Raw genomic sequence first — 57,671 nt, 5'->3', positions numbered from 1 at the left:
ATGCTTGAAGGCTTCCTGCAGGACAAACGCTCCATCTGCTTTCCCTGACAGTTCCTTTGTAAAATCCTCTTCTGACGTATGCGCCAATGTATACTTATCCGCATGCTGAAAATGCTCTGACACATTACCAGCTCCAGCTAAATGCAGCACACCCCGGATGGTTTGACCAAAATGTTTTTCTGCTTTGTAAATCGCCCGCTCTACATCAGCTAAATCGGTCACATCCGCTTGCACATAGATGACATCACCAAGGTCTTTTAGCTGTGAGAACGCTTCTTTCTTTTCAAAGCTGTCTTCCAGAGAAGTCCTTCCAATCAATACAAGCTTTAGGCCAAATTGGAGCATCTGCTTAGACAGTTCAAATCCAATACCGCCGAGTCCTCCGGTCAGCAAATAAAGACCTTCATATTCTAAAAACCCTTCTGTTTGAGGTGCTTTCATCATATCGACTTTTTCCAGCTTTGGTACGAGCCTGTGCCCTTTTCGGTATGCCACCTCTGCTTTTATATGAATCGCCGACAGCTCATTAGCAATGTGCTTTGCATCCTGTTCCACTAGCTCCGCTTCAATATCAATATGGGACACCTCTGCTCCTTCCCATTCTTGCGGGATGGTTTTTAATAAGCCAACGAGCGACGTTTTCTCCACATGAAGATCGTCTTCAGGGCTTACATATTGACCACCCTTTGTCACAACAACAAGCCGGACAGGCTCTTTGTCTTCTTGCCTCCACGCTTGATACAAGTACAAAATCGATTGATTGGACCTCGCATGCATTTCTGTGAACTGCGCAGGCTCAACAATGGCTTCTTTGTCTGTCACATTCCACAAATGGAGTATGCACCCTGTCTTTAATTCATCTGCTTCAAGAGCTGCGACGAGCCTGACATAATCCCCCTTGATTCTCGGGTTCATCTGGTACATCCCTTTGGACAGACGCAAAAATTCATGTCCTTTTTTCACAGAAACATAGGGCTGATTTCTTTGTTCGAATTGGGCGTAAAGTGATTGGTAAAGCCCTTTTTCATCCTCGAAAACGAGTACATGATCAGCAGCAGGCTGAGACGGACCAATATGTTCCTTTGCCCAAGTGCGTTTGAAAAACCAATCTGGTAGTGTTTGTTCATTTTCAGAAGCAAGATCCAGTGCCCTTTCAATGTCACGGAATACCCCTTCTTTTAGCGCCGCGCCTAACTGAGCACGTTGGATCTTTCCACTTTCTGTTTTCGGAAATTGGTCTTTTTTCACCGGAATGATGTGATCGGGCTCTATGCCAATTTTACGAATGATGGCCTCTCTAATCTGCTGAATCATCGTGATTTGTTCCTCTAGCGATTCCTTTTGTGTGACAAAGAAGACGGCAAGCGTGTCGTTGCTTGATTCGGGATTGTAGATGCCGTACGCAGCGGCAAAGGTGACTTCCACCCCGTCTACCTCTTCCACAACTGCTTCAATTTCGTAATTCAAATAGTTGGCTCCGTTGATGACGATGATGTCCTTTTCCCGGCCTGTCAGAACAAGACGCCCTTCGTGGATAAATCCTAAATCCCCCGTGTGAAACCAGCCATTTTCCGCAAATACCTCTTGATTGGCTTCCTCATTTTGATGATAGCCCATCATAATCGTCGGACTCTTCACCTGTAAGCGGCCGACTTGATCTTCTGGTAGCACATGATGATGCTCGTCTACAATCCGAATCCATACAGACGGAATCGGTACACCGACTTCTGTAAACGTCATTTTGTGCGGATGATCTTGCTCCACGTATTGGATCTCACCTGTTAACGAGGTCTGATCAATCGTCAGCTGTCCATCCTGATCATCATGCCGCATGAATTTCTTTGATTGAACAATGGCTGAGGATGTTTCAGACATGCCGTACGCCGGCACCATCGCATGATGGCTTAATCCGTGCTGGCCCATCATATGCATGAAGCGCTGCGTCACTTTTGGCACAACCGCTTCGGCTGCATTCATGATATAAGTCAGTGTGGAGAGATCCCAACTCCCCTTGCGAATGTCGTCCTCATATTCATTCATCATCGCAAAAGCAAAATTCGGTGCCCATGTCCTTGTGACGCCGTATGTTTCTACCCAATCCAGCCACACCATCGGCCGCTCGATAAATTGATCGATGGATGGACTAATCTGCTGGCAGCCAAGGTAGACGTCATGCACATGAAACATGACAATGCCTCCTACATGATCAAGCGGCATCCAGTTAAGCGACACATCCTCATGCGTAAAACCATTTGTCTGCTCAAAGGAGATGATTCGAGATAAAATACTTTGATGGTTGTGACGAATACACTTAGGCACACCCGTACTTCCTGAAGAGAGCAGCTGAAGAACAGGCTCATCCGGCTCTGGCTCATAATGCTGTTCATCCGGTTCACTCGCAAGCAATGTTTCTACTGTTAAAATAGGTATTTCTTTTGCCTCAAATGTCTCACGCAGCCCAGCAATGTCCTCAGCACTTGCTTCGTTTGTAATAATGAACGGTTCATTTTGCAGCTGAAACACGCCCTTGAGCTTGTTCACTCCTTGATTCATCTCATCATAAACAGGCGGCACAGAGACTGGAGTCGGAATGATGCCACCGAGAATACAGCCCCAAAACGCAGTGATGAAATCGTGATGATCTTTCAATTGAAGTAACACTTGATCGCCGTTTGTCAGCCCTGCTTTCCTTAAACCAGACAGAACCCGTTCTGCGTTTGTGAGTAACTCAGGATAGGTTTGGGTCAACGTGCGCCCGCCTTCTTTGATATAGGTCACCCCGCGGTCAGGTGACATAAAGGCTGATCGAATCAACACCTCTGTCAGTGTGACAGGTGTGCCTGGTTTTTTGATGACATCCCCGCCATACACAAGTGCAGGCGGCTTTTCATGAGCGGATGCTTGCTTTGTTTCACCCTCTTCATCCCTCGAGATCGATACGTTCCCTTGCACACGCTGCCGATTAGGAAACAGATCATCTAGGTGAAAAGGCGTTTGTTTTTCTGTCTGACTTTCAATGAGAGCAGCCGCTTCCTCTACTCCATCTATAGCTTTCGTACGATCTTCTATCTTTCTCAAACTCTCTTCATCAATGATGTCAATCGAAAGCAGTGCTTCTGTATCGACAGCTCCACTTTCTACCCTTGGCAAGGAAGGCAATAAGACGAGAGCGGCTGGCACTTCATCAGGGTGAAGCGCGCCTGTCATCAGATCCTCTCTTGTTAGCGAAGGGACCTTCGCCTGTGCAAATAGCACAAGCGAGAGGCTTCCTTCTTCATTTTTCTTCGGGATGAGTACACATTCCTTTAGCGGAAAATGAAGCATCATGACCTGTTCTAATGCTTTGAGATCGATTCGTTTTCCGTTGATTCTGACGATATGATTTGCTGCATGTCCTTTTCTTCTACTCATTAACATCGTTCTTCTCCTCCTACACCCAATCCAAAATTCGAATCTTGTTTTTTTCAGTCCAAACGCCGACATCACCTGTCGGATAGAGGTATTCGCCTGTTTGATGTTTGAATGGATGCGGAATTTTATGCGTCTCCATCCAATCGGCAAGCTCTCCGCAAAGTGCCTTGATATCATCTGCACCGATAAAAATATCTCCAGGAAACCCTACCGGCATGAGCTGATGCTCTTCGCTCAGGACATAGATTTCTGTCTCACACGAAGGATCATGCACACCTGAGTAGACCTCTTCTTGATCTGGGTACAGCACGCTGACTTGTGCGTTTTTCGCCCAATCGGTGATCATCCACTCTTTTTCTTTATTTGTCACGATCGTGAAGGAAGAAAGTGATGTCTCCACTTGTTCTGTCATGGCTTCAAGTGTGTGGACCAGCTGCTGCATCAGCGATTGTATTTGTTTTTCTTTATATTGATTGATGCGGTATGTGACCCGAAGCTCCAGCGTATCTCCCGGGACAGCCACAAGGGTCAGCTCATAGTTTGTTTCTTCATGACTGGCTATGTCTAAGATCCGTACACCATACGGCTCTACAGATTCAATCGGGTAGTTTTCAAACACGACAATGCTGTTAAACAATGATTCTCCATTCGGGATTTGGGTCATCTGCTGAATATCTGGCAGTACGGTATACTCGAATTCTCGCATGTGAAAAACCGTTTCCTGCGTCTGCGTAAGCAGCTCGGCAATGGTCCTGTCTGGTGTGATCGGCAAACGGAGCGGCAAGGTGTTAATAAAGAGACCTGTCATGCTTTCAACCTCTGGTAAGTCCGCCGGCCGGCCAGATACTGTGACACCGAACACAACATCCTCTGAGCCTGAATGAAGGTGCAAGAGCAGACCCCATCCCGCCTGAATCAGTGTGCTCATCGTGACCTTCTGTGTCCCTGTCATTTTCTCCAGCTTTTCCTGCATTTCAGGCGTCAGTTTGATACTAATCTGATCAATACCTGCTCCTTCATCCGAAGCTTGCTCTCCGTCTCCTGGTAGTGGCGTGGCTTCCTCTACTCCTGACATATAATGTTTCCAGAACTCTTGCGCCTTCTCTTGATCCTGCTTTTGCAGCCACTCGATAAAATCTTTATATGGACGCACAGCAGGAAGGTTCATCTCTCGTTCATCCACAAGCGAGCGATATATTGAAAAGGATTCCTCAATCAAGCCGAACAGGCTCCAGCCATCAATTAAAATATGATGAAAGCTAAAAACAAACGTGCAAGTTTTCTCATCACGATGGAAGAAAGCTATACGAATGAGCGGTTCAGCCGCATCTTCTAATTCAAAATCCTTTGAACGATCGGTTTGTAAATACTGCTCAATGGTTTTCTTCTGATCCATTTCACTCAGGTGGCGCACATCGTGCTGAGTGAGGTGAATGATACCTTTTGATTGAATCAATTGGACCGGCTCCTTTAGCCCCTCCCAAGCAAATCTTGTCCGTAAAATCGAATGACGTTCCACAAGCAGATTCCATGCTTTTTCATAGGCTTCGCCGTCCGTTAAGCCTACGAGTGTCATATGCACCTGACCAAAATACGCCTGTGATGCTTGATCTAATAGTGCATGAAACAGCATCCCTTGCTGCATCGGAGATAACGGATACACATCTACCACATTGTCTGGAAGCTCATCTATTTGCTTTTGCGTAAGCTGAACCATTGGAAAATCAGATGGCGTAAAGCCACCTTTTGCCTCTACACAATGCGTCAAAATGTCCTCCATTTTTTCTTTAAATCGTTCAGGTAACTGACGCACTTCTTCCTCCTGAAGCAGTTCACGATTGATCATAAAATTCATCTGAAGCTGACCACTGACAACGTATCCGTACACATCGATCAAATGCTGTCTTTCTGCTTTTGGGTCATGTACATGTCCATTTCGCTCATCTGCAATATACAGATTTGCCTCACCATCTATTTGATCTAACTGTCCAAGGTAATTAAAGCTCACCTGCGGCGCTGCCGTTTTAAGTAAACGAGATGCTGTCATGTATTGAAGTAAGCCATAGCCGATCCCCTTTTGCGGCACAGCTCTTAAGGTTTCTTTGACATCTTTAATTTGTCTCTCAACATCGGTTTGAATAAAAGGAATAAAAATAGGATAAGAGCTTGTAAACCAGCCGACTGTCCGTGACAAATCCATCTGTTCAAATAAATCCTCGCGTCCGTGCCCTTCTAACGTGATCAGTATTGGCTTTCCAACAGCTTGCGCAAGTGCTGACAGGAGTAAATCGTTGACCTCTGTTCGGTACGCTTGTGATGCGTGCCTTAGTAAAATGTCTGTTTGATCCTTCGTCAATTGAACAGTCAAGATCTCTGCATGTTCTTCTATATTGAAAAGCGCAGGTGGTTGAAAAGGAGAACCTTCTTCCTCTTGATTCATGATCTTTTCCCAAAAAGGAACCTGCTCTTGTAATTGATCGGTTTGTGCATATTCATAGAGTGCCTCTGCCCACTGCTGATAGGAAGCGGTTTTCTTTGCAAGCGTGATCTCCTGCCCTGCCGCAGCCTGCTTTAACCCATTTAATACATCTTCCTGTATGATGCGCCACGATATTCCATCCATCACAAGATGGTGGGCTGCGATAAAGAGTTCAGACGTACGATCACTTGTCTGAAAAAGAATGGCTTTGATCACTTCTCCCCGCTCTAATGACAATGTTCCTTGACAAGCGCTTGTCTCCAAGCGAATTTGCTCTAGCGCTTCCTCGTGAGAAATATCCGTCAAATCAACGAAAGTGACACAAGGAATGATGCCAGGCGCGCGAACGGTTTGAATCCATGTACCGTCTGCTGCTTTTGTATAAATGGCTCTCAGCATATCGTGATGATCGACAAGCTTTGAAAGAACTTGTGTTAACTGCTCAGGTTGTATCGATTGCTTGAATTCAATATGCGCTGATAGATTCCAATAATCTTGGTTTGTCATCGATTGTTCAAGAAACCAAGATTGGATTGGAAGCAGACGAACATTTCCTGTAACAGGTGATTGATCATAGGACACAGATACATCTGCTTTTTTCATAGCGCGTGCCAGCTGTGAAATGGTCTGTTTTTCAAATACATCTCTCGGCTGTATGATGTAGCCTTCCTGTGCTAGGCGTGCCACCATTTGTATGACAATAATAGAATCACCGCCAAGCTCAAAGTAGTTATCATGAACACCGATTGAAGGAGTGCCAAGAAGCTGAGTCCACACCTTTTCCAGCACTCGTTCTTCCTCACTGAGTGCTTGATCTGTTGGTTTGTCTGCTTCTTCCTGTCTCCACACTGGCGGCGGGAGACGCTTTTGATCTACCTTGCCGTTTGGCGTGAGCGGCAGTTCCTCGAGCTCTATGAATAGGCTCGGTACCATATAATCTGGCAGTCTATCATTTAATTTGCGGCGAAGGTCTTGCTGGGTCCATGCACCTTTTTGGACAAAGTAACCGATGAGGCGCTTATGACCACTCTCGTGCTGATGCGGAATGACCGCACATTCTATGATGTCTTCAACACTCAGCATAGCGACTTCAATTTCTCCACATTCGACGCGATGTCCGCGTATTTTCACTTGATGATCGATTCTTCCAAGGCAGTCGATGATGCCATTTGGGAGCCAGCGGCCCATATCACCTGTTTTATATAAACGCTCTCCTTTATGGAAAGGATGCGGGATAAATGATTGCGATGTTTTTTCTTCATCTCCAAGGTAACCTAGTGCCAGCCCTGTTCCCCCAACATAAATCTCTCCAATGACACCTTGCGGAACCGGCTGCAGCTGGTCGTCTAATACATAGGCTTGTGAATAAGCAATTGGCTGACCGATAGGGACGGTCGTCTGCCCTTCGTCTAATGAGTGAATGTGATGCACACAAGAGAACGTCGTGTTTTCAGTTGGTCCATAGCCGTTTAAAAGCCCTTCAGGTAAATACGGTAGTGCCTTACGAATATGAGCAGCTGAGAGCGCATCACCACCGACCAATAATGCATCGAATCCAGATAAAGCTTCTGGATGTTCCTCTGTCAATCGGTTGAACAGCGGCACTGTCAGAAATCCTGTTGTGATCTTGTATGATGTCAGCGTGTTAGCCAGTGTATCCATTGATAAAACCGTATTTCGATCGGTGAGAATCAGTCTTCCCCCGTTTAGAAGAGCTCCCCATATTTCATACGTAAAGGCATCAAAGGAGAAGCTGGCGATTTGTAAAATACGCGTATGTTCATCAAGGGTGACATAATCTGTTTCACAGACAAGCCGGATGACTGCTTGATGCGGGATCAATACCCCTTTTGGCTGTCCAGTTGATCCTGAGGTGTAATTGATATAAGCGAGTCCATCAGGTTTTAAGGCAGCAGGTATGAGTTCTGCTTCTGATAAAAATTCTTCATATCCCTCATCAAGACAAATGAGTTCGGTTTGACTGATGGACACCTTTTTCAGCCATTCATTCTTTGTCAGTAACAGCTGAATACCTGTATCCCTCAGCATATAATCAATGCGGGCATCTGGATATTCAGGATCAATCGGCACATAGGCGCCTCCTGCTTTCACAATCGCCAGCACCCCAAGAATCATTTCAGGCGACCTATCGATGAGCAGCCCTACTGGTTCATGCGGTGTCACACCTCGCTGCTGAAGAGAAGCCGCAAGCCGGTCGACTTTCTCTTGTAACACACGATACGTCCACTGCTCTTCCCCGAATTCGAGAGCGATGGCATCGGGTGACTTTCTCACCTGGGCTTCAAACCGTTCCGTGATGAGAAGCGGGCCTGCATGCTGATCTGTTTTGCCGCTCCATTCATAGAGCAGCTGATGCTTCTCTTTTTCTGGCAGGTAATTCATTTGTCTAATCGGCTGTGCTGGATTTTCACAAATACGCTCAAGCAGATGCTCGTAGTACCGAAGGAACCGGTCCATCGTGTCGTCAGAAAATAAGTCCACATCATACTCCAGTTTTAGTTGAAGACCCTCCGCTCCTTCAAAAACAAACAGAGATAGATCGAATTTGGCGGTATCGTTATCTTCAATGGCTAAAACAGATGTCGCCTCTCCCATCGGAGAAGCCTCAAGCGGCAGATTTTGCAAAACGAACATGACCTGAAACAGCGGCTGTTTGCCAGCTTCACGTACAATATTCAGCTCATCTACGACCATTTCAAACGGCACATCCTGATGCGCATAAGCGCCCATTGTTGTTTCTTTCACCCGTTCTAATAGGTCAGTGAAAGCAGGATTCCCGCTATGATCGATCCGAAGTGCCAGCGTATTGACGAAAAATCCGATGAGCTGCTCCATCTCCGTCCGATTTCTCCCAGCAATGACTGACCCAATCACAAACTCATCCTGTGAAGACAAACGGTGAAGCAATGTAGAAAAGGCAGTCAGTAGCGTCATATAAAGGGTACTGTCAGTTTTTTTAGAAAGCTCAGCCAGCTGCTCTGAAAGCGACTTCGACAGGTGGTATTTTTTCGTTTTTCCCTTGTAGGATTGAACGGCTGGCCGCGGGTAGTCATACGGCAAAACCAAATCTTCTACAGGGACTGCAAATTGCTCCTTCCAATAGGAAACCTGCTTTTGCAGCGTCTCTCCAGTCAAATACTCCTTCTGCCATAGGGTGTAATCCGCATATTGAATCGGCAGCGGTGAAAGATCAGGTTCTCGGCGGTCAATCATCGCTGTATACCATTCAGACAGCTCTCTTGCGGCAATCCCAACCGACCAGCCATCTGACACAATGTGGTGAATGGACATTAGCAGCAAATGATCAGTTTCCGACAAGCGAATTAGTTTTACCCGAAAGAGCGGATCACGCTCTAAGTGGAAAGGTGTGCTCGCCTCACTTTTTGCCCATTCAGCCGCTTTTTGTTCTTTTTCTTCCTGTGACGTCAGATCTGATAGATCCACCACTTCAAGCTCTGGAAGGGTCATATGCTCATGGATGATCTGCACCGGTTCATCGCCGCTCATGGTAAAGGACGTTCTAAGCGACTCATGCCTTTGCACCATTTGCTGAAGACTGCGCTGAAGCACCTTCACATCTAAAGGGCCATTCATCCGAAAGGAAATTGTATTATTGTAAAATGGCAGATCAGGCTGTAATTGATAGAGAAACCACTGTCTTTGCTGGGCATAAGACATCGGAATCTCCTGACCCTTTTCCATTTTCCGCACCTGTACCGCTTCATCCACTTTTGCATGCGAATCGATCCATGCCGCTAATTCCCCAAGTCTCGTATGCTCAAAAAGAACAGCGAGCGGCACGTCAAATCCCATTCTTTGTCTCACCGCAGACAGCATTTGCGTTGCCTTGAGCGAATGACCCCCGAGTAGAAAGAAATGATCACCACAGCTGACATTTGAGACATCAAGCAGCTCGGACCAAATGCTTGCCAAAAGTTTCTCCGTCTCCGTTTGAGGCGCTCTGTCCTCGGCTTCCTGTCCACTATCCTCAATGAGTGCTTTGAAATGCGCTTCATCCGGCATGCCATCCTCTGATTCTTTCCAGTATTCCTCAGGAAATAGATGGACGGAATATTCACCAGATAGATGAGTCTGCAAACACGTATAAATGGACTGATACAGCCGTTCTTCAATGGCTTTTGTTTTGTCGGTTTTGTAAAAGACATACACGGCTTTCTCTGTTCGGCTCTTCGCATGAAGCATCTCTTGAATGTCCTGCTTCGACCGATCTAATCCCATATAAATGAGAGGTGCATCTGTCATCAAACATGCCAGCATCGTCTGCAAGCCCGCCCGCTTCGTAATCGGAAGATAGCCTCTTTCTTTTAAGATGCCTTTGATCATCGAACCCTCGCTCATGCCGATCTCATCCCACATGCTAAAGCTAAAGCAGTACGGCTTCACGGTAGATGTCAGCTTCTGATAATGAGCAAATTGTTCAACGAACTCATTGGCAGCGCAATAAGCGCCTACGGTCATCCCACCCTTTAACGTTCGTGCTGATGAGCTAGAAAGAAATAAGACGTTCTGCCGTTTAGAAGCCGCTTCATGAAGCGCAATCGTGCCATATACCTTTGCTTCGTACATCGCATGTAAGGACACAGACGTCATGTCAGCAAGCAGCTCTTCTTGAATGATGCCAGCGAAATGAATCACGCCATGCAGCCTTTTGCCCCGAGCCACCTCTTGTCTTGAGATGAGCGCTTCAATACCTTTTGCGTCCGTCAAGTCCACTTCTTCATAATGAACAGTGCCGCCGCGTTTTTCCGCTTGTTTCTCAAGTGAGGTCAATACGTCTTGCTGCTCCGCAGATAAAGCTTCCCGTGCCTTTCTTCCAAGCAGCACAAGATGCGCTTGATAGGATGTTAGAAGATGCTCACTTAGCATCCGTCCTATTCCGCCAAGCCCGCCTGTCATCACGTAAAGCCCCGATGATTCAAATGGCGGTTTTTTCCTCTTTTGTTCCCTTTCCAGATGAAGCGGCGCTATAAGAGGAATATAACGAACACCTTCGCGATAAGCAGCGACATGATGACTTGTGCCATGTATGAGCTCTGTCATGATCGCCGATACATGAGAATGACCAACCGATTCTGTTAGAGAAAAATCAAGACATCGCACCTTGATAAACGGCCATTCATGCTGAACAGCTGTCATCAATCCCGCTGTTGTTGCTTTTTCCACATGATGTACTTTGTCTTCTGGCAAATTCATCGCATGAGCGGAGACAAAGGTCATCTCTACAGGTTCCTCATAGGCGGCGATCGCTTTTGTTACATACAATGCACTCATGCTGCCAGCTTTCTGTGCTTCCTTCGCTATTTCCGCCTGTATTGTGTCTTTCTTGTTTGTGTAGTTCCAAAGGTGAATGATTTGTTTCACCGAAACCCCATACGAACGGAGCGTCTCAAAGAGTTGTTCGTAGTCTGACGGCCGATTCGGGTGGATGATGAAGTGAGTGGGTGTGAGTTGTGTGAATGCTTGACCCGGCTCAACCGTGATATAGGTTTGTTCATGGTTTGAGAGGAATTTCAATTGATCTGCAAGCCCTAACTCATCTGCAAAGATCACCATGTCCCCTGCTGTTTGCTTTTCGGTTTCATGAAGCGGAGCGGGTGTCCACTTCTTTTGATAACTCCAATCAGGCAAGGTGTGTTCATTTTCAAGTCTGATGTCCATTTCCTTGATGATTTCGTCGAATTCACCTTCCTGCCACCTTGTCTTGAGCTGTGCCCTTTCTATTTTTCCAGAGCTTGTTTTCGGAAAGGCATGCTTCTGGACAGGAATAATCCTTGATGCATAAAGACCCATTTTTGTTGCAATATGGGTTTTGATATGCTGGCTAGCCCTCATGATATAAGCAGGCTCATACAGCTTCGGTGTAAAAAAGAGAATCAGTTCATCGGATGCAGATGCCTCCATCCGAACGGAGCAAGCTGCCACAAAACTTGTTTCTACGCCGGGTACTTCCTCTGCCATGGCTTCAATTTCATAGTTGTGATAATTTTTCCCGTTGATGATGATCATGTCTTTTTCTCTACCGGTTAATGTCAGCCTTCCTTCATGCAGAAATCCTAAATCACCCGTGTGGAACCAGCCCTCTGTTTGAAAAACCTCTCGATTCGCTTCGTCATTCTTGTAATAGCCCTTCATTGTCGTCGGCCCTTTGATTTGCACGCTGCCAATATGATCTTCGGGAAGAAGCTCATGCTCATGGTTGACGATACGAATCGTGATACCCGGAATCGGTTTCCCGAGCTCTGCAAAGCTGACGGTTCCTGTCTCGCGTGCCTTCGCTGGTCTTAGCTGCTCTGTCAGCGATGTTTCTTCAAAGGTCAGCACCCCGCTGTTTTCATCTCCCCGCTCAATCGCAAAAGAGAAGACAACAGCTGATGAGATTTCTGACATGCCGAATGCCGGTCTGATGACGTCTCCTTTTAAGCCGTGCGGAGCGAGCAGGTGTAAAAACCGGTGGATCGTCTTCGGTACGACCGCTTCTGCCCCATTGATCATACAAGTCATAGCAGAAAGATCCCAAGACCCTGAAGAGATTTCTTTCTCATAATCATTGATCATCGCAAATGCGAAGTTAGGTGCCCATGTCTTCGTTGCACGATAGCGGTCCATCCAGTCAAGCCAGCGCAGCGGCTGAGCGATGAAGTCATCTGTTCTTGCCCGAATTTGCTCACAGCCTGTGTACACATTGACAAGATGGAACATGACAATGCCGCCAATATGATCTAATGGCATCCAGTCTAATGAGACATCTTCTTGTGCAAACCCATTGGCTGCCACTGTTCCTTTGACATTTGCCAGCACACTTCTATGAGAATGCTCTACGCATTTGGGCATCCCTGTACTTCCAGACGTTAAGATAAAAAAGACGGAATCATCGGGCGTGACTGGGTGTGCTTCTAGATCTCTTTCTAAAGTAAGCATTGGTTCAACGGCTGCAACACGTAATTGATCTGTATGCCACAGTAAAGCTAATCCTTGCACCTCATCAATCAGCGAGTCATCTGTGAGAATGAGCGGATGCTCCAGCAGGTTCCAAGCGTGATGAAGCTTCTTCACTGAGGCGTTCATTTCCCGATAGGTCGGGGCTGCTGATACAAGTGTTGGGACAAATCCGCCTAATACACATGCCCAAAAGGCCGTGACCATCGCATGATTCGATGAAAATTGAAAGAACACAGGATCTCCAGGCTCAAGGCCTAGTGCCTTTAAACCCGTCAGAACTCGCTCGGCATCCTCCTTTAACTGCGCGTAGGATTGCGTGAGTTCATTTTCACTATTGATGATATAAGTCAGCCCATTTGTTGTTTTGGCTGCCTCAGTTAGAGCGTCCTGCAAGGTTTGAGCTCCTGCACGAACATCTATATCCCCTCCATAGGAAATGGCTGGGGGCATGTCCGCTAAAGCAGGTGAAGCCATTTGCGTTTGTATCCATTCAGCTGCGGCCTCCTGCTCCATGTGATGGTCTAGAAATAAATGAGAGAGGTGATATGGCCGAGGTCGAATGGTTTTTTCACGAGAAAAAACAGCGAAGCGTTCGATTTCGTTGGTTTGTAAAATGGTATTCTGTACATCTTGTAAAATCGTATCCATTGATTCATGTACATTCGATTGATTAATGATTGATGGTTTCATATGAGTTCCTTCCCTTTTTTGACAGGCAGGGCTGCCAGTGTGCACCCCTGCCTCATCTAAAGTTTACAAGACTATTTCTCTATTTTTATGATGGACTATTTCTTTAATTAGCTGTGCATTTCGGGCGGCACATTCTTTGTTTTTGAACATGTCCGCGTGCTGACCATAGCCTTGATATTGGCGATAAGCGCCGGTCGTCGCAGCTTCCCAACTTTCCATCCAGTCTGGTATCGCGATGTGCTCTTCGGATTGGATAAAATCAATGTCTGCTTGTATCTCTCCCTGGTTCACCCCCTTAACAAAAGTTTCATAGTAAGCCCTCGTTTTTTGAGCAAGCTCGTCTTGAATGAGCTCCGCTTGGGCCAGTTCACCTTGCCTCGACTGATGGACGATCGCGGCAATATCTTCATCAATGGATCGTCCTTCTAAATCACTTTCTCCTATTTTCTTATAGGAATCGATCATGATGACCTTTTCGACGGTCCGCCCTGCTTGTTCGAGCGATTGAACAAGCTCAAAGGCTAGGTAGCACCCGCCAGAGTAACCCATCAAAATCAGCGGCCCTTCAGGCTGAAGGTGCTGGATATGCTGAACGTATTGCGTGATTCGGTGATCAGCTTCAATAAAGTCAAAGGCGATCAAACGAACACCATCGAGCGTTTTTGCGGCTTCCTGATAGATAAAGCCATAGCCTGGTAATGGCGGTAGAGCAAAGACTGTTGGCGTTTGAGATTCATTGAATACAAGATAGCCGGCGGCTTCCTGATCCTGCTGTTGAATATAACGGCTGATTGCTTCAATGGTAGGCGTCTCAAACAGCAAGTGAATAGGCATCTGAACATCGAATTCCTTCGACACCTTGGATAAAAGCGACATCGCTTTTAATGAATGCCCGCCAAGCTCAAAGAAATGGTCATCTGTGCTGATATCTTCTCGTTCAAGCACTTCCCGCCACATCACAAGTAGCTTTTGTTCTACCTCATTTATCGGAAGCTTCACATGACGGTTTCCTTGAGACACCTCTGGCTTTGGCAGCTGACGTTTATCAACCTTTCCATTTGGCGTAAGTGGCATTTTCTCAAGTCTGATCAGCTCATGAGGCTGCATGTAAGCCGGAAGTTTTTCCTTCAGCCCTGATTTGATCACATCCAGTTTATCCTTCCACTCCTCCTCACACGTCATATAGGCGAGCAGCCTTGTATGCTGCGTGTTATGCTGATCAGCTATAAGGGCCACTTGTTTTACACCTGTATGCATGAGAAGGTGGGCTTCAATTTCTGTCAGCTCAATTCGGTGACCGCGAATTTTCACCTGATCATCCACTCTGCCTGCATACTCAATCAAACCGTCCGTTCGAAAATAAGCCAAGTCTCCTGTACGATACAGCCTTTCTCCCGCAGCGAATGGATGCGCGATAAAGGCTTGTTTTGTCAGATCAGGACGATTCAAATACCCCTTCGCAAGCCCTTTGCCGCTCAGACAAAGCTCTCCGACCATTCCAATCGGCTGAAGCTGCCTGTGCTGGCTCAATATATAAGCACCCGTCTGGTTGAGCGGCTTTCCGATTGGAATCGAACGGGCTTCCATCGGCAGAGCCTCATCGACTGGATAATAAGTGGCGAATACTGTTGATTCGGTTGGGCCATAGACATTGATGAGTCTGCCTTTCCCCATGACAGCAAAGGCTTTCCTCACATGCTGTACCGATGCCCGCTCTCCGCCAAATAGCACCTTGCGCACACTGCGCATCCAGTCGGTTTCTTCATCAACAAGGAGATTAAATAATGCCGTTGGAACAAACATGACAGAAATGTTTTCCCTTTTAATCAATCCCGTCAGCTCGCCCATGTTTAAAATGGTTTCTTTTTTCGGCAAGACAAGCTTCGCTCCGTTTAAAAGTGCGCCATACACATCAAATGTAAAGCCATCAAATACGCTGTTGGATAATGACAGCAGTATATCTGTTTCTGAAATGGTTAAGTAGTTTGTATTTTTGACCACCCGGGCAATATTCGAATGGGTCGTCATGATGCCTTTTGGCTGACCTGTTGTACCAGACGTATACATGATGTAAGCCGTATCGTGTAAACCTGCTTCAAGCGGCAGATTCTCTGAGCTCATCAGTGAAATTTCTTGATCATCTGCAAACAGATACTTTCCATCAAACGCAAGTGCCTTCACTTGACCGATAAAGGATGAGTGAGTCAGAAGATGCGTTGCCCCGCTGTCTTTAAGCATGTATTGAATGCGGCTTTCGGGGTAATCGGGATCAATAGGCACATAGATTGCACCTGCTTTTAAGACAGCCAGCAGGCTGACAATTAGTTCAGGCGTGCGGCCGGCTAAAATGGCGATGACCGTTTGATGCGTGACCCCATTTTTTTGCAAATGTCTTGCTAATCGGTTGGCTTGTTCATTCAGCTTCGCATATGTCATCGTGTGCTCATCTGCTGATAATGCGACCGCATTCGGCTGTTTGCGGACATTATGCTCAAACCATTTAGACAAATATAGCTGGTCATGCTCAAGCTCGGCCGCATTCCATTCCTCAAGAATCAGCTGCTTTTCTTGTTTCGTGACAAGTGTAAGTGTATGAACCGATTGATCAGGATGCTTGATCGCCTCGCTCATCAATAGACTCAGCTGCTCCTTTAACCGTTGAACAAATTGAGGATCAAATGCTTTTTTGTTAAAGGCCAGCTTCAATTGCAATTGTTCTCCTGGTGATGCCAGCAAATTGAGATCATAGTTCGATTTTTCATACACATTTATGTTTTCCACAGTAAATCCTAACCACGCCTCTTGCTCGTCCTTCTTTGCGGCTGGGACATTTTCAAACACGACAATATGATCAATGAGTGGCTGATGTCCTGTCTTTGCCTGAATATCATAAATCGGAATATATTGATGCGGCTCAGCCGCAAGAGACTGCTGCTGCGTTTCTGACAGAAGAGAACGGAATGTCATGTCATCTGTCAGCTGAATTCTTCTTGGGATGACATTGATGAACAAGCCAACCATTCTGTCAACACCAGCCAAATCTGCCGGACGCCCCGACACAACCGTGCCAAACAGCACATCATTTGAACGCTGATATCTGCTCAGCAGAATTGACCAGACCGATTGCAGCACACTGCTTAACGTCGCATTTTGCTGGAACGCTAACTCTGATAAAGCAGCCGTTTCTGCCTTACTCATCGACCATTCCATCTCGCCTAATTCATGTTCATTCGTTTGCTTTCTCTGTTCTTTAAAGGTAGATTGTCCATCAAACCCGGCTAATGATTGCTGCCAATATTGAAGTGATGCTTGTTGATCTTGTTTTTCAAGCCATTGAATATATTCTTTGTACGGTTTAACCGGTTCCAGCTTGTAAGGGATGTCATGTAAAAGGGCATGATAAATCGCAAATAACTCCTGCACCACAAGCCCAAAGCACCAGCCATCAAGAAGGATATGATGATAGCTCCATATCCAGCGATAGCTGGCAGGGCCCGTTTGGAAAACAGTTGCCCGCATGAGAGCATCCTTCGAAAGGTCAAATCCTCTCAGGCGATCCTGTTGTTTAAATGTCTCAAGACGTACAAGCTGTTCGTCTTCAGAAAGATTCTGCATGTCCACCACATCAAGCATAAAAGGACGTTTCTTCAGCACAACTTGGACAGGGCGCTTCACTTTTTCGTGGAGAAATACGGTACGAAAAATATCGTATCGCTCCACGATGACATTCATGCTTTTCTCAAGTAAGTCATGGCGCAGTGTGCCCTTTACGTTCATATCCATTTGCTCTACATAAAAGCCCTTTTCTTGGTGATGGAGGGTATGAAACAGCATGCCTTCTTGCATCGGTGACAGATAATACATGTCTTGAACTTGATCCCTTTTAAATGAACTCATCTATTTCATCCTCCCTTCCCGTTTTTATGACTGATCTCATGTTGTTAGGTCAATTTCTCCTCAAGCATGTCAAATATATCGTCCATTTCATCCATATCAAGGTCACCAGCAGAGAAATCACTTGGCGTAAATTCTCGTTCGTGCTGCGCTAAACAATGAGTCATGATGGATTGTATTTTTTCCTTTAGCAATGCCATGAACTGCTGTATCGTCTGTTCATCATATTCATCTGAACAATATGAACAAGACAACATGAATCGATTGTGTTGAACAAGACCACTGAGGTTCAGCTTATAGACAGCTTCTGAATCAGGGCTTGCTTGTCGTCCCATATCATAGGTGGATGGTCCAAAGAGTTCTGTCGTCACTTCCTGATCAATCTGCCCAAGATAGTTCAAGCTGATTTCAGGTTGTACATGTTTTCCTGACGACTCAGTGAGATATTTTAAAATCCCGTAGCCGATCCCTTTATTCGGAACACGCCGCAGCATTTCTTTCGTTCCTTTAATCTCCTCAGCTATGCTCTGATCCGGCTTTGCTTTCAGTACGACTGGATACATACTCGTAAACCAGCCAACCGTGCGGGAGACATCCAGTCCTGATAAAATATCCTCTCTTCCATGACCTTCAAGCTGCACATGTACATGGGACTCACCTGTCCACTCCTGAACGGCAAGACCGAGCGCACATAGAAGAATATCGTTCATTTCCGTTGTGTACGGTAGATGAATGTCGGTCAAAAGATGCTCGGTTTCAGACTCTGAAAGCTGCATCTGTACTGCTTTTGTTTGAGCAACTTTTCTTTTCGTTACTTCATGATCAACAGGTAAAGTGGTGATTGGAGTCCTGTCAATCTCATTCCAGTACTCACTTTGGCTTTTTAACGGCTTAGACTGTGCGTATCGTTCGATCGCCTCTGCCCATTCTTTAAAGGAGTGGGTTTTAGGCGGTAGGACGAGTGTTTGTCCTTGAACTGCCTGTTGATAAAGAGACATAAAGTCCTCTAGTAAAATTCGGCATGAGACACCATCAATCACAAGATGGTGTGTCACGATAAGTAAGTGATCGCCATCTTTTGCACAGAAACAGATCACTTTCATCAATGGACCTGTTTCGAGGTTCAGCTGACGCTGATACTCGTTGGCATAGGTGGAAATGGCTTTTTTCACATCGTGCTCTTTAGAGACATCATGAGAAATAACCGCAATTGGTTCAGTGAGCTCGCGCTGATTGTATTGCAGGATGCTGCCATCCTCTTGCCTGTATACCATGCGCAGTGCATCATGATGTGAAAGTAATTTCTGCATCACTTGTTCTGTCATCAAAAGGTCAAATCCATTTGGCGCATGAAGCATCATCGAGAGATTCCAATGATGCTGGTCAGTGAATGTTCGTTCAAAGAACCAGCGTTGAATTGGAGTCAACATGACTTCCCCTTCAACCGATGATTGGTCAGCTGTCAGTTGATCAGCTTCTTCGATATATGGGCGTAGCTCCGCAATCGTTGGGTACTGGAATAGTAGTTTCATATCAAGCTTCCAGCCCGCTTGTGTGAGCCTGCTTGCCATTTGAATGCCTTTAATCGAGTCTCCGCCAAGGAAGAAGAAGTGATCGTGAATGCCGACTTGGCTGACGCCAAGCACGTCTTCCCAAATGCCGCAAAGTAGTGTTTCGACTTCGTCTCTTGGCGCTTCGTATGCCGTTTGGTTGGCTTCCATATTTGGTGCTGGCAATGCTTTCAGATCGACTTTTCCATTTGCCGTCATCGGCAGGTGGTCTAGCTTGATGATCCATGAAGGGACCATATAGTCTGGCAACGTGCGTTTTAAGCTTTCTTTCATGTCGGCCGTTTCTTCATCTGTGATGACGTAAGCGACAAGCGCATCTTGTTCGCTGGTATCTTGCACCGTTGTCACGACTGCTTCTTTGACTTCCGAAAGTGCAAGAAGCTGCGCCTCAATTTCTGACAGCTCAATCCGGAAGCCTCGAATGTTGACCTGATGGTCTTTTCTGCCGAGATAGATCAGTTCGCCACCCTCTGTCCATTTCACCAAATCACCTGTCAGGTACATGCGCTCATCTGGATAAAATGGATCTGGGACAAATCGTTTGTTGGTTTCTTCTGGAAGATTCCAGTACCCTCTTGCCAGCCCTTTTCCTGCGATCACGAGCTCACCCGGTACGCCTGGCGGCGAGAGGTCATATAACGAACACATAATGTAAAAACGGGTATTGGCAATCGCTGTTCCAATCGGAAGCGTGCCTTGATCTGGATTGATGATCCCACTTGTCGCCACGACGGTGTTTTCTGTTGGACCGTAGTTATTCACGAGTTGATAAGGAACTGGTTTTACCTGTTTCAGCTTGTCTCCGCCTGTTAGTAAGTAACGCAAGGAGTGATTGTCCATTGACATAAACTGCTCGCATAGCTGGGTCGGCAGGAATGCAATGGTGATATTTTCGTCATTGAAATACGCATTGAGCTTGATCATATCGAGACGAATTGCTTCATCAATGATGTGCAGCTCTGCGCCGGCAATCCATGTCGGGAACATTTCCCAAATAGAGGCGTCAAAGCCAAAGCCGGCATATTTGGCGGTTCGATCCGCGTTTGTCACTTGGAAGGCATCATTGTGCCAGAACGCAAGATTGACAAGGGACTGGTGTTCGACCATGACACCCTTCGGCTGTCCTGTTGTTCCAGACGTGTAAATCATATAGGCGAGATCTGTTGGTTTGAAATGAACCTGAATTTCTTGTGCTTCTCCTTTTACGGCATCTTCTATATGCAGAACATGACCTGTGAATGAAGATGGTGCAGTCAGTCCTTTTTGCATGAGAAGAACCTCTGCCCCGCAGTCATCCAGCATGTAGGCAATACGCTGATCCGGATAATCCGCATCGATTGGAACGAATGTCGCACCTGCCTTGAGGACGCCAAGGACGGCTGCCGTCATGTCAAGTGATGGGCGAGTGAAAATACCGACACGGTCTCCTCGTTTTATGTCGTTTGAAATGAGTCTTGAAGCGACTGTATTTGCCCGGCTGTTGAGTTCTTCATACGTCCAGCTTGTTCCGCAGAAGGTCGCCGCTTTTTGGTGCGGTGCTTCAAATACCTTAGCCTCAATCAGTTCATGAACGTTTTGATCTGACGGAACGTCTAGGACAGGGCCTGACCATTCATTGATCAGCTCTTGTTTTTCCTCTTCTGTTAAGATCGAAAGCGATGAAATTGGTTCATTTAGCTTCGCCAGCATCTCGTCTATGATTTGTTCATAATATCGACTCCAACGCTGAATGGTCTTCTTTTTAAACAGCGCCGTTGCATATTCAAAGCGTAAGCCCACTTGATCTTGTTCTTCAAATACACCGAGCGTTACATCAAATTTTGCATGAACTGTCTCTTGCTGTTTTTGCGAAAGCTTGAGTCCATTTAGATTCGGTAACGTCATATCACGGTCATCTGTTGTCAGCATGACACTAAACAATGGGTTGCGGCTCGTGTCTTTCGGCAGATCTAACTGTGCCACCAATTCTTCAAACGGAAATTCTTGATGTTCATAGGCTGATAGACTTCGATCTTTCATTTTTTCCAGCAATTGTGCTGTGGTTTCCTCGAGCTGCACTTCATGTCGAAGAGCCAGTGTATTCACAAACATGCCTGGAACCCGTTCGATTGAAGCATGTGTACGTCCTGCTGTGACAGCGCCTATGACGATATCTGTCTGCCCAGTTAATTTGGAAAGGAAAATAGCAAATGCCGTTTGCATGACCATGTTCATGCTTACACCTTTTTCAGCCATGAGTGCTTTAATGGTCTGCACCTTCTCAGGAGATAACCATCTATCGACTCGGTCTCCTTCAAATGACTGGACATGAGGACGCGGAAAATCAAGTGGCAGTTCCAAATCTTCAGGTGGCTCTGCGTATTGCTCCAGCCAATATTGACGCTGTTTCTCGAGCAGCGCTTGCTGCTTTTCTTCCTGCTGCCATACTGCATAATCCTTGTAGTGAAGCTGAACTGGCGGTAACGTCTTTTTCTCATACAGCTCTGCCAATTCTTGAATGAGCAGACTGCGTGTGACACCATCTGCGATGATATGGTGCATATCCATCATGAACACATATTTCTCATCAGAAAGTTTCGCCACCTTTGCCCTCATTAATGGTGCTTGATGTAATGAGAATGGGGTGATGAATGCGTCTATGACAGGTTGCTCATGACCTTTCTCTACTTCAACAACCTCTAACGTAAATGGCACTCGGCGATACACTTTTTGAACGGGTACGCCATCAATTTCTACAAAGGCTGTCCGCAATGATTCATGTCGTTCGATCAAGGCTTGCAGCGCTTCTTCTAGCTGCTTTACATCTAGACTGCCTTCCATCATCAATATGGCAGGCATATGGTAAGTCACTGCTTCTGGATGCAGCTGCTGCAACACATACATCCGCTTTTGAGCAGAAGAGACAGGATAGAAATCTTGCTTCTCCGCCGGCTGAATGGATGTCATGTCCGAGGAACCCACTTCTTCTAAATAAGCTGCCATCGCACGTATCGTTGGCTTTTCAAAAAGGACTTTGAGCGGCACATGCTTGTTCAGCTTGGCTTGCATTTTTGAAATGAGCACCATGCCTTTGAGGGAATGACCTCCCAATTCAAAGAAGTGATCATGCACACCTATTTGTTCAACCGCAAGTACTTCTGACCACATATCGCAAAGCGTCTGCTCAAGTGCCGTTTCTGGTGCTACATGCACCGCGCGATTCATATGCACCTCGTGCGGAAGCGGCAGAGATTTCGCATCTACCTTTCCGTTTTGCGTGAGCGGGATGTGGTCGACTTTGACAAAGTACGTTGGGATCATATAATCCGGCAGTGTCTCCGCAAGCTTTTCTCTAAACGTCAGTGTTCCAATCGGTTCAGGCGACGTGTAATAAAGTGCAAGCTCTGGTAAACGGGACATATGAAGTACTTTGACATACACCTCTTGAATGGATAATCGTGCACGTGCGGCATGCTCAATTTCCTGCTTCTCAATACGATAGCCGCGGATTTTCACCTGATCATCTATTCTTCCAAGAAACTCAATCTCTCCATTTGCATGCTGTCTGACCAAATCTCCTGTACGATACATCCGCTCTTCAGGAAAATACGGATTTTCTAGAAAACGCTCTGCCGTTAATTCAGGCTGATTCAAATACCCTCTCGATACACCTTCCCCTGATATATAAAGCTCTCCAGGTGCGCCATACGGAACGAGGCGCTGCTGACGATTGAGTGCGAGCGCTCTTGTGTGAGCAATTGGCTGTCCGATCACAGAGCGATCCTTCAATTCGCCTAGCTCTTGCTTTGTGATCAGCTTGGTCACAGTTCCAATGGTTGTCTCTGTCGGGCCGTAGTGGTTCATCACAGCCACACATGGATGCTGTTCCATAAATATCTCAACGTCCTCAGAGACAATCGGTTCTCCTCCAAGTATGACAAGGCGTAAAGCGTTAAATGCATGATCTTTCGAATCTGCCATCATATGAAATAAGGATGGTGTCATTTTGATATAAGTCAGCTCTTGTTCATCAATTAAACGCATGAGTCGTACCGGGTCTGTATACACATCTTCACGAGGCACATACAGGGTTCCTCCTGCCTTTAAGACAGGGAAAATGCTTGTGTAACCAAGATCGTATGCATAAGAAGAAAGAAGTGCCGTCCGATCGCATTCTTGCAATGTCACCTCATTTGTCAGCCAGTTAACGTAGTGTGATAGATTACGATGCGTAAGCTGAACACCCTTCGGTTTTCCTGTTGTCCCAGATGTGTAAATCACATACGCAAGTTGATCGGCTGATGCTTCCGGCAAATCTAGCGTGCGGCTTTGCTGTACTGCTTTTTCAATCTGCACGACCTGAATCGACTTGTGATGTTGATAGGCCCCTGCAAGAGACTCATTTGTTACGATCACTTGTGCACCTGAATCTTCTAACGTGTAATTGATACGTTCCGCAGGGAAGGCCGGATCAATTGGTACAAATGCACCCCCTGCTTTCATCACACCAAGCATTGAAACGATGACATAGACAGAGCGATCAAGAATCAGCGCTACAGTCTTTTCTTTCTCGACGCCTCGTATCTTCAGTTCACTGCCAATTGCATTTGACATGTCTTCCAGCTCGCGGTAAGTGAGCTTCCGTTGATCATCCATCACCGCAATGGCATCTGGTGTTTCCTTTGCCTGACGTGAAAATTGGACGTGGAAAGGCTCATGATGATTTGTTTGCACTTCGTCTTTTTTCTCCAACCGCTCTATTTGCTCATGCTGTTCAAGAATAGGGAGCAATCCGATCTGTTTCTCCGGGTGTTGGACCGCTTCACGAATAATCGCTAGAAGATGAGTTCCGAATCTGCGGACCGTCTCTTCATTAAATAACACCGCTGCATAGTCAAAGCTCAGCTTTAATGCTCCCTCTCGTTCAAATGCTTCTAGAGACAAGTCAAATTTGACTGAGTGATGCTGTATGGCATAAGGCGAAATGTGCAGGTCGCCGAGCTTTAGCGCGGGAACCTCCATGTTCTGCATGTTAAATGACACGCTAAAGAGCGGGCTTCGGGTTGTATCACGATCTAACGGAAGACGTGCAATTAACTCTTCAAGCGGATAGCTTTGATGAGCAAAAGCATCAACACTCATTTCTTTTATTTCTTCAAGCAGCTGTAAAAATGTCTTTGTTTGTTCTGGTTTTCCGCGCATCGCAACGGTGTTGATAAACATCCCCGGCATGTCCTGTATATCAGGATGTGTCCGTCCTGCAACAGGGGAACCTACGATGATATCTTCCTGACCGCTATAGGTGGCAAGCAGCACCTGAAAAGCAGATAACAAGAACATATACATGGTCGTATCTGTTTTCTGAAGCAGGTCATGAATCCGCTGAGTCGTCGCTTGATCACAGCCAAACATGAATCGTTCTCCTGAAAAATCACGTTCCGCTGGACGCGAATAATCAGTTGGCAGCTCTAATACTGGCAATTCTCCTTCGAATTGCTTCAACCAATAGGCTTCATGCTCCTTCTGTTTCTCCGTCTCTTCTTCACTTAACTGCCAGACAGCGTAATCTTTATAATGAATGGCTCTTTCTGCAAGAGCTTCGCCATCATAGGCCTTCGCCAAATCTTGTATGAACGTCTTCATGGAGCTGCCATCTGTAATGAGATGATGTGCTTCCAAGACAAGAAGATGACGGTTTTCACTGACCTTCAACAACTGGGCTCGCAAAAGGGGTGCCGCTGTTAAATCAAATGGCGTCTGACGTTCAGAAAGAAATGCTTCCGCCTCTTCTTCCTTGATGTCATGGACGGGAAGATCAAATGCCGTCCAATCATTCACTCTTTGAACAATGTCTTCTCCATTCATATGAAAACTTGTTCTTAGGATTTCGTGCGTTTGGATCAACTGATCGAACGCTGCTTTGAGCCGCTGATATTGGAGTGTTCCTTCAAGCGTTAAGACGATTGGAATATGATAATTCGTGCTGTCTGGTTCGAGTGTCTGCAAAATGTATAAACGACGCTGAGCTGGTGATACCGGATATTCGTCCGCCTGCTCTGCTGGTAAAATCGGATGCCCCATTTCTTCTTGACCACCCTGATCGATATATGCCGCTAATGAACGAATCGTCGGCTTCTCAAAAATCACTTGAATCGGCATTTCCTTTTGAAGCACCTCTTGAATCTTCGCGGACATCATCATCGCTTTGAGAGAGTGCCCGCCAGCCATGAAGAAATGTTCATCTACTCCGACCGTTTTTCCAAGGAGCTCCTCCCAAATTTGAGCGAGTGCCTTTTCTGTCTCCGTCTCAGGCGGAATGATTTCCTTTTTCTCCTGATACGCTTCGTCCGGCTTTGGTAAAGCTTTTCGATCTACCTTGCCGTTCGATGTGAGCATAAAAGCATCCAGCTTCATCACATGGTGCGGCACCATATATGCCGGGAGCTCTTGATTAAATAAATCTCGCACTTCTTCTTCTGTCATTGTCCCTGTGAAGTAAGCGGTGATTTCCTTTTCATCTGAGGAAAACGAATGGACAAGCACAACCGCATCATCTATGCCCACTTTTTGCTGAAGCACTGTTTCAATTTCACCAAGCTCAATACGGAAGCCTCGAATTTTCACCTGATCATCTGTCCGGCCGAGGAATTCGATCTGGCCATCTGCGCCATACCGAGCCAAATCCCCTGTTCGATACAAACGGCCTGACGGTTTAAAAGGATCTGCCAAGAATACTTGATTGGTCAAATCTGGACGATGGAGATATCCTCTTGCGACACCATCTCCGCCAACATACAGCTCTCCTGGCGCTCCAATTGGCTGCAATCGTTGATCATCATCTAAAATATAAGCCGACGAATGGTTAATCGGCTGACCAATTGGAATCGGACCCGTTTCATCTCCTCTTACTTCGTAAATGGTCGAGATGGTTGTATTTTCTGTTGGACCATAGGCATTCAGCAAGACAAGTGCTGGATGATGCTGTTTCACAAGCTCCGCACTCTTCACATTGATCACGTCACCGCCTGTAATTAATGTGGTTAATCCTTTGAACATTTGCGGCCGTTGCTGAGCGAGCTGATTAAATAATCCAGTCGTTAAAAAGAGCGTCGTGATCTGATGTGTTTGGATAAATTGTTCGAATCGATGGATATTTAATAAAGTATCACGGTCAACAGGATACAGCGTCGCACCACCCAGTAGCGTGGTGAAGATTTCAAAGGTAATGGCATCAAAGCTGACTGCCCCTGTATGCGCCATACGATCCGAAGTGTTCAAACCTAAATTTTCCTGAGAACATGCTAATCTCACAATATGCTGATGCTCAATTTGCACCCCTTTTGGCTGTCCAGTTGATCCCGATGTATACATGATATACGCCAAGTGAGATGGAGACGTCCGGGCTGATACATCCATGTGTGAGTGATGAGGCTTACTCGTCACATGTACAGCCTTGATCTGTTCATCAACTGGCGGCTGACTGTCAGCATGAAGCAAAATGGATGCGCCACTGTCCTCAAGCATAAATCGGATTCTTTCTTCAGGCTGCGAAGGATCAATCGGCACATAAGCTGCCCCTGCGTGTAAAACTGCTAAGATGGCGATCACCGCATCAGCTGATCGGTTCAAATACACCGCCACAGCATCCCCGGGCTGTACGCCTTTCTCAATAAGACTGCCAGCCAAACGACGGATTTCTTGTCCAAGCTCTTCGTACGTGAATGTTCGGTCGCCTTCAACTAATGCCAGATGGTCAGGCTGCGCCTTCATACGTTCTTTGAGCAGCTCAGGAATAGACAGATGCTTCGGATAATCTCGCTCCGTCTGATTCCACGCTTTTATCTGCTGCTTCTCTTCTTCTGTGATACATGTCACGTCATGAAGGCGTACTTCAGGGTTTTGGATGATTTGCTTCATGAGATTGGTTAGATGTTTCGATATGTTTTCTATGACCTTTTCTTCAAAAGCTATGGCGTTGTATTTGATTTTCAATGTCCACGTTTCACCGGGATACACAAGGACATTTAGGTCAAAATTCGTTTGTTCAAATCCGCCCTTTACATCAATGGAAAAACCAAGACGCGCAGACATGGTGTCACCAGACAGCTCCTGATCTAAAGGATAGTTTTCAAACCCAACCAAATGATCAAAGAGCTGCCCTCCAGCAGCTGTTTTCTGCTGAATGTCATAAAGCGGCATAAAATCATAGTTTTCCGCTTCCAGTGCATGCTGCTGTACCTTTTGAAACAACTGTTTGAACGTCTGCTTCTGATCCAATGTCACTCGAACGGGTATCGTATTGATAAACAGCCCTGCCATGCGCTCAATTCCAGATACACTTGGAGGTCTGCCCGATACAACGGTGCCGAATGTGACATCATCAGCTGCATGATAGATGCCTAAAAGAACAGACCAGACAGCCTGAAACAGGTTCGGGGCTGTCACTTGGCATTGTCTTGCTACATTTTGAATGGCTTGTACCGTTTGAGCATCCCATGTAAATGTCCATTCCTGATGGTCGTATTGTCCGTTCGCTTCTTTTTGCTGCAGCAGCCCTTGATGCTGAACCGCTCCATCTAGACGCTTTTGCCAATAGCTTTCCGCTTCTTGTTTGTTTTGCTTTCCAAGCCACTGGATATAATCTGCATAAGGCTTACCCTGTGAGCGATCCGGCGTTCGACCGTTCCGAAAAGATTCATAGTAATGAAACAGTTTTTTCATTAAAACACCCATGGACCAACCATCCATGATGATGTGATGGTTGCTCCAAATTAGATGCCAATTTGTTTCATTTAGTTGAAAAACAGCGACCTTCAATAACAGATCATTTGTTAAATGAAATCCTTGCTTTCTCACTTGTTTTTTATATTGATCCAATACCTTTTGCTGCTCTTGATGATTCAGATGAGATAGATCCTCTCGATACACATCGAGATGACGTTCAGCCAGTACAACCTGACGAGGCTTTTGTAATTGTTGATAGACAAAGGCTGTACGGAGAATGTCATATGTCCGTATGAGCTCATTGAGACTTTTTTCAAAAAGAACGTGATCAAACTCTCCGCTTATTCCAAGCTCAAGCTGTGTGAAATAAGAGGAGGAATTAGGGTCTAGCATGGCATGATAAAGCATGCCCTCCTGCATGGGTGTTAAAGGATATACCTTTTGAATCTTCTGCTTGCTCATATGTCCACCTCTTCGTTTGCTTAAAATATATCCATTAGCTTTTCAAGTTCATCCATCGTGAGATCTTCATCTCCCACATCACTAGGTGTCATCTGGGTTTCCTCCTGTGATACGCAATGTGAGATCAGCGCCTTCACATTCTTTTCAAGAAGGTCCTTGAATTGTTCCATCGTACGTTCTTCAAATTCAAGATGATGATAAGAAATCGTCACATGGAGCATGGCTTGTTCGACGAAACCAACAATATCAAGTGCATGAGGTTTCTCTGATTCAGGACTCAGCGATTGGCCTGCATCCCACGTTGAGCGGCTTAACTCACCGATGATCTGTTCATCAAACTGACCAAGATAGTTAAAGCTGATATGTGGCACGAGATCAAATGAGATATCGTCCTTCATCTTGTCAGGGGTTAAATATTTTAATATGCCATAGCCGATTCCCTTGTTCGGGATGTGCCTGAGTTCCTCTTTTAAATGCTTGATCTGATAAGAAAGATCGTCTGCATGCGACATATCCAGTAACACAGGATACATACTTGTAAACCAGCCAATCGTCCGTGATACATTGACCGCAGGTAGGATATTCTCTCTCCCGTGTCCTTCAAGATGTATAAAGTGTCTATCTTCACCTGTCCACTCTTTCATGGACAATCCGAGTGCTGTCAGTAAAATATCATTGATGTCTGTTTGATATGCTTCATGTACATCTGTCAGCAGACTGCGTGTTTCCTCCTCAGACAATGTAAAACGAATGGTCTGTGTATGAAGCATCCGCTGATCCTCCGTCACATGATCCTTTTGAAGCGGCGTAACGGAATGCGCAAGTACCTTTTTCCAATAAGCTCTTTCCGACAGCAACTCATCTGACATCGCGTATTCCGTCAGCTTCTGGGCATATTCTTGGAAAGAGTGTGTTTTTTCAGGAAGTGTCAGGACTTCCCCGCGCTTCGACTGTTCATAAAGAGCCATAAAATCTTCAAGGAAAATACGCCATGACACACCATCGATGACAAGATGATGTACAGCGAGCAGTAAATGATCCCCTTGATCCGTTCGGAAAATGGCTGGCTTTACTAAAGGTCCTTCCGCTAGCGATATACTCGCCTGCACTTCATTTGCCAGCTTTTCTACCTGCTGGATTTGCTGAGACAGTTCCCCTTGTACTTCTACCACATCAACAGCCACCAAGTTTTCTTCGATTTTTCGATGACGCTGGATCACGCGTCCTTCTTCAAGCGGATACACCATTCGCAAGGCATCGTGATGGATCATGAGCTGCTCCAACACTTGCTGAACGATGGTTTCATCCAAGCCATTTGGCGCTTGGAGCATAACTGATTGGTTCCAATGGTGCTGACTCGTAAAGTTTCGTTCAAAGAACCAGCGCTGAATCGGTGTGAAAATGACTTCTCCTTCGACAGGTGATTGGTCAGCTGTCAGTTGATCGGCTTCTTCGATATATGGGCGTAGCTCCGCAATCGTTGGGTACTGGAATAGTAGTTTCATATCAATCTTCCAGCCCGCTTGTGTGAGCCTGCTTGCCATTTGAATGCCTTTAATCGAGTCTCCGCCAAGGAAGAAGAAGTGATCATGAATGCCGACTTGGCTGACGCCAAGCACGTCTTCCCAAATGCCGCATAGAAGCGTTTCGACTTCGTCTCTTGGCGCTTCGTATGCCGTTTGGTTGGCTTCCATATCTGGTGCTGGCAATGCTTTCAGATCGACTTTTCCATTTGCCGTAATCGGCAGGTGGTCTAGCTTGATGATCCATGAAGGCACCATATAGTCTGGCAACGTGCGTTTTAGACTTTCTTTCAGGTCGGTCGTTTCTTCAGCTGTGATGACGTAAGCGGCAAGGGCATCCTGTTCGCTGGCATCTTTGACCGTTGTCACAACTGCTTCTTTGACTTCTGCCAGCGCAAGGAGCTGCGCCTCAATTTCTGACAGCTCAATCCGGAAGCCACGGATGTTGACCTGATGGTCTTTTCTGCCGAGATAGATTAGCTCGCCATCCTCTGTCCATTTCACCAAATCACCTGTCAGGTACATGCGCTCACCTGGATAAAATGGATCTGGGACAAAACTTTTCTCTGTTTCCTCCGGAAGATTCCAGTACCCTCTTGCCAGTCCTTTTCCTGCGATCACAAGCTCACCCGGTACGCCTGGCGGCGAGAGATCATATAACGAACCCATAATGTAAAAACGAGTATTAGCAATCGCTGTTCCAATCGGAAGCGTGCCTTGATCTGGATTGATGATCCCACTTGTCGCCACGACGGTGTTTTCTGTTGGACCGTAGTTATTCACGAGTTGATAAGGAACAGGCTTTACCTGTTTCAACTTGTCTCCTCCTGTTAGTAAGTAACGCAAGGAGTGATTGTCCATTGACATAAACTGCTCGCATAGCTGAGTCGGCAAGAACGCAATGGTGATATTTTCATCATTGAAATACGCATTGAGCTTGATCATATCGAGACGAATCGCTTCATCAATGATGTGCAGCTCTGCACCGGCAATCCATGTCGGGAACATTTCCCAAATAGAGGCGTCAAAGCCAAAGCCGGCATATTTGGCGGTTCGGTCCGCATTGGTCACTTGGAAGGCATCATTGTGCCAAAACGCTAGATTCACAAGGGACTGGTGCTCGACCATGACACCTTTCGGCTGTCCTGTCGTTCCAGACGTGTAAATCATATAGGCGAGATCTGTTGGTTTGACATGAACCTGAATTTCTTGTGCTTCGCCTTCTACCGCATCTTCTATGAACAGGACATGACCTCTGAATGAAGATGGTGCAGTCAGTCCTTTTTGCATGAGAAGAACCTCTGCCCCGCTGTCTTCCAGCATATAAGCAATGCGCTGATCAGGATAATCCGCATCAATTGGAACGAATGCCGCACCTGACTTCAGGACACCTAGGACGGCTGCCGTCATGTCAAGTGATGGGCGAGTGAAAATACCGACACGATCTCCTCGTTTTATGCCGTTTGAAATGAGTCTTGAAGCGACTGTATTTGAACGGCTGTTGAGTTCTTCATACGTCCAGCTCGTTCCGCAGAAGGTTGCCGCTTTTTGGTGCGGTGCTTCAAATACCTTAGCCTCAATCAGTTCATGAACGTTTCGATCTGACGGAACGTTTAGGACAGGGCCTGACCATTCACTGAGCAGTTTTTGCTGCTGCTTCGGTGATAATAGCTGCATTTGATCTAGCGATTGATCTGGCTCTGATACCATTTGTTCCAATAAATGAAGGAAAAACTCCTTCCACTTTTCGATCGACGACTGTTGAAAGATAGAAGAATTAAAATCGAACACAAGCTCAATGTGATCAGCCGATTCGTTTCCAGTTAAGGTCAAATCAAATTTGGCGATATTCTCTTCGAATGGCTCTGGAACAATGTGAAGTCCATCCATCGTTAAATCACGGATATCCGCATTTTCCATTGAGAACACCACATCAAAGATTGGATGACGGCTAGTGTCTCGAACCGTTTGTACTTGGTCTACCAATTCTTCAAATGGGTACAACTGATGCTCATTTGCCTCTAACACAAGCTGATGAACATTTGACGCAAATTCCGCAGCTGTCAGATGTCCTGCTGGCTTTGTTCTAAGTGCCAGCGTGTTCACAAACATACCAATGACAGATTGAATATCCGGATGAGTTCTGCCCACAATCGGCGAACCGATGATGATATCTTCTTGTCTTGATAGCTTGCTTAAAAGGGTACTGTAGCAAGTGAGCAGGACTGTATACGTCGTACTGTTGAGCGCTCTGACCAGCTCATCCAATTTGGCTTTAAGCGGCCCATTGATTGTAAATGAGACGCGATCTCCTGCGAATGTTTGCACTTTTGGTCTTGGCAGGTCTTCAGGCAGTGCCAGTACAGGCAGGTCTCCTTGTAATTGCTTCAGCCAAAACGCCTCTTCAGCTTCTATTTGTGCAGCAAACGTCTCGCTTTTTGACCAAACCGCATAATCCTTATATTGAACAGGTAATTTCTCTAATTTGTCTCCTCGATACAAGGCTGAAAGCTCCTCAATTAAAATGCCCACAGATGCACCATCTGAAATGATATGATGCATATCAATCAGCAAATAATGGACATTTACGGAAGCAGAAACTAGACCTACTCTGAGTAGAGGCGCCTTTTCTATATCAAATGGACGGATAAAGTCATTCATCAATTCCTGTATGTCTCTTCCGTTCCCTTCGATTGTCTCAATGTCTACGGAGATGTTTGGTTCAATCCGTTGAACAGGTTCATTCTGAACAAAATCAAAGCTCGTTCGGAATGCTTCATGACGATGGGCAAGCTGTTCAATCGCTTTTTTAAATCGTTTTTCATCAAAAGCACCTTCTAGCTTTAAAGCAGCCGGCATATGATAGCTTTGCTCCGCGTCGGTCATTTTCTCCAATACAAACAGCCGTTTCTGAGCAGATGTCACTGGATAATAGGCCGCTTCTTCTGCAACCTCCACCCGCTTGATCTCCGTTTGATCCGCTTGATCAACCGCAAAGGCAAACGCCTCTAATATTGGGGATTCAAATAAAGACTTTAAAGTGAGCTCCACGTGCATCTCTTCATACAGCTTGTTCAGCATTTTCATGCCGCGCAGCGAATGACCACCGCATTCAAAGAAATGATCGTGCCTGCCGATTCGCGGCACTTCAAGAACTTCTTCCCAAATGCGCGCCACGAGACGCTCCGTTTCTGTTTGAGGAGGGATGTACTCATTTACCCCTTGCTCACTTAGGTCAGGCACCGGTAGCGCGCGCCTATCTACCTTGCCGTTATTCGTCAGCGGAAGCTCGTCTAATTGCATGAAGAATGACGGCATCATATACACAGGCAGTTCACGCCCTGCTTGCTCGCGTAAATCAGTTAATGAGACAGACCCTTCGGCTGTAAAATACGCACATAATGTGTCATTTGGAGCTGCAATGACGACGGCTTCCTTTAATTGCGGATGGCGCAGCAGCTGATGCTCAATTTCTCCAAGTTCAATACGCTGACCTCGAATCTTCACTTGATGATCGATTCGTCCAATGAATTCAATCTCTCCATTTGAAAGCCAGCGTGCAAGATCACCCGTTTTGTACATGACCTCACCAGGGCGGAAAGGATTTTCCACGAATTTTTCACTTGTGAGTTTTGGCTGCCCATAATATCCTTTTACCAGTCCATCACCAGCGACACATAACTCTCCTGCTACACCTGGCGGTTGCAGCTGTCCAAATTCATCTACAATATAAACAGCCGTTTGACTCACTGGCTTTCCGATTGGAATGGATAACGCCTGCTCCTCAATGTGATTCACTGGATAATACGTAGTGAAAATCGTACTTTCAGAAGGACCGTACATATGAACAAGTTTGCCTTCCCCTACCGTTTCAAGTGCAGTCATGACATGAGGCACGGAAGCACGTTCTCCGCCAAATAGAACTTTTCTAACGTTTTTCAGGCTGTCTTTTTTCATATCGATAAGTAAGTGAAAAAGAGCTGTCGTGATCATTAAAATACTGACTTTCTCCTTCTCAATCGCTCCAGAAAGCTCATTCATGTTTAAGATATGATCCTTTGGCAGAACAATCAGTTTCGCACCGTTTAATAAAGCACCAAACACATCAAACATAAAAGCATCAAATACATAGTTTGATAGGCTCATCACCGTGTCTTCATGATGAATGGTCAGATAATTTGATTGCTTCACCGTTCTCAAAATATTCCGGTGTGTCACCATATTTCCTTTAGGTTTTCCTGTTGTACCAGATGTATAGGTCAAATTCGCCAAATCCTCTGGCAATACACGAATGTCTATATTGCTGTCTGATTGCTGAACAATTGCCCGATCTTCTGTTTCGATGATGGTTCCTTCGAAAGAAGCAAGTACCGAAAGATTGCGCAGCACTTGATGTGTCAATAAGAATTGCGCACCGCTGTCTGTTAAAAAGTGCTTCACGCGTTCATCAGGGAAATCAGGATCAATTGGTACATAGACGCCGCCCGCCTTAAGTACAGCTAGAACAGAGAGTACCATCTCATTAGACCGTTCAAAGAATAAGGCTGCTTTCATCCCTCTTTCAAACCCATGTTCACGTAAATAATGAGCCAGCTGATTCACACGGTCATTTAGTTCTTGGTAAGAAAGAATCACACCTTCACATTGGAGGGCAGACTCATGACCGTGCGCCTTCACCTGTGCTTCAAACTGCGCCACAATGGTTTCTTCTGACGGATAAGGCGTCGGTAACGGATTCCACAGATTCAGTTGAGCTTCTGCTTCTTGTTCAGAGAGTAATCGATAAGATCGAATCGCCTCCTCCGGCGCTTGAACCATCTGCTTCAGCAAATACATATAATGATGCAGCATCTGCTCGGCTGTACTTCGTTTAAATAGCGCCGTACTGTAATCGAGGACAAAGGATAACCCTTGATCTGACTCCATCGCTTGCAGCGTTAAATCAAACTTTGCAATATGGAAATTGGTTTCTTCGATTTCAACTTGCATTTCTCCTATATGCTGGGCTGATCCATGATCTGGCATGAGTGTAAAAACGGTATCGAATAATGGATGACGGCTAAAATCCCTTGGCACATTCAGTTTTTCAAGCAGTCGTTCAAATGGATATTGCTGATGCTCAAATGCATGCATCGTCTTTTCCTTCACTTGCTCGATCAACTGCGACATGGTTCCATTCGGATCAACCTCGGACCGCAAAGCAAGTGTCTGGACAAACATGCCAATCATGTCATCCAAATCTGCATGCACTCGCCCCGCCGCCGGTGTTCCAACCACGAATTCCTTTTGACCCGTGTACTTCGCAAGCAATGTATAGTAAGCAGAAAGCAGAACCGTATACAGTGTCGTATGGTGTTTTGCCGCTAGCTCCTGTAATTGTCCCTTTAACGTTTCATTGATTTCTTTGATCACACGATCCCCTACAAACGACTGGACTGCTGGGCGCTGATAATCGGTCAGCAGCTGTAAAGCAGGAAGATCACCCGAAAATTCCTGCAGCCAGAATGCCTCTTCTTTTTGAAAACCTTGTTGTTCTTGCCAAACAGCATAGTCCTGATATTGAAGCTTCAATGGGTCTTTGACCGACCCCTCGTAAGCATCTGACAGCTCACGCAGCATCAAATCAATCGAAAGACCATCTGAGATCAGGTGATGCATATCGAAAAAGAGCAGGTGCTCCTGGTCATGTAATGACTTCAAGCCAATGCGAAGAAGTGGTGCACACTCAAGGTCAAAGGGTCTGACAAATTGCTTCATATTTTCTTCCATCGTACCGCCTGTTAGCTGTTCGATTTGAAATGACACGGATGGAGCTATCCGCTGACGAGGAATACCTTTCAACGTATGAAAAGACGTACGCAGCATATCATGACGTGTGATGAGTTTTTCAAAGGCTTCCGTCAGCTTCTCTTGGTGCAGTGTTCCTTTTAACCTCACAACAGCTGGCATATGGTATGCAGTGCTTTGCTCCAATTGGCTCACCATATAAACGCGCTGCTGTGGAGGTGACAATGGATAATGGTCTAAGGCAGGTGCTTTAGGTATCACCGTTTCAGAAGATGTTTCCGCTTGCTCAATGTAGGCAGCCAAAGCGGCAATGGTCTGCTGTTCAAATAAAATGGACAGCGGCACCTCCACCTGAAAATCTCGCTGCACATGTGTGAGTACAGTCATTGCTTTCAGCGAATGCCCCCCTCGTTCGAAGAAGGAATCATATATACCAATCTTCTCTTGACCAAGGATTTTTCCCCACAAACGCACAAGCTTCGTTTCGATCTCGTTTCTAGGCGCAGCATAAACAGCTTGAACGGCTTTATCACCTTTTAAGGCAGCAAGTGCACGACGATCGACTTTGCCGCTGACTGTGAGTGGAAATGCATCGAGCTCTTTGAAATAGAGCGGCATCATGTAAGCTGGTAGCTGATGTTTGATAGCAGCTTGCAGCATGTCAACTGACACATCTTCATGACGAGCTTGATAGTAAGCACTTAACGCCTTTTCCCCGTCTGCTTCTTCGACAACAAGTACAATAGCTTGATCTACTTCATCTACCTGCTCCATCACTGCTTCAATTTCGCCTGTTTCTATGCGGTAACCCCTTATTTTCACTTGATCATCCATTCTGCCAAGATAATCAATTGTGCCATCCGGAAGCCATCTGACTAGATCCCCTGTTCGATACATCCGCTCATCTGGAGAAAATGGATCTGCCGTAAATACTTTCTCCGTCAATTCAGGCTGATTCACATAGCCTCGTCCAACACCTATCCCTGCAATGCACAGTTCTCCGGAAGCTCCCTGTACCTGTAATTGATCATGTTCATTTAAAATATAAAGACGGTGATGACCGAGCGGCTTTCCGATCGACACATAACGCTGCTGTTCGGATGATTCGTGCAGCTCACTTAGTTCCAGACGATGAACCGCCGCATCGACACACGTCTCAGTCGGACCATACACATTCCACAAAGTAAAATCAGGCTCACTCATACGAACCGCTTCGATAAGAGAATATGCTGCTTTCGCAGGCAATGCTTCTCCCCCAACTAACATATGCAAGAGTGACAGCCCATCTAATTCCGCTGCAAGTAAAAGCTGCACATGCGCCGGTGTTCCGTCCGCTGCTTCAATTTGATGTTTTCTATAATAAGCCGCTAATTGAACACCATTTCTCGTTGTTTCTCGCGGGATGATATGAAGCGTATGCCCAAATAATAGTGCAGCAAAGATTTGTTTCACCGATGCATCAAAATGGAATGGTGCAAGAAGCGCCATTTGAAGCTCACTCGCCTCTTCATAAACCTCATGATGCAAGGCATGGACCAAATGATGTAGCTGAAGATGCTCAATCATGACGCCCTTCGGCTTTCCAGTCGTCCCCGATGTATAAATCATATATGCCAAATCCTCTGGTACCGACTGATCTACAAGCTGTGGCAACAGTTCATCATCTAATGCGATTTGCTGCTGCACGACCATTTTTTCCGAGAGGACACGGTATGTTGAAACGAACGATTCCTCAGTTAACACAATGGAAGCACCAGAGTCCTCCACAATATATTGAATACGCTCCTCAGGTAATGCTGGATCAATCGGTACATACGCCCCGCCAGCCTTTAATATGCCGAAGATCGCCACCATAGCCTCTGCCTTCCGATCCATTAGGACAGCAACAGGCACATCACGCGAGACACCTTTCATTTGTAAAAAACGCGCCAGCTTTTCTGCCTTTTGAAACAGCTCTCCATAAGTAAATGCTCCATTTTCTGCTACAACAGCTGTCCGCTCTGCATACTTATTGGCTGTCTCATCAAACAAGTGGTGAACCGGCTTTTCAGCTGGCTTTTCAAACGGTTTTCTCTCAGATAATTGAAGCAGTTCCTTTTGTTCATCTGGTGGAAGTAAAGGGAGTTTCCCGATCAGCTGGTCAGGCTGGGAGACCGCCGCTTCTAGTATGATCAAGAATCGATCAAACATCTTACTGATTTCTTCTTCGGTGAATACATCTGTACGGTAGTCCAAATCAATGGTCAATGTATCTGTATCCCAGCGGTCCTTTACATGAATGGAAATATCATTCATTCCGCTCCCGCTAAAGATCGGTTCAGTAATAAAAGACAGATTCTCTTTTTTCTGCCACTGCATGACCTGGTATTCTAAAGAAATATCAAAAAGGCGTCCTGTAAACCCTTCTCTTTCACGTAAATCATTCATGAGGAGATTGTAAGGGTACTTTTGGTGACGCAAAATCTTCATTTGATCCGCCATGACCTGTTTGACGAAATCAAGAAATGATTGCGACCCTTGAACAGATGCACGCATCGGAATGGTGGAAACAAACATACCAATCATCTTTTTTTCTTTGGCATTCGTTCGGTTGCCCATAAAGGTTCCAAGGACAACATCCTCCATACCGCTAAAACGATGCAAATACATATAAACAGTAGACATGAACATCGAGAGCATACTGACTTTCTGCTCTTCACAAAACGTACGAAGTTTCTCCTTCAAAGAATCTGGAATATCCCCTGAAAATCGCTCCGCATGTAAACTCATCTCGTATCCCTTATGCGGTTTTAAAGAAGCGAAATCTGGAATATTGGCAAATTGTTCATTCCAAAAAGCTTGGTCTTTTTGAAATCGTTTAGAAGTTTCATAGCTTTGCTCACTCATGATGTGGTCAACGAAGGAAATCTCCTCAACCGGTGAGATGTCTACCCCCTGCAGCATGTCCTGGTACAAGTCGATGATGCGATTTCCCATTAAGATAATGGAGATACCATCCGCCACAATATGATGTGCTTTACAAAACAGCCAGCACTCTTGATCACTGATTTGAAAGACCGTAAATTCAATCAAGGGGCTGTCAATCAACGGCATCGGCTCACGGATTTGTTCATTCGCCCAAGCCCTCACTTCTTCTTCACTCCAGCCCTTCTCCATACGAATCGGCTGTTCTTCATAAGGCTTGATATATTGAACAGGCTCCTCCTGCTCATGCCGATACACCAGCCTCAACCGAAGGGAGTCAGTTTGGCGAATGTACGCTTGAAGCACGTCAACGACCAAAGATGGATCTAAACCTGATACCGATCTCAATCTGGCGAATCCACCCAAATTAGAAATACTTGTACCTGGATAAAATCTTTCCGTGTAGAATACTCGCTTTTGCGCATGTGTTAAGGGGTAATAAACTGTATTCATTTTCATCCTCCGCCTCTTCTGTGTTTTCTCCACCAATGTGACAACCCTGCACCCTCTATATCAAAAGAACCAAGTCTATTCCATTAAAATAGACAGAATACGGAAAGAAGCCCACCCCGAATAAAACGGAGGGACTCCCATTTTGATTCGGTAACCTGCCGACCATAGTAAAAAAGCAACATTTACCTTAGGACATGGCTTTGCGTCTCTACGTTTCCATAGATTTGCCTTTTTCTTCTTTTCTTTTTAAATATTTTCTATATTACGTCCACTTTATATGAAATTATTGTTTTTTTCACCGAAAAATGGGTGTAAAGATTCATGCGTTATGCCGAATGAATCACATAATAATTTACGATATTTACCGAAAATAACTAATAATAGTTGCGTTCAACCGAAAATAATCGACTAAATACCGCAAAAATTTCATGTTTTTCCTTAAATTTTGCAAATATGACCGAAAATGTAGGATAGAGGTCTCCGTCCACTCTCCACAATTTCTTAAATCTTAAGAACTATATTCCCTAAAAAATTAAAAATATTTACCGTAAAAACAACACAAAAAGAGCTGCCATTTCAAATGACAGCTCCCTTGTTTCTTCATTATATTTACATCACCTTAGACAGGCCAATTGTTTTTTCAATAATGAGCAACGCAATGATAGAAATGATAATAAATATGACAGATATCGCATTGACACTCGGATCAAAGGTTTGCTCAATGTAATTAAACGTCCTGACGGGAATCGTAATCGTTTGAGGAGAGGAAACGAACAAACTAATCGATATTTCCCCAAATGACGTCACAGCTGAAAACACCCCGCCTGCAATAATTCCTGGCTTTATCAAAGGCAGCGTCACTCGAAAGAATGTGCGAATGGGTCCTGCGCCAAGATTCATTGAAGCTAGCTCAAGCCGTGGGTCCAAATTCGATACACTGACGCCTACTGTTCGAACCACATAGGGAAAACCAATGATGACGTGACCTATGACAAGCGCCCACAAAGATCCTGTAAACCCCATAGCCGTAAACAAATAAAGCATGGCAATCCCCAACACTACTTGAGGAATCATAAGAGGTGACAAAATGAAGGCTTGAATCGCCTCCTTTCCCTGAAAGGAAAGCCTTGCTAAAGCATACGAAGCCATCGTGCCTAAAAGAACCGTAAGAGGCGTTACGATGAATAGCAAAATCACGCTGATACGCAGAGATTCCATCCATTCTGGATTCGACACGACCTCTTGAAACCAACGAACAGAGAACGAAGTCGGCGGAAATTCAGGGAAGGCATTTGGACTAAAAGCAGATAAGACGATGACAAGAACAGGTATGGTCAAAAAGAGATAAACCAATGACCCAGCAGTCCAAATCAGGATTGAAAGCAAGCGATCACCAAATGATTTTTTACGCATGCATCCTCGCCTCCCAACGCTTCAATAGATAGCTTAATAAACTGACCACCACAAGCACACAAACCAATAACGTAAAGGACATCGCTGCAGCAAGAGGCAAGTTATACACCTGCATGACCTGCTGATAAATAGACAGAGGCAGCAGCGGCTGCATTCTTCCGCCGACTAAGAGCGGAGTGATATAGCTCCCAGCTGCCAGCGAAAAGACAATGATAGCCCCTGTCACCATCCCTGGAATGGTCAATGGAAAGGTCACATGAAAGAAGGTTCGAATTCGTCCAGCTCCTAGACTCATAGAAGCCGGTCGTAAATGACGATCCATATCGGTTAAGCTCGTCGCAATAGGCAGCACTGCAAAAGGCAGCATGACCTGAACATAAGCAATAATCACCGCATTCATATTCCACAACATAGAGAGCGGCTTCTCAACCACATGTAAATCTAATAACATGCCATTGATCAGACCATTTTGTGAAAGAAGGACAATCCATGCAAACGTCCGAATCACAACACTTGTCAAAAGCGGGGAGACAAGTAAGATATAGAAAAATGCCCGCAGACGCGGATGAGGTGCCTTGACGAGCACGTATGCTGCAGGGTATGCCATCAATAAACAAATCACCGTTGTCTGTAAGGCTACCCACACTGTACTTCCAATCGCCTTCACATACGCATCTGTCGTGAACACATGAATATATTGAGAAAAGCTATACGTTTGTAATGTGTTCATCATTGAATCCACATCGCGAAAACTGAGGACGAACATCATCACAAGCGGCGCTAGAAGAAATACAACAAGGAACAAACACGCCGGCAGCAGCATGAACCAATGAAATCGCTGATTCTTTTTCTTGATACGCATCACGTATGCACCTTCGAATCTAGGAAAACGATATCTTCAGGCTGCCAATTGATATGAATAGCTTCTCCAGCTTTCGGCAGTTCAGGAAATGCTGCATCGGAAGCATGGACAATCATTTCACCGCTATCGAGCTCTACCACCAAACGTAATGCGTGACCAATATAACTGACATCTGCCAGCACGCCTGATACATGGTTAGACTGAACGTCTTCCCGCTCAGAAGATATGTTGATTCTTTCTGGACGGAGCATGAGTAACTGATTTTCCTTCTTCTCTTGGTGTGCCGCTGCCTTTAACTGAACTTCCTGCCCGTTTGACTGGATTAAATGAGGAACGATAAATATAGCTTTCGCTTCATCATAGACTGCCTCGAATAGGTTCACTTGTCCGATAAATTCAGCAACAAATCGATTGTTTGGCTGGCGGTACACCTCTAAAGGCGTTCCAATCTGCTGGATTTTCCCCTCTCCTAAAATCCCAACCCGATCAGAAAGACTTAATGCTTCCTCTTGATCATGGGTCACGAGAATGGTGGTAATTCCGACATTCCTTTGAATATTTCGAAGCTCCGTCTGCATATTTTTTCTTAGTTTTGCATCTAGGTTGCTGAGCGGTTCATCAAGAAGAAGAACAGATGGCTGAATCGCAAGCGCCCTTGCAATCGCTACCCGCTGCTGCTGTCCACCACTTAATTGATGCGGCATACGTTTCGCAAACGCTTCTAATTGCACAAGAGATAAACTCTCCATTACCTTCTCTTTGATTTCAGCCTTCTTTTTCTTTTGAACCTTTAACCCATACGCCACATTATCAAATACGGTCAGATGCGGAAAGAGTGCATAGCTTTGAAAAACCATACCCGTTTTTCTTTGATAAGGCGGTAAATTCGTCACATTCTGATCACCAATATAGACGACACCTTTTGTTGGTTCTAAAAAACCGCCAATGATGTTTAATAACGTTGATTTCCCGCAGCCGCTAGGACCAAGAAGGGAGAAAAACTCTCCCTCATTCACCGTAAGACTGACATCGTTAAGAGCAATCTGCTCGCCGAAATGCTGGCTGATATGTTCTAAATGGATTCCACTCATACGATCACCTATTTTCCTCCGCCTAATACTTCGTTCCATCGATTTGTCCAATTGCCCAGCTCCGAAGTTGCTGTTTCGTAATCTACCCAAGTCAGCTTGCTATAATAATTCTCTCCAACCTTGACCTTCCCCTTAATCTTGTCACCGTATTTCACATCAGAATTCGACATACCATAATAAGATTTTTCCGAGAAAGCTTCCTGAGCTTCTTTTCCACTTAAATAGTTTAATAGTTTGTAAGCCGCTTCCTCATGCTGACTTCCCTTCGTTAAAGCCCAGCTCGCAACTGCTGCAACAGCGCCTTCTTTCGGATATGAAAAACCAATACTCATTCCTTCTTCTTCAAGTGCAAATGCTCGTCCATCCCAATATGGAACTGCTACGACGTCACCACGTTCTAACAAGGTTTGAATAGACCCTGGATTATCTGGAAAAGCAGCAACATGCCCTTTTAATTGCGAAAGGCTTTTAAAGGCTTTATCAATATCCTTAGGATTTGATTCTGTCCCCCCTTGAGCATGGACAAGCGCAGAGAAAAATTGCAACCCGGCTGAATAAGTCGGAGATGAAATGGCTACCTTCCCTTTTAGCTGACTGCTCCATAGGTCTGTCCAGCTGTTTGGTTCCTGCTTTACGAGGTCTTTTCGATAAGCAATTCCAAGCTGACCCATACTAAAGCCTGCTGCATATTGTTTTCCATCAACAGTGAGCTTCTTTTGGACAGAACGGTAAAGTTTTTTGACATTCGGTGCTTGATCTTCATCGATAGGTGCAAGAACGTTTGCTGCAATGCCTCTTTGAATCGTATCAGGCTGTAAAATAAGCAGGTCATACGGTGGATTTTTACCATTTGACGCTTTTAATTTTGTAAACCATTCAGAATCCGCACCAGAGACGGTTTGGACTTTAATTCCCGTATCTTTTTCAAACTTTTCGAGGATCGGTTTGATATTCTTTTCCCAATCGCCCCCGTATACGCCAACGATCACAGTCTGCTGCTGTTTACCTTGATCCTGTCCATTCCAACCGCAAGCTGTCAGCAGTAAAATCATTGACAGAACACCTGCAAAAATAGTGATTAATCTTCTTTTCATGATTCATTTCCCCCTTTTTGTCCATCCATATGACGAAGTGCTTGAATAATATCTTTCTTTGTTAACGGCTCATTTCTATGACTGAAATATTGATGAACTGCATGTTTATAATGTGTACGTTCATTGGCTGGGTAGGAACGCAGCCGCACAGCAAGCTCGCTACTGGCTTCATCCGTCCATACTTTCTCATAAGCTTCTCTGTGTTCTCCGACATCCCACATGATATTAGCAGGATGATTACCCTTTTCACGAAACTGATTCGTTTGCTCCTCATCAATCCTCCATTCATTTTGGTCTAGATACACTTTAACGCCATATTGCTGCAGCGCTCTTTCTTCACTTAATAAACCTGCTTCCACTTCATGAAGGACTTTTTCTTTCTCTCTTGCAAATGGATTTCCCCAACCGCCTCCACTTGGTGATATCAATTGCACAATATCGCCTTTTTCAAGACGCAGAACATCTATTTTCGGCTGGTCTTGTTTTTCACCTATTGCTGTGACTAGCTTGACCTCACCGATAGCTCCCGCTCGTCCGCCCATTAGCCCCCAAGGCTGAAACTTCATACGTTCCATACCTCGTGCGGTCACCATGGATTCAGGCTTGATCATTTCAAATTCCAAACCAATCGCATGTCCGCCTCTGTTTTCTCCTGCTCCGCCTGTGTTTGGCAAAATCTCATATCGGTGAACATGAATATCAATATGCTGTTCTAAACTCTCAATAGGTGTATTCTTCAAAAAGCCAGACGAATGATCAATACCATCTACTCCGTCCGTTCCATTTTGAGCACCACCGCCTCCGCCTAATGGTTCGACAACAGACATTTTCCTGCCGCCTGTTTGATTATCAGGAACAGAGAGAACAACAATAGCTGATTGACCTGCACCTGCTGCCGGCACTGCTTCAGGTAACAGCTTACCAATGGCGCCTAGCACGACATTGAACAGCCGCATCGTAATTGAATGCCGAATACCAACAGAAGCCGGGTATTCTGGATGCACTAGCGTCCCTTTAGGTGAAATCACTTCAATCGGATATGTGATTCCGCCATTAATCGGTATAAAGGGATCTTTACTAATAATGTAATTAATCAATCCTTGATATAGGAAGGAATGCTTCTGACCATTAGTAACAAGGTTAAAAGCTGTTTTCACTTGCGGGTCACACTCAGAAAAATCAAGCGTTAGCCGCTTTCCTTTGACCGTTAACTTAATTTTCAACCGTATCGGCACATCCGAGATCATATCATCGTCTAAATAATCAGCGAATTCACTCGTTCCATCCGGAATGGCTTCAATGACCTTTCCTGCACGAACCTCAGATTGTTTCAGGAGGTCCATCATTCCTTGTTTCACTTCATTTATTCCAAATTTCCCGATCATTTCTTTTAAGCGAATTTCTGCTGTATTTACTGCAGCAATCATTGCATTGATATCCCCATCATTTAAATGACTGGCTCGGCTGTTGGCTCTTAAAAAAGTACGTACGACCTGATTCTCTTTTCCGCCTTCATAAATTTTCACTGGCGGTATTCTTAATCCTTCTTGATGAACATCGGTCGCTGTCGGCGAAATACTCGAGGGCACAAGTCCGCCCACATCACTTACATGAACAAAAGACCAAGCATAGCTGACAATTTCACCATCTACGAAGATCGGCTTAATGATATGGACATCCGGCAGGTGAGTCGCTAAACCATCTGTCGTATAAGGATCATTTGTGATGATAATATCTCCTGGCTGCATCGGTCCGCTCTCTTCAATCGCTTTTTTAAGACTCAGCCCTAAAAAGATCGTGACACCCACTGTCTTCGGATAAACGAAGAAATCTCCAGAAGGCGTGGCTAACGCTGTCGCAAAGTCAGCTGATTCTTTGACGAAAGTCGTAAAAGACGTCCGCTCAATGACATGTCCCATGCCAGATGCAATTGCATTAAAATAACTGCGCATCATCTCAAGCTTTGCTGGATCAGTTCTCATGTAAAGCCGCCTCCCTTGAAATCACCAAGTTCCCTGATTGATCAATGCCGCCTGCCCAATTTGGCAGAATCAATATTGTTGTATCATCCTGCTCAATGATGGCAGGTCCATTAATGACAGAACCTACTGACAAAGTATCTCTGTGATAAATAGCTGCTTCATATTCTTTTTCTTCTATAAAAATTCGCCTGTATTCATGTGGCTTCAAAGATTGTCCGCTGCTTTCATGAACAGGTGTGAAAGGCAGTGGCGGCGTCTCGCCTATGACTCGAACTCGTAAATGAGTAAACTCGATGTTCGCCTGATCATCTCTATGACCATATTGACGCTGATGTAGTTTGTGAAAGGCTTCAATGAGTTGATGGATATCTTGTTCTTGCTTCAGCCATTCAGCTGATAATGGTAATTCAATCTCAAAGGCTTGTCCTTGATAACGTGCATCTGCCAATAATAGTATGGATGTCTGTTTAATATGCTGAATGTTCTGCTGACTGAACCAATCAGTCGCTTTTCGAGAAAGCATCTCATAATCTTGTTTTATTTGATCTATCGAGTAGTCTTGTAAACATATTTTCTTCGACAGTACCGCATCATGAATAAAATCAGCGTTCAAGGCACCTAATGCACATAATGTTCCTGGACTTGGAGGAACGACCACGTTTTTCGCATGAATTTCTCTCGCAAGGAAATTCGCTACAACCGGTCCTGCTCCGCCAAACGCTAGTAAACTAAAATCTCTTGGGTCAAACCCTTGCTGCTCCATGACATTGCTTAATTCTGTGTACATATTGGCGACAGCTACTTGAATCAGCTGGTCAGCCGCTTCTTCTACCGTTTTGTTGAGCTGGTCAGCAATTGGCTGAAAGGCCTTTTCCGCCGCGAACAGCTGTAGTTGTAAATGTCCTCCGGCAAAACGCTCTTGATTGAGATAACCACATATGAGGAACGCGTCAGTTAAGGCGGCTTTCATTCCCTTTCCATACGAAGCTGGTCCCGGCTGTGAGCCAACTGATTCTGGTCCTGCTTTGAGAAGCCCGCCCTGATCAATCCATGCAACCGAACCCCCGCCTGCCCCTATTGAATACATCGCAACAGATGGAAGAATGATCGGAAAACCTGAAAGCTGATTTGACTGAGCCATTGTAGGCTGTCCATTTTGAATAATGGAGATATCTGCACTCGTCCCCCCAACATCAAACGTGATCAGATTGGATTCGTTTGCAGCGGCTGCAATTCTTGCCGCACCAATGACACCAGCTGCCGGACCAGAAAAAAGTGTTTTAACAGGTGAAGTTGCTGCACTTTCTGCATCCATTAAACCACCATTTGATTGTGTAATGTATGGAGAAATTGGTACACCTTCTTCTTTCAAACGGCTTTTCAATGTTTGTAAATACTGTTTCACCTTTGGTTGGATATACAAATTGACAACAGACATCACAGTACGCTCGTATTCTCTCATTTGGGGCCATAATTCAGATGAAGTAAGGACTTCTAATTGCGGATAATGGTGTTTGATATAGGCTTTTGCCTGTAATTCATGAACTGGATTTTGATAGCTATGTAAAAAAGAAATGACAATACCTGCTAGTCCTTTAGACATAACCTGCTGGACAGCATGATCTAATTGCTGCAGATGGAGAGGTTTTTTGATCGTACCATCGTGTATCAACCTTTCAGAGATTGGATATACATGCTTTCGAGGTATCAATGGTTCTGGCAAACGAGAATTGAAGTCATAAGGAATGGGTAATCGTAAACGCTGTAGTGACAATATGTCTTGAAAGCCTTCCGTCACAAAAAGGGCCAAATCTGCTCCTTTTCTCTGCAATAATGTATTAAGACCGATTGTCATGCCATGTACGAGATATTGGATTTTAGATAAATCAACACCTCTGTCTTTTAGAAGTTTTAGCCCATTGATAATTCCCTGAGCTGGGTCGTCAGTCACTGTGGGTGTTTTGAGTTCAGTTAGCGCCCCTGTTGCTTCATTCATCAGCGATAAGTCAGTAAATGTTCCGCCTATGTCTATGCCAAGCCGATAAGAGACATCCGCCATTTGTACTTCCCTCCTACAATGTAAATAGAATGATATTTTGATAAATTACGACATTTTTTGATATTTGACTCCATATTATTAAAGCATATCGGTCTAGTCAATTTTATTTTTTCAAAATTTCTGTGTGTTAAATTCTTGAAATTAGCCCAAAAAGCAGTGATAAAGCCATTTTGATAAAGCATAATCTTTTTATGAACTGAAAAATTAAAATTTTTATGAATTTTTACAAATGTGAAAAGCGAGAGAACGGATAAAAACCGTTTTTCGAACTTTAAAAGGCGTTTTTTCAAAACCAGGAGAAATTGGTAAGTAATTCTGCTATACTTCTGTTTACAAAATACGCAAACAAGAAAGAGAGCTAGCATCTATGAAACTTCTTAAAATCATTCTCTTGCTTTTACTGATCGTCGTTGGTGTAGCAACAGGCTATATTCAGCTGGAGCAAAGTAAACAAGAGACGACGAATTCATCTTATGACAAAACGATTCACTTCCCATCAGATCGTTACCCCGAAACCGCTAAGCACATAGAAGAGGCCATTGATGAAGGCCATTCATCCGTATGTACGATTGACCGTAAACATAGCGATGAACAAAGAGAACAATCACTTCATGGCATCCCAACAAAGCGCGGGTATGATCGGGACGAATGGCCGATGGCGATGTGTAAGGAAGGAGGAACAGGAGCTTCAGTCAAATATATTAATCCTTCAGATAATAGAGGAGCAGGCTCATGGGTTGGTCATCAATTATCGGATGATCCTGACGGCACAAGAATACAATTTATCATCGATTAACGCCATTTCCCTTTTCTATCTAAAAAAATTTCCTCGTAACTGCATTCAGGTATTTCAAACATTTTTTTCATGCCGATAATCCTTAAGGAGGTTTATCCTACCTTATACCTAAAGGAGTCAAAAAGCATAAAGAAAAAGGGGAAACTGAGGCTTGGTGCCAAAATTTTGTTGATCTTTTTAAGTGTCATCATCATCTTTTCAGCAATTGTTGGTTATATGGTGAATCGTAAAATGACAGAAAACATCAAGCACATGGCCACTGAAAAAGCAAAAAGTGATGTAAAGCTAGGCTATGCCTACTTGCTCAAAACGCAGCAATTGAAGCAGCACGAGCAGGCGAGCATGGGAAAGGATTTGCGGTTGTCGCAGACGAAGTGAGAAAGCTCGCTGAGGAATCACAAGCATCATCAAATTTGATTTCCCATCTCATTTCTGAAATCCAAAAAGAGATGACTCATTCAACAAATGCGATCAAACGAGTAAGAGAGGAAGCGGCTCTAGGGACTGTACTTATTTCTCATAAAGAAGAATCATTTATTGATATTCAACAGTCAATGAGAGAAATGGCGGATGGCATCAAGCATTTATCTAGTGCATCACAAAAAATCGCAGCTTATACAAACGATGCGAAACGATCCTTTGCCACTATTACAGAAGGGGTTAAACAAACGAGTGAACATTCACAGCAAGTAGCCGGTTTAACAGAAGAACAATTTGCCGCAACGGAAGAAGTAACTGCTTCATCAGAAGCTCTTGCTCATTTAGCAGGAGATTTAAAAGCAATGGTTTCACAATTTCACATCTAGATTCCTTATATAGAAGCGCAAGACGGCGACAATCGTCTTGCTGCCTAACATTCTCTTCAAGAATCACTCTTTCAACCATTTACATTCCAACGAAAATCTATGTATAAAGGAGTTTTTTAAATGAATAACTTAAACCAAGCCTATTCTCTATCTATCTCCTATCACCAAATCACCGTATACACCGGAAGCAAAACACCACCTGTGATTGACTGGTCAGATGATGACATTCTTCAAGGATTCGCCATGGGAGATCACGGTGTATCCTTTGAAGGGGTCAACAACGGAAAAGCATCTGTTACCGTAACTTTAAATAGCAATATGCCCCCATCTTCGGCTGATAGAACGGTCACAGTGCCTTTTACGCATGCAAGCGATCAAGTTTATATCACAAGCGTCATGGCTCAGGTGCTGTCTTTCCCTATTCCAAAGGGAGATTATCAGCTCACCTGCTATACTTCTCAGCAGCCTGATCAAGACCTTTATCATATGAATTTCCAAACGGTGTAGGTCACGACTGATCGTACAAATCAAGCCACTTTTCCGCAAAGTCTACCGATTCTCTCACCGGTAATAAATATGAACTGGCAAGCCCGATTTGACCGTGATGATGAGTGCCTCCTGATAGAAGAAAGTCACGGCCGATCTGCTCAAATAGTTCTTCTCTTGTGATAATATCTTGGTACTCTTTCCATACCCTCCATCCATTTTCTAAGATGGGAGCTCCTCTTGTCATGAGGTCTTGCTGAGGAATGCGATATTCAGCCAGATGGAAAGCTGTCAGACTTTCAAAAGACGTACCAATCAGCAACACCTGAGCCTGAAGATCATACATGCGGGCTAGAGGCGAATGTTCCCCTAATCCAAAAGAAAGTGCGTGGTGTTTCAGAAGCTCATGTTTCTTTTTCCCCCAGGCCGTGAATGAAAAATGAGGATGATTGCTTCTCGCCACGCCCGGGTATTTCCAAAACGTTTCCGCTACCTTTCCCATTGCTGTTGGCATCGAGTAAGCTGGATCAAATGCAGGCATCGTGTCTTTGATCGATTTCCACCATGAAAAAGGAACAGGCGGATCGATCCAATCAGCGGGATCAGAAATCTCTAACGTTTGTGCCGGCATGATCAGTGTCCCCTCTTCTGTTAAGGTTTCCATCAATGCTTGTATGAGGGCAACAGCGCCTCCGTTTACCCAGCCGATAGATGATAAGGATGAGTGAACACATAAAATCATGCCTTTTTTCACACCAAGTTGAACCAAGTCTGCTTTGATTTTTTCCTTTGTCACCGGTTCAGCTTGATTTTCGATTAATTTTTTCATCGTTCTTTTTCCTCCTGCGTCTCTTTTCTTACTGATGAATGAGACGCTTAACCGCAATAGACAGTTTATAATTTGCGTAATTTGTCAGCTCCGTTAAAAACAGATCCAGTTCATCATGACTGAAGAAATGGCCTTCAGCCATATAGCAGCCTTCACCACTTATTTTAAATAAATTCTTGATCTCTTCCTGTCGGTCGAGAAAGGACAGAAGCGGTTCGTGATGATGACTGCGGGTATAGAGCTGCATAAATGTTTGGATGGTCTTTTGCGTCCGCCAGTCAATCGAAATGGTATATGCTTCAATCACACCCTCTTCTTCAAGCTTTAACACACGATTTGCAACAGCTTGACCCGTTAAATGAACTTTTTCACCTAGCGCTTTCATAGTTAATCGACTGTTTTTTGAGAGCTCTTTTAAAATATCCATATCGGTTTGGTCTAACATTGGCTCACCTCTTTCAAAAATCAAGTCCTTCTGATGAAAGACTTTCACAACCCTCTGTCACATGGAACTCTTTTAATATACTGTAAACTTAATCAGAAAAAAAGGAGGCCTTTTCATGAAAATCACGCTCATTCGGAATGCTACTTTCTACCTTGAATATGGTCAGGCAACTTTCTTCATTGATCCCTTTTTAGCAGCAAAAGGAACATATCCACCGTTTCCTCATACAGCCAATCAACATTTGAACAATCCGATTGTTGATCTGCCTGTAAACATTGACTTAGACAACATGCTACACCCAGATGCTGTCTTACTCACTCATTTGCACGTGGATCACTTTGATGACGAGGCGAAACAAAAATTAGCCCAAGACCAACCCATTTATACGCAATCGGATAATGACAAAAAAGAAGTTGAAGAGGCCGGTTTCCAGCATGTCACATGCATTGAAGATGAAATAGACATTTATGGTGTTCATATTCAGCGGACAGGTGGACAGCATGGGACAGGAGAAATTGCAAAGCGGATGGGACAGGTCAGCGGTTTTGTTTTCTTTCACCCTGATGAACCTACCCTTTACATTGCAGGTGATACCATTTGGTGTGATGAGCCGAAGGAGGTTATCAATACTTGCAAGCCAGATGTCATTGTGGTCAATAGCGGAGCTGCTCAATTTTTAGAAGGCGATCCAATTACGATGACGAAGGAAGACATTTTAGACGTTCACCGTTCTCACCCAACAGCACAAATTGTCGCTACTCACCTTGAGGCAGTGAATCATTGCTTACTAACAAGAGCCTCTTTACAAGCTTACATTCAAGAGCATCAAGCAGCACAAGCCATTTTTGTCCCTAAAGATGGTGAAAGTCTCTCCTTCTGAATAGATTGATAAACAATAAAAAACCGGCACCTCGCTGCCGGTTTCATCCTTATGGTCAATGGTGCTGTGGTTTTTTCAGCAATGGCACAAATCCGTTGTTTTTCAAATGATTGTAATGTTCATCCATTCGTTTCGTAATATGTGTACCTTGTTCCTTTGTTAACACACCATATTGGACGTACTTCTCAATCACTTCTTTTCGTTTAGAAAGAATTTGCTGCTCAAGCGTTTCAATTTGTTTTTGTTGTTCTGTCGTTAGTTTTACTTGATGCGTTACTGGACGCTTTTCCATTTGGGGTGTTTCTCCATGAGCTGTTTCCATATAAAAACCAGACAACAGCATCACCGATAATATGATCAAGCCACTTATTTTTTTCATCATTTTCTTCCCTCCTTTATTCGCATTTATTTTGTACACACTTTCCTTTTTTATACATTATCTCACGTTGCAAATTGCACATAATATTCTTACTTTTTCGCTTTTCTTCTGAAAACGTTGTCCTAACAGAAAAAGCGTGCTATGTTTTGTTTTGTATAAAAAATAGAGGAGGATTCTTAAATGAGTCGTTTTTATCATAGAAAATCGATCTGGGTAATGCTTGTTGTGTCTGCTTTCATACTTGTCTTGTCTGCTTGCAGTCAATCAGGCTCTTCTCAGTCTGGAGATTCAAAGTGGGATGAGATTCAAAAGAAAGGGAAAATCGTGGTTGCTACTTCAGGCACCCTTTATCCAACGTCATATCATGATACCGCTAATGGCAAGGATCAATTGACTGGTTATGAAGTGGAAGTGGTCAAAGAAGCATTTAAACGCCTGGATGTGAAAGTAGAATTTAAAGAAATGGGCTATGATGGCATGCTGAGCGCCATTAATTCTGGTCAAGTGGATGCCGCTGCAAATGACATTGACATCACAGATGACAGAAAAGATAAGTTCGCCTTTTCAACTCCTTATAAATATTCTTATGGCACAGCGATCGTAAGAAAAGATGATTTGTCTGGCATTAAAACGTTAAAAGATTTAAAAGGAAAGAAAGCAGCTGGTGCTGCCACAACGATTTATATGGATGTCGCTCGCAAGTACGGTGCGAAGGAAGTCATTTATGATAATGCGACAAACGAGCAATACTTAAAGGATGTCGCTAACGGTCGTACAGATGTCATTCTAAATGATTATTACTTGCAGACACTAGCTCTAGCTGCATTCCCGAAATTAAATATTACGATTCACCCTGACTTAAAATACATGCCAAACGAACAAGGTTTTGTGATGAAGAAGGACAACACAGAGCTTCAAAAAGAATTAAATCGTGTCTTAAAAGAAATGAAAAAAGACGGAACCATGAAAAAGATTTCCGAAAAATTCTTTAATCATGCAGACGTCTCAAAGAAAATAGATGCTGATGTCGAAGATGTCGACATTTCTAAATAAGGAGCCGCAAGCGTGGGAGATATTCATTTAGAATATATATTTAATCCTGCACTGGCAAAGGCGTCATTTCCATTTGTCATGAAAGGCATCTGGCTGACGCTGCTCATTTCCTTTGTGAGCATGTTTTTTGGCACCATTCTTGGCTTTTTTATTGCGCTTGCCAGAATGGCGAATACGTGGATGCTTTGGCTGCCTGCACGGCTGTATATCTCATTCATGCGTGGCGTGCCCATTCTGGTGATTTTGTTTATTCTTTATTTTGGATTTCCTTATATCGGCATTGAGTTTACAGCGGTCACTGCTGCCATTATTGGATTCAGCTTCAATAGCGCTGCCTATATTGCAGAAATCAATCGGGCGGCCCTCTCATCTGTTCCAAGTGGACAGGTGGAAGCTGCCAAGTCACTAGGTCTCAGCTATTGGCAAACGATGCGCGGTGTCATTTTGCCTCAATCCGTCCGCATCGCACTGCCGCCATTGACCAATGTCATGCTCGATTTAATCAAAGCCTCCTCACTGGCTGCAATGATTACTGTCCCCGAGCTATTCCAGCAAGCAAAGATCGTAGGTGGGCGCGAATTCGATTATATGACCATGTATATTTTGGTCGCCCTCATTTACTGGGGCATTTGCAGCGTAGTCTCATTACTTCAGGACTTTTTAGAAAAACGCTATGCAAAATATCTGTAACAAAAAAGAGCAGATCCAAGCGACCTGCTCTTTTTTATATTCAGCTTTAATGTATGAGCCATAACCACGCATATAACCCCAATAAAGTAAGGATCAAGGTTGGGATGGTCAGGATGATTCCGGCTTTCATGTATGCACCCCAAGAGATATGGACGCCCTTTTTCTTAAGAACATGAAGCCACAGCAATGTCGCCAATGAACCGATAGGGGTCATTTTCGGACCAAGGTTAGAGCCGATGACATTGGCATAAATCAATCCGTCTCTCATGACGCCTGCTGTATCTGTATGACCGATCGCAATCGCATCAATTAACACAGTAGGCAGATTGTTCATGACAGAGGACAGCACTGCGGCAAGCACACCCATAAACATCGTTCCCGCAAGCAAGCCATGCGATGCTCCTTGTTCGATCCATGCCGCCAATATTTCTGTGAGACCGACATTCTTCAGTCCATATACGACGACATACATGCCGATTGAGAAAAAGACAATGGACCACGGTGCTTCTTTTACGACACGTTTTGTCGCCACTTGGGGACTTCTTCTTGCCAGCCACAAGAAGACAAGAGCAATACCGCCCACAATGATGGAGACCGGAACCCCAATGAGTTCCCCTGCAAAATAACCGACAAGCAGACAGCCAAGCACGTACCAAGACAAGCGGAACATGCGGATATCCCGGATAGCTGATGCCGGTTCCTTCGCCTGTGATACATCGTATGTTTTTGGGATAAGCTTTCGGTAAAACACATAAAGCACTAACATGCTTGCTCCAAGTGACACAAGGTTTGGCACGAACATGTTTGCTGTATATTCAAGAAACCCAATATGAAAATAGTCGGCTGATACGATATTGACCAAGTTACTAATGACAAATGGCAAGGAGGTTGTATCTGCAATAAAGCCGCTCGCCATCACAAAAGGCAGGATCATCCGCTCATCCAGCTTTAACGCTCTCACCACAGACAAGACGATCGGGGTCAAAATCAGTGCCGCTCCATCATTCGCAAAAAAAGCAGCCACGACAGCGCCGAGCAATGTTAAATAAATAAACATGCGGACACCGTTCCCTTTTGCGGCTTTTGCCATATGCAGTGCAGCCCATTCGAAAAAACCGATTTCATCTAAAATTAACGAAATAATAATGATGCCAATAAACGCAAATGTTGCGTTCCATACTATTTGCGTCACTTCCCACACATCGCCCAGATGAACGACACCAAAGGCAAGTGCAAGAATGGCGCCTCCACATGCTGACCATCCAATGGTTAAACGTCCTGGTTGCCAAATGACAAGGACGAGGGTCAGGATGAAAATCAAAATGGCCAAGGTGACTGCTCCCAAAGGTGGCCCCCCTTTCATAAAATCCTTATCTATCATACAACGAAACACGGCCGTTGTATGCCATTTTCACATGAAAACCCGCAGGTGATCCCGGGCACCTGCGGATTCGATGACTATTGATCTTTTTTCATCAGCATCAATTCAATAAATAACTCACATCGCTGGCTGAAGTGACTTAAATCGATTGAGGTCATATCAAAGATTTGTTTCATTCGATAGTTTAATGTATTTTGATGAATAAACAACTGCTCTGCGGCTGGCTTTAGCTTGCAGTTATTCAATAAATAGACTTCAAGCGTTTTTAAAAATGAGGTTTGGCTGTCTCGGTCTTTTTCCTTCAAACGTAACAAATCTGGATTGAAGTCATTTTTCTTTTTTTGATGGCTGTAAATCGAGTCTAAGAAGCGGAAAACCCCAAGATTCTCGTAATCATATGGAATCAGCTCTTGTCCCCCCACAATTTTCACAGCCTTCACGACCTCTATCGCTTCAAATCGACTTGTGCTCATTTTCATGACATCTCGATACTCTCTTCCCATCCCAATATACAATGGAGAAGGATGGGCATGCGCTTTCGATTGCAGATGAGCGATGACGTCAGCCGCAGTCGCTTTCGGTGAGTGCCGGTCTGACAAGCTGCCCAATATGACGACAATGTCGGCTTGAACGGAGTATACGTGATTCACCTTATCTTCTAGCTGCAAATACGTTCGAATGACATCCTTCACATCTTCTGCCGTCTCACTTTTGTTATCGGCAGCGTGTACGACCATGACAGTAAATACGGCTGGCAGCGGGATGCTTAAATTCTCAGCCTCCCACTTCAGTTCTTCTTCTGTATAAAAATGATCATCCATGACCTTTTTGAAAAATTCTTCAATCTTGCCTTCCTTTTTCTCCAGCTGTTTCTTATTCTTATAAATCACTTTTCCCACTTGAAAGGAAGCTTCATGCAAAAATTGCAGCTCCTCCTGAGAGAGAGAATCTTCAATGTCCTGCACCCAAATAAAGCCGACAACCTCTTGTTTATGCTTGGCGCTCACAGCCACCCGCCGATTAAACCCGAGCTCGTCATGACCGCTCACATAAAAAGGCTTTGACTCCTTGTGAAGCCGCTTGATGACCCCTGTTTTCTTTAACCAATCGACTACAGACCCCGGACATTCTTTTGAGAAAATCGTTTGCTGATTGACTGGGTCAAACTGCTGAATGCTGTAAGAATTATAAGCAAGGAGCTGACACTCTGTGCTTTCTAAAATGACTGGTTTTTTTAAATACCCGCTAATAAATGCAATTAACTTATCGACATCAAAAAATGTATGAAGCTTTTCTAATATCTCTTCCATCCCGATTGCTCCCTGATTAAGTAATACATTTATCATACTTCTTTCCGGACAGATTTGCATAGAAACAAGTCGTAGACAAGCAAAAAAAAGCATGAACCCGTGTGCACAGGTTCATGCTTTTCCAACTTAAAACATTTCACTAATCGTTTTTGCCTGCATGTGTAGAGCTAGGTAATCTGGACCACCTGCTTTTGAATCGGTTCCTGACATTTTGAATCCGCCGAATGGGTGATATCCTACGATGGCTCCTGTGCAGTTACGGTTAAAGTAGAGGTTCCCTACATGGAACTCCTGCTTCGCACGGTTGATATGATCACGATTATTGGTAATGACAGCACCTGTCAAACCATATTCCGTGTTGTTGGCTACTTCAAGTGCCTCATCAAAGCTAGATACTTTCGAGAAGGCCAAGACAGGTCCAAAGATTTCTTCTTGCATCAAGCGAGATGTTGGCTCAAGATCTGCAAAAATGGTTGGGTGAATGAAGTATCCTTCTGAATCATCACTCGTTCCGCCAGTGACTAAGCGGCCTTCCTGTTTGCCCACCTCGATATAATCCGTGATCTTGTCAAAGGACGCTTGATCAATGACAGGTCCCATGTAGACATCCGCAGAAAGAGGGTTCGCTATTGTTTTCGTTTCTGTGATTTCCTTCACTCGCTCGATCACTTGGTCATACAGCTTCTCGTGGACGACAGCCCGAGATCCAGCTGAACATTTCTGACCTGAAAAACCGAAGGCTGATGTGAAAATGGCATTAGCCGCTAATTCGACGTCTGCATCCTCATCTACAACCACTGTATCCTTACCACCCATTTCAGCAATGACACGCTTTAAATGCTGCTGACCTGGCTGTACTTTTGCCGCGCGTTCAAAGATACGTGTCCCTACTTCTCTTGAGCCAGTGAATGTAATCAGGCTTGTTTTCGGGTGATCGACTAAGTAATCTCCAACCTCTGCTCCGCTTCCTGGTACAAAGTTCACCACACCCTTTGGAAGACCTGCTTGCTCAAGCTCTTCCACAAAACGTGCCGCAATGACAGGAGTTGCACTTGCAGGTTTTAAGACAACTGTGTTCCCTGTAACGATTGGTGCTACTGTTGTTCCTGCCATAATGGCAAACAAGAAGTTCCACGGCGGAATGACGAGCGTCACGCCAGTTGGTGTGTATACGTATTGATTGTGTTCCCCTTCGCG

The 57,671-nt window shown here is 44.8% G+C and carries 23 protein-coding genes, 1 pseudogene and 1 riboswitch (2 of these 25 cut by a window edge); of the genes and pseudogenes, 7 read left to right on the top strand and 17 right to left on the bottom strand.

The features are described 5' to 3' along the window. The 11 genes from NST39_RS01980 to NST39_RS01930 form a co-directional block, all read right to left on the bottom strand. Window positions 1-3,417: the start of an amino acid adenylation domain-containing protein gene (locus tag NST39_RS01980; RefSeq protein WP_341026702.1), read on the bottom strand. The gene continues 4,779 nt to the left of window position 1, outside the view; only the first 3,417 of its 8,196 coding nucleotides appear in the window; it begins with the start codon at window positions 3,415-3,417; its stop codon lies beyond the left edge, outside the window. 13 nt (window positions 3,418-3,430) lie between these two features. Next, window positions 3,431-13,561: a non-ribosomal peptide synthetase gene (locus NST39_RS01975; RefSeq protein ID WP_341026701.1), complete on the bottom strand. Its 10,131-nt coding sequence runs from the start codon at window positions 13,559-13,561 to the stop codon at window positions 3,431-3,433. 63 nt (window positions 13,562-13,624) lie between these two features. Next, window positions 13,625-17,458: a non-ribosomal peptide synthetase gene (locus tag NST39_RS01970; RefSeq protein ID WP_341026699.1), complete on the bottom strand. Its 3,834-nt coding sequence runs from the start codon at window positions 17,456-17,458 to the stop codon at window positions 13,625-13,627. A 44-nt stretch (window positions 17,459-17,502) separates the two neighbouring features. Beyond that, on the bottom strand, window positions 17,503-28,191 hold the full coding sequence (locus NST39_RS01965; RefSeq protein WP_341026697.1) for a non-ribosomal peptide synthetase: 10,689 nt from the start codon (window positions 28,189-28,191) through the stop codon (window positions 17,503-17,505). Window positions 28,192-28,211: 20 nt separating this feature from the next. Continuing rightward, entirely contained in the window at window positions 28,212-38,918 is a 10,707-nt protein-coding gene (locus tag NST39_RS01960; protein ID WP_341026695.1) for a non-ribosomal peptide synthetase, read from the bottom strand. A 146-nt stretch (window positions 38,919-39,064) separates the two neighbouring features. Then, window positions 39,065-39,157, bottom strand: a riboswitch (cyclic di-GMP riboswitch). Window positions 39,158-39,527: 370 nt separating this feature from the next. Beyond that, the gene (locus NST39_RS01955) at window positions 39,528-40,331 is read right to left on the bottom strand and encodes an ABC transporter permease (RefSeq protein ID WP_113768533.1); all 804 of its coding nucleotides are present in this window, start codon (window positions 40,329-40,331) and stop codon (window positions 39,528-39,530) included. Next, window positions 40,324-41,193: an ABC transporter permease gene (locus tag NST39_RS01950; protein WP_268484558.1), complete on the bottom strand. Its 870-nt coding sequence runs from the start codon at window positions 41,191-41,193 to the stop codon at window positions 40,324-40,326. The genes NST39_RS01955 and NST39_RS01950 overlap by 8 nt, the downstream gene beginning before the upstream one ends. Beyond that, a complete protein-coding gene (locus NST39_RS01945; protein WP_341026689.1) occupies window positions 41,193-42,284 on the bottom strand; it encodes an ABC transporter ATP-binding protein in 1,092 nt (363 codons plus the stop codon). Before NST39_RS01945 ends, NST39_RS01950 begins: the two co-directional genes overlap by 1 nt. Window positions 42,285-42,292: 8 nt before the next feature. Beyond that, on the bottom strand, window positions 42,293-43,378 hold the full coding sequence (locus tag NST39_RS01940; protein ID WP_065098776.1) for an ABC transporter substrate-binding protein: 1,086 nt from the start codon (window positions 43,376-43,378) through the stop codon (window positions 42,293-42,295). Next, window positions 43,375-45,360 (bottom strand): hydantoinase B/oxoprolinase family protein, encoded by a 1,986-nt coding sequence (locus NST39_RS01935; RefSeq protein WP_341026687.1) that lies wholly within the window; start codon window positions 45,358-45,360, stop codon window positions 43,375-43,377. Before NST39_RS01935 ends, NST39_RS01940 begins: the two co-directional genes overlap by 4 nt. Then, entirely contained in the window at window positions 45,350-47,419 is a 2,070-nt protein-coding gene (locus NST39_RS01930) for a hydantoinase/oxoprolinase family protein (protein ID WP_341026685.1), read from the bottom strand. Before NST39_RS01930 ends, NST39_RS01935 begins: the two co-directional genes overlap by 11 nt. Window positions 47,420-47,786: 367 nt before the next feature. On the opposite strand from NST39_RS01930, the gene NST39_RS01925 reads away from it, so the two are divergent. From NST39_RS01925 to NST39_RS01910, 4 genes and pseudogenes are all read left to right on the top strand, one after another. Next, window positions 47,787-48,215 (top strand): NucA/NucB deoxyribonuclease domain-containing protein, encoded by a 429-nt coding sequence (locus NST39_RS01925; protein ID WP_044140469.1) that lies wholly within the window; start codon window positions 47,787-47,789, stop codon window positions 48,213-48,215. Between the two features lie 165 nt (window positions 48,216-48,380). After that, on the top strand, window positions 48,381-48,593 hold the full coding sequence (locus NST39_RS01920) for a hypothetical protein (RefSeq protein WP_341026682.1): 213 nt from the start codon (window positions 48,381-48,383) through the stop codon (window positions 48,591-48,593). Beyond that, window positions 48,512-49,021 (top strand): annotated as a pseudogene (locus NST39_RS01915) (methyl-accepting chemotaxis protein); the annotation flags it as partial. The gene NST39_RS01920 and the pseudogene NST39_RS01915, both read left to right, overlap by 82 nt. Window positions 49,022-49,141: 120 nt before the next feature. After that, window positions 49,142-49,528 carry a competence protein ComJ gene (locus NST39_RS01910; RefSeq protein ID WP_126741565.1) on the top strand — a complete coding sequence of 129 codons (387 nt, stop codon included), beginning with the start codon at window positions 49,142-49,144 and terminating at the stop codon, window positions 49,526-49,528. Between the two features lies 1 nt (window position 49,529). Here NST39_RS01910 and NST39_RS01905 read toward each other — a convergent pair whose 3' ends face one another. Together NST39_RS01905 and NST39_RS01900 are read right to left on the bottom strand one after the other, a co-directional pair. Next, window positions 49,530-50,336: an aminoglycoside N(3)-acetyltransferase gene (locus NST39_RS01905; RefSeq protein WP_340960292.1), complete on the bottom strand. Its 807-nt coding sequence runs from the start codon at window positions 50,334-50,336 to the stop codon at window positions 49,530-49,532. Window positions 50,337-50,364: 28 nt separating this feature from the next. Further along, on the bottom strand, window positions 50,365-50,781 hold the full coding sequence (locus NST39_RS01900) for an Lrp/AsnC family transcriptional regulator (RefSeq protein WP_044140465.1): 417 nt from the start codon (window positions 50,779-50,781) through the stop codon (window positions 50,365-50,367). Window positions 50,782-50,896: 115 nt separating this feature from the next. Here NST39_RS01900 and NST39_RS01895 point away from each other — a divergent pair, with 115 nt between their 5' ends. Beyond that, window positions 50,897-51,661: an MBL fold metallo-hydrolase gene (locus NST39_RS01895; RefSeq protein ID WP_044140464.1), complete on the top strand. Its 765-nt coding sequence runs from the start codon at window positions 50,897-50,899 to the stop codon at window positions 51,659-51,661. Between the two features lie 55 nt (window positions 51,662-51,716). Here NST39_RS01895 and NST39_RS01890 read toward each other — a convergent pair whose 3' ends face one another. Further along, complete coding sequence (locus NST39_RS01890) at window positions 51,717-52,040, bottom strand: YckD family protein (RefSeq protein WP_044140620.1); 324 nt, start codon at window positions 52,038-52,040, stop codon at window positions 51,717-51,719. 180 nt (window positions 52,041-52,220) lie between these two features. On the opposite strand from NST39_RS01890, the gene NST39_RS01885 reads away from it, so the two are divergent. Both NST39_RS01885 and NST39_RS01880 read left to right on the top strand, forming a co-directional pair. Continuing rightward, on the top strand, window positions 52,221-53,093 hold the full coding sequence (locus NST39_RS01885) for a transporter substrate-binding domain-containing protein (RefSeq protein ID WP_003214277.1): 873 nt from the start codon (window positions 52,221-52,223) through the stop codon (window positions 53,091-53,093). Between the two features lie 12 nt (window positions 53,094-53,105). Beyond that, on the top strand, window positions 53,106-53,783 hold the full coding sequence (locus tag NST39_RS01880) for an amino acid ABC transporter permease (RefSeq protein WP_044140463.1): 678 nt from the start codon (window positions 53,106-53,108) through the stop codon (window positions 53,781-53,783). 46 nt (window positions 53,784-53,829) lie between these two features. Here the strand turns inward: NST39_RS01880 and NST39_RS01875 are convergent, their stop codons facing one another. The 3 genes from NST39_RS01875 to pruA form a co-directional block, all read right to left on the bottom strand. Continuing rightward, complete coding sequence (locus tag NST39_RS01875) at window positions 53,830-55,128, bottom strand: arsenic transporter (RefSeq protein WP_065098769.1); 1,299 nt, start codon at window positions 55,126-55,128, stop codon at window positions 53,830-53,832. 113 nt (window positions 55,129-55,241) lie between these two features. After that, on the bottom strand, window positions 55,242-56,474 hold the full coding sequence (locus NST39_RS01870; protein ID WP_113768525.1) for a PucR family transcriptional regulator: 1,233 nt from the start codon (window positions 56,472-56,474) through the stop codon (window positions 55,242-55,244). A gap of 126 nt (window positions 56,475-56,600) precedes the next feature. Next, window positions 56,601-57,671 carry the 3' portion of an L-glutamate gamma-semialdehyde dehydrogenase gene (gene pruA / locus NST39_RS01865; protein WP_341026678.1) on the bottom strand. The gene runs 477 nt beyond the window's last position, so only the last 1,071 of its 1,548 coding nucleotides appear in the window; its start codon lies off the right edge, out of view; the stop codon is at window positions 56,601-56,603.

Origin of the sequence: Bacillus sp. FSL W8-0645 (assembly GCF_038007905.1) — a bacterium.
GTDB classification, from domain to species: domain Bacteria; phylum Bacillota; class Bacilli; order Bacillales; family Bacillaceae; genus Bacillus; species Bacillus pumilus.
Note: the sequence above shows the minus strand (reverse complement) of the source record. Positions and strands in the feature narration are given on the sequence as shown.

Bases quoted from the DNA above. Each gene is read 5' to 3' on its own strand.
- NST39_RS01975 (WP_341026701.1), bottom strand. From the start codon at position 13,561: ATGAAACCATCAATCATTAATCAATCGAATGTACATGAATCAATGGAT.
- NST39_RS01970 (WP_341026699.1), bottom strand. From the start codon at position 17,458: ATGAGTTCATTTAAAAGGGATCAAGTTCAAGACATGTATTATCTGTCA.
- NST39_RS01965 (WP_341026697.1), bottom strand. From the start codon at position 28,191: ATGAGCAAGCAGAAGATTCAAAAGGTATATCCTTTAACACCCATGCAG.
- NST39_RS01960 (WP_341026695.1), bottom strand. From the start codon at position 38,918: ATGAATACAGTTTATTACCCCTTAACACATGCGCAAAAGCGAGTATTC.
- NST39_RS01955 (WP_113768533.1), bottom strand. From the start codon at position 40,331: ATGCGTAAAAAATCATTTGGTGATCGCTTGCTTTCAATCCTGATTTGG.
- NST39_RS01950 (WP_268484558.1), bottom strand. From the start codon at position 41,193: ATGCGTATCAAGAAAAAGAATCAGCGATTTCATTGGTTCATGCTGCTG.
- NST39_RS01945 (WP_341026689.1), bottom strand. From the start codon at position 42,284: ATGAGTGGAATCCATTTAGAACATATCAGCCAGCATTTCGGCGAGCAG.
- NST39_RS01940 (WP_065098776.1), bottom strand. From the start codon at position 43,378: ATGAAAAGAAGATTAATCACTATTTTTGCAGGTGTTCTGTCAATGATT.
- NST39_RS01935 (WP_341026687.1), bottom strand. From the start codon at position 45,360: ATGAGAACTGATCCAGCAAAGCTTGAGATGATGCGCAGTTATTTTAAT.
- NST39_RS01930 (WP_341026685.1), bottom strand. From the start codon at position 47,419: ATGGCGGATGTCTCTTATCGGCTTGGCATAGACATAGGCGGAACATTT.
- NST39_RS01925 (WP_044140469.1), top strand. From the start codon at position 47,787: ATGAAACTTCTTAAAATCATTCTCTTGCTTTTACTGATCGTCGTTGGT.
- NST39_RS01910 (WP_126741565.1), top strand. From the start codon at position 49,142: ATGAATAACTTAAACCAAGCCTATTCTCTATCTATCTCCTATCACCAA.
- NST39_RS01905 (WP_340960292.1), bottom strand. From the start codon at position 50,336: ATGAAAAAATTAATCGAAAATCAAGCTGAACCGGTGACAAAGGAAAAA.
- NST39_RS01900 (WP_044140465.1), bottom strand. From the start codon at position 50,781: ATGTTAGACCAAACCGATATGGATATTTTAAAAGAGCTCTCAAAAAAC.
- NST39_RS01895 (WP_044140464.1), top strand. From the start codon at position 50,897: ATGAAAATCACGCTCATTCGGAATGCTACTTTCTACCTTGAATATGGT.
- NST39_RS01890 (WP_044140620.1), bottom strand. From the start codon at position 52,040: ATGAAAAAAATAAGTGGCTTGATCATATTATCGGTGATGCTGTTGTCT.
- NST39_RS01885 (WP_003214277.1), top strand. From the start codon at position 52,221: ATGAGTCGTTTTTATCATAGAAAATCGATCTGGGTAATGCTTGTTGTG.
- NST39_RS01870 (WP_113768525.1), bottom strand. From the start codon at position 56,474: ATGGAAGAGATATTAGAAAAGCTTCATACATTTTTTGATGTCGATAAG.